Origin of the sequence: Pseudomonas sp. NPDC089547 (assembly GCF_050280665.1) — a bacterium.
Taxonomy (GTDB): Bacteria; Pseudomonadota; Gammaproteobacteria; order Pseudomonadales; family Pseudomonadaceae; genus Aquipseudomonas.
Genome location: NZ_JBNNVS010000018.1, coordinates 55,786 through 112,539, shown reverse-complemented (window position 1 = coordinate 112,539; position 56,754 = coordinate 55,786). Strand labels below are relative to the sequence as shown.

The window sequence follows — 56,754 nt, the reverse complement described above, 5'->3', positions numbered from 1 at the left end:
GTTGCATCGCTCGATGAACCCACTTGAAGCGCCGCGGGGTGACGCACCAAGTGGGCGTACAGCCAGCATCAGCCCTGCCGCAGCGCCTCCATGGCCAAGGCCTCCTGGGTCAATTGCAGCGCCAGGGCATGCAGTTCGGCATCGCGCTCCATGAGCAACGCCTTCCAGCGCTGGTCATATTCAGCGCTTGTCAGCGCACCCTGCTGCTCGTCCAGTTGGGTACCTCTACCGGCGAAATCTTCCTCGATGGCCGCAAACGCTTGCGGATATTCCGCACGCAGGTGGTTCAACCAGAATTCACGCTGGCTGACGCTTTCGGCCAAGGCCTGGGTTGCTTCGGCAGCACGAACGCTTCCCAGGGCTTGCTGAAGCTGCGCGCCTGTGACGTTGGCAACACCCTCAAACTGCATGTGACGCGGTTGCAACGGCAGGTCCAGCTCGTTTGCCAGGTGCACGCGGTAGTACAGGTCGATCTCGATATCATCGATTCGGGCGCGGGCTCTGGCATAGTGCTCGGCATCGGCAGGTGGCAACTGGGCCATACGCTGGGCAATATCGGCCCGTGCATAGCGGGACACTTCATCCAGGCGAAACAGCTGGCGGCCCAGCCCCAACAGTTCGCCAGCACGTTCATTACCCGCTGCTCCGTGCACCGCCTGGCTGGTCAACATCAGCACCTGAAGGTCGCTGAAGCGGCCGGCAACGCTGTCTACACAGGTAACCGCCATTGAGGCGCGCTCAAAGACCTGCAAGCGCAATGGGCTGTCGTTGCCAATGGCATGCAAGAGATTCCAGACCTGGCCGTGGAGGTAGCCAGGGGCGACACGATAATCCCGGGTGCGCTCAAGGTCCCGAAGCAAGCGAAACAGGCCGGCACTGTCGGGCAGTGCCAGCAATCTGTCCCAGACTTGCTCGCGCGCTTCGCGTGAATCGTCATCGACGGGCTGCAGCCAGCGCTCGCGGCTTCTCCCGCCCGCATCCACAGCCAATGGCTCGAACAGCGGCGGCACAGCTTCAGCGTGCTCGTGCACACGCTCGGCGAACAGGCGCTCCCGGTCCGCTACCGCAAGCGGGTTGTCATCGACCCTGAATGACCGGCGAAAAACCGTTGGCATCAGCATGACATGCTCGGGTACCTGGGCAATCTGGTTCTGGCGAATGTCAGCACTGTCGAGAAAGCCACAGCTATCCAGCCCTTCTGGCCATGCCAACAAACCACACCGACGCAACGTGATCGACCGGAGTTGCGACAGCTGGTTGAACCGCAAGGCAATCGAGCCCAACGGGTTGAAGCTCAGGTCGAGATGCTGCAATGCCGCCAGCCGCGCCAGTGCCTGAGTACCGTCCAGGTCCATGCGGATGCGGTTGTGGGCCAGCCGCAGCTCGGTCAAGTGGGTAAATCGGCTGATACCAGCAGGAATACGCAACAGCCCGTTGTCGTTGAGGCTCAGGCGCCGCAGCGTACTGAACGCGCCCAGGAATGCTGACGGCACAGCGTTCAACTGCAAACCGCCGAGGTTCAGTTCGGTCACATGGCCAAAGTCGGCTTGCGCCGGTAACGCAGGCAACGCTCGCAGCCGCAGGCCACTGAGATCCAGGCGCCTGCCGTCGACGGTGCCATCCGCACCACGCGCACTCTCGCCCTGAAAACGCCAGGCACGTCGCATCAGGCCTGCTACGTGCTGGCGCACTGCGCGCCTGTTGTCGCTCAATTCGGCGCTGGCCCAGCGGTTGAGTGCCAGGTCGAGTTGGCTGTACTCGCCTTCCAGGCGCAGCATGTTTTCGTAGGGCGAGCCCGATAGCAGCAACCGTTGCAGGAAGGTATCGACCTGCCCTTCGTTCAGGCCCCAGTACAGTTCGCGAATGCGGTTGCGCAGGGTCCGCTCCGCCCAGTTTCGGCCCTGCCCACGGCCACTGAGCGGGTAGCCGGCACGCCCATCCGACAAGCGCTGCGGGGGCGAGAACCGAGGTTCTGCAGAGCGCCAGCCCAGCAGGTTGCGCAACCCGGTTGGCGTGGCGGGCAGGCGCTGGACAAGACGGGCCCGTAGCGCCCCCGCAGGGTTATCGCCTGCTATTTCGAGGCGCGCCAGCTCCGTCGGAGACAGGCATGCCACGATGGCCTCGAACACACCAGCTGGCGCGGCGATTTCAGCCTCACGCTCTACACCGCTGTGATCGTACAGACGAAACTCGCCGTCCTTGTGCACCAGTACCATAGTGGCCTGATAGGCAGCCTGGGGGTCGATCACCGCCAGCCTGGGGCCGTATTCAGTGCCTTGGCGTAGTTCCAGATTGAGACTGCGCGGCCAATGAGGCAAACGCGGTAGCATGGCCAGCACCAGTTCTCCGGCCTGGTCGCTGTAGCCGCTGCCCAGGTACAGCCCTTCAAGGGCGTGGCTCAGGCGCACTTGCTGCAGCAACGCGCGCGCGTGGGTGGCCAGGCTAACGGGCAGCCGCTGTTCCAGTATCGCCAGCTCACGTTGCGCTTCGCCCACGTCCACTACCACTGCTGCAGCATAGGCTGGCGGCAGGCCGGGGAAGTCGCGCCGGACAAGGTCGCGCAAGGCATCAGGCGCGAGCTCTGACCGGCTGAGGTGCGCAAACAGCTGCTCGCGTAGCGAGGCCTGAAGCGCCAGCACACGCTCACGCAGGGCTTGCGCATCCAGGCCCGACAGGGCGGGTTGAGCCAGGCACCACTGCTGAATTTCCAGGTCATCGCTGGCCGGAAGCTCGCGCTGCATCGCCTCGAAGAACGCCTCGATACGCGCATCGGCCTCAAAACGCCGCAGGGTTTCGCGCAGGTTGACAGGGAGCTGTCGCCCCGCCACCAACAGCCCACGCAGCGCCTCGGTGTCGATACCCGCCACGCACAACACCGCACGCGCCCGCTGCGTGCTCAGCGGCACTTGTTGCGGCCAGAGCATGTCAAGCATGTGCGCAGTGTCGTCAATCTCCAGAGGCCGCTCGTGTCGCAAGCGCCAGCCTCTGTCACCATTGAACTCGACCTCCGGCCCGAACGCATCGTCACGCTGTGGATGGCGCAAGCGCCAGGCGCCATCCGGGTCAGGCCGATGCACGAGGCAGTAGCGTTCGCCAACCCGCATGCACCTGTGTTCCCCCTCGCCAAACAGGCCAAGCGCATCCTGGCGCAAGCTGGCCGGTGTGACCTGATAAGCCTTCAGGTCGCGGTGCCACAAGCGTCGCCCCCCGCCCTCCAGGGCAACCGGCTCAAGCCCATCGACAAAGGTGCTGCGCTGGAAACCACGCGCAACCAGCGTGGCGCCGGTCGCGACCGCCGCTACAACCGCCAGTGTCTCGGCGACCCCGAGCATGTGCTCCAGCGCTTCGTACTGGTGCCCATGGTACCAGTCAACCGCCCCTTCATAGACTTCCGACAGGGTTTGCACCAGCAGTTGCCCCAGCAGCATGGCACCAACCAGCGGAATGAACAGGCCGGCAAGGTTGAGCAAACCCAGCCCGGCATCTTCCCATGCCCGCAGGCGGTCCTTGGTGGCTTGCAGATCGACATCGGCAGTGGGCACCAAGAGGGTGCGCGCGTCACCCTTGGCCCTTTTCACCTGCTGCACGACCAACCGCTCGAAGACTTCACCGTGGCCGGTGGCTGCGTCCAGTTGAAGGTCTGGCAGATCATCCTGCAGGCGCTTTTCGAGCGTTGCCAGAAACCCGGGCCGTGCCTGCAGCGCCACCAACTGGCTGAAAAAGCGACGGTAAGCCCGCTGCTGCAGTGCTTGAGCCATCGCCTGATTGAGCGATGCCCAAGAGTCGAAATAGCGCAGTGCGCGTTTCGGGTCACTGGGCAGGTACAGCACGACCCCACCTTCTTCGCCGCCCTCCCCGCGCAACTGGAAGGCCAGTGCATCACTGATCGGGCATCCCAGCATGGTCAGTAATCCTGGGTAGGCACGCAGCACTTGCTCCGAGCTAGCCTGCACCACCGAGCGCAACGCTGCTTCCACTTCGCTGCCCAGTTCCCCCTTGAGCGCCGCCACATCGATTGCCAGCAGCAAACCGGCACGCTTGTCTTCTGCCAGCAAGGTGAGGGTGGCGGGGGTGAATACCTGTTCCAGCAGCGCTTGATAGCGTGCACCGACATCCCACTCACGGCAGTCCTCGGCGAGCTGCTCAGGGTCGTCCAGCAACACGCGGTCGGTATCGTTGGCGACCAACCCCGAACCTCTCAGGATCTCAGCGTCGTCATGAAAGTTCTGCATCAAGCGCAACAAGGCAGGTTGGCGATCGTAAAGCGGCCCGTAGATCGGCCAGTGCAAGCCCGGTAACCGGGAAAAATCCCGACGCACTTGCAGCCACTGCAACCCGCTCAGTTTCAAGCCTGCTGGCAGGCGGTCGGCCAGCAGGGTGGCAAATTGCTCTTCAGCGAAGCGGGGCAACGGGATCAGTGCCGAGGTTGCCGCACGCAGCGACGCCTGGTTGGTCTGGTGGCGCTTGAAACTGTCACGCAGGCGGTTGATCTGCGCAGCGGTGGCCCTTTGCAGCCAGGCTGGCAGAATGGCGCCGATAAAGGTGTCGGTAGCGGTATCGAGCTTGCTGCCAGACGGCTCCGGAGCATTTGTATTGTGTACAAGCATGGCAGTACCTGGGGTCAATGGAATACCCAAGCCTGCGCGACGGCCAATGCCCACAGCAGCAGGAAATCAGCCACCCTCAGCGCCAGCCTGCCCCTCCCGCGCCTGGGCGAGCTGCCGGTAATGCCCCGGGTTACAACCGAACCATTTGCGAAACGCCTTGTAGAACGAACTGCCATCGGCAAAACCCAGCCGGGCAGTGATGTCCTGCATGCTCAGGCGATCCTCGGCCAACCAGGCAATTGCCAGCTCACGCCGCACACTGTCCTTCAGGCCCTGGTAGGTCTGACCTTCCTCTGCCAGGCGGCGACGCAAGGTCGATGCCGACAGGCAAAGTTGCCGCGCCAGGCTGTCGGCGTCCGGCCAGCGGGTTGGCTCAAGGGCCAGCAAGTTGCGGCGGATGCGCTGCCCCAGGCTGTCCGGGTCGCGGTACCTGACCAGGATATTGCCGGGCGCTTCGGCGAGAAAGCGCTGCAAGTCCAGGGCCGTGCGCCGCAACGGCACGTCCAGGCCATCGGCGGCGATGATCATGCGCGTGCGCGGGCGCTGGAACTGCAGGTTCTCGGAAAACATCACCCGGTAGTCGTCACAGAACGGCGGTTCGGCGCAGCGCAGGTCAATGGCCAGGATGGGGATGCGTCGGCCAGCCAGCCAGCAGGCCACACCATGCACGATCATCCAGAAGGTGAAATAAGTGAAGGCCCTGCGCGGTGCATCTTGCGGCTCGTTGATGACGATTTCTGCCAGGCCCGGCTGGCGTACCAGGCTGGGCTGCAGGTCTTCGAGCATCAGGCTGAGGAATTCCAGCGCCGTCTCCAGGCCCAGGCCCAGGGTCGGCTGAGCCATGGCCGCGCGGCACAGGAAGGCCAGGCTGCCCGTGCGCAGCCCGCGCGGGTCCATGGCGAAGAACTCGTCATTGCAACGGCGCGCCAGCAGGCGCCACAACCGTGCGTAGGCTTCGGCAGTGACACGTGCCTGGGGGTGGTCGAGCTCGCTGGCCTCTATACCGGCCCGCCCGAGCAGCACGGTATCAGCCCTGCCACCCGGGCAAGTCTGCAGCAGCGCTTCACGCACCAGCTGCATGGAAATGGTGTCTTTCTCGCTCATCGGCCACCCGGGTCGCGTTGTGCCGGCCATCTTAGGCCCCCATTAGGAAAATGCCAGCCAAACCTCATGTGCTGGCGGCCAGGCCCAGGAATGCCTGGATCAGTCGCAGTTCACGGCGCCGTTCCAGGCAGCCGATCATGTGCTGGTTGATCAACCCTGCCCCGGCCAATGGCCGCGCCACTACCCTGGGGTCGTTGGCTACTTCCGTCGATGAAACGACGCCAATCCCGAGTTCAGACGCCACCGCCTCGGTCACGGCCTCCCGGCTGTCCAGCTCCAGCAGCACACGCGGCTGCACCGCAGCCAGGCCACAAGCCCGGTCGAAGGTACGCCGGGTCGTGGAACTGGGCTCGCGCAATACCATGATCTGCTGATGCAACTGCGCCAGTGGCAAGTCTGCTTCCTGCTGCGCCCAAACATGCCCGGCCGGCAACAAGGCGCACAGCCGCGACTCGCAGAGTTTTTGCAAATGCAGGCCCTTGCGCGGCTCGATCTCGGTCAGCACGGCCACGTCGGCATGTTCGCCCAACAGCGCTGCCAGGGTTTCCTGGGCATTGCCCAAGCGCAGGTTGACGGTGATGCCGGGGTAGCGTTCGCGCAACATGGCCAGCATCGGCATCACCCGGTGCGGGCCATCGGCCGCCACTTCCAGGCGCCCGGTCAGCAGTTGGCGGTTGGCCTCCAGCATGGCCTGGGCCTCTTCGGCCAAACCGAACATGGCGCGCGTGATGGCCGCCAGGCGGGTGCCCTCTTCGGTCAGTTCGACCCGCCGTGCGGTACGCCGCAGCAAGGTGATCTGGTAATGCTCTTCCAACGCTTTCACGTGCCCGGTCACCGCCGGCTGGCTGATGAACAACCGCTCGGCGGCACGGGTAAAGCTGCCCTCGCGGGCCACGGCATCGAAGGCACGTAGCTGAAACAGGTTCATATATATCGGCCTGACTTATAGCTCGGATAACAATAAACAATTTGATTGATGGCAGCGTGAATTGCAACCTAGGCACCGTAGTTTCACGCCACCGCTTGTGAGGAAAAACGGAATGAGCAACGCCCCTATCCTGCTGACTCCCGGTCCCCTGACCACTTCAATCCGCACCCGCCAAGCCATGCTGGTGGACTGGGGTTCCTGGGACCGCGATTTCAACCAACTGACTGCCAGCGTGTGCGAACAGCTGCTGGCGATCATCGACGGCAGCGCCAGCCACCATTGCGTACCCCTGCAAGGCAGCGGCACCTTCGCCGTAGAAGCCGCCATCGGCACCCTGGTGCCACGCGATGGCAAGGTGCTGGTGCTGATCAACGGGGCTTATGGCCAACGCCTGGCGAAGATCTGCAAAGTGCTGGGCCGCACCTACAGCACCTTCGAAACCGCCGAAGACCAGCCGACCACTGCAGCCGATGTCGACCGCCTGCTGGCCGCCGACCCGGCCATTACCCACGTTGCACTGATCCACTGCGAAACCAGCACCGGTATCCTCAACCCGCTGCCCGAGATCGCCCAGGTGATCAAAGACCACGGCAAGCGCCTGATCATCGACGCCATGAGCTCGTTCGGCGCACTGCCGATCGATGCTCGCGAAATCCCCTTCGAGGCGCTGATCGCCGCTTCCGGCAAGTGCCTGGAAGGCGTGCCGGGCATGGGCTTTGTGTTCGCCGAAAAAACCGCGCTGGCTGCCGCCGAGGGCAATGCCCACTCGCTGGCCATGGACCTGCACGACCAGCACACGTACATGGCCAAGACCGGCCAGTGGCGCTTTACCCCGCCCACCCACGTGGTCGCGGCACTGCATGAAGCCCTGCAGCAATATAACGAGGAAGGTGGCCTGCCAGCCCGCCACCAGCGCTACGCCGACAACTGCAAGACCTTGCTCGACGGCATGGCCGCCATTGGCCTGCGCAGCTTCCTGCCGGCCGAAATCCAGGCGCCGATCATCGTCACTTTCCACGCCCCGAACGACGCCCGCTACCAGTTCAAGGACTTCTACGAGCGGGTCAAGGCCAAGGGCTTCATCCTCTATCCAGGCAAGCTGACCCAGGTCGAGACCTTCCGCGTCGGTTGCATCGGTGTGGTCGGTGCGGACGGCATGCAGGCCGCCGTGAATGCCGTGGCCGACGTGCTGCGGGAAATGGAAGTACTGGACATCTGACCCTTTGCCCACCCGAATTCAGGAATTTGCGCACATGAACTACAGCAACCCTACCCAGCTGCAAGCCGCCATCCTCGACTGGGCCGGCACCGTGGTCGATTTCGGCTCGTTCGCCCCGACCCAGATCTTTGTCGAAGCCTTTGCCGAATTCGACGTACAGGTGTCCATCGAAGAAGCCCGAGGCCCGATGGGCATGGGCAAGTGGGACCACATCCGCACCCTGTGCGACGTGCCGGACATTGCCGAGCGTTACCGCAAGGTGTTCGGCCGCACGCCGACCGACGATGATGTCACTGCCATCTACAACCGTTTCATGCCGCTGCAGATCGAGAAGATCGCCGTGCACTCGGCGCTGATTCCCGGCGCCCTGGACACCCTGACCGGGCTGCGCCAGGACGGCCTGAAGATCGGCTCGTGCTCGGGCTACCCGAAGGTGGTGATGGACAAGGTGGTGGAGCTGGCCGCGCAAAACGGTTACGTGGCCGACCATGTGGTGGCCACCGACGAAACCCCGAACGGCCGTCCATGGCCGGCCCAGGCGCTGGCCAACGTGATTGCACTGGGGATTGACGATGTGGCGGCCTGCGTGAAAGTCGACGACACCGTGCCGGGTATTCTCGAAGGCCGCCGTGCCGGTATGTGGACCGTGGCGCTGGTGTGCTCGGGCAATGCCCTGGGCCTGACCTGGGAAGGCTACCGCGCACTGAGTGCCGAGAAGCTGGAAAGCGAGCGCAAGCGCATCCACACGCTGTTTGCCGGCTCGCGCCCGCACTACCTGATCGACACCATCAACGACCTGCCGGAAGTGATCGCCGACATCAACCGCCGCCTGGCCAAGGGCGAGATGCCGCAGGCGTTCTGACCCCGCCAGTGGGGCTGCCTGGCAGCCCCACGTGCATGATCTACTGCGGCAATTGCACTTGCGGCTTGGTCGAGGCAAAGATTGCCCAGCTGGACACGAACAGCGCCGCAATCAACGGCCCGATCACGAAGCCATTAAGGCCGAACACCGCCAGCCCACCCAGCGTCGACACCAGAATCAGGTAGTCCGGCATCCGCGTATCCTTGCCTACCAGGATCGGCCGCAGCAGGTTGTCCACCAGGCCGATCACCAGTACCCCGAACGCGGTCAGGATGATCCCCGGCAATATCGCACCGGTCATCAGGAAGTAGGCCGCCACAGGCGCCCAGACGATACCTGCCCCCACCGCCGGCAGCAGCGACAGAAACGCCATCAGCACTGCCCACACCAGTGCACTGGGAATATCCAGTACCCAGAAAATGAAACCGCCCAACGCCCCCTGGGTAATGGCTACCAATACATTGCCTTTTACGGTTGCCCGCACCACGCGGTTGAATTTCAGCTGCAACCGGCGCTTCTGGTGCTCGGGTAGCGGTACTGCCAGCCGCACCCGCCGCGCGACTTCCGCACCTTCACGCAAGAAGAAGAACAACAGGTACATCATGATGCCGAAGCTGACCACAAACTCGAACGTGCCCTGGCCAAAGCTGAACGCCTGGCTGGCCAGCACCTGGCTGCCCTGAGTGGCCCATTTGGTGATCTTGTCGCGTAGCCCGTCGAGGTTGCCCATGCCCAGGTTGTCCAGGGAATGCTGGGCAAAGGCCGGAAGCATATCCTTGCCGCGTTCGACATAGCCGGCGATGTCCAGTTGCCCGCTTTCGATACGCTGATACAGCGTGGCACCTTCCTGTACCAGCAGCGCGCTGGTAATGATGACCGGCAGGATCGCCACCAGCAGGCACACCAGCGTAGTCGTGGCTGCGGCCAGGTTGCGCCTGCGCCCGAAACGGATCAGCAGGTTGCGCTGCAACGGGGCGAACAGGATGCCCAGTATCACCGCCCAGAAGATCGCACCGTAATACGGCAGCAGGATCCAGAAAAAGGCAATGGTCACCAGCGCCAAAAGTACTGCCAGGGCTTTGTTCTGTAGCGCTGCTTCGTTCATCGCATCTCCTCAAGTGGCTTCTGGGATATTAGTGCGCGCCGCTTGGCTAAAAGTGCCGCCACGTCCTTGATGTAAATCAATACGTGTATACCCCGCCGGCTTTAGCATCCGCGCCTTTTGCCCCGGTGCGCCCATGAACCCTACCGCCAAGCCCGAACTGCTGGCCCCCGCCGGCACCCTCAAGACCATGCGCTACGCCTTTGCCTACGGTGCCGACGCGGTCTACGCCGGCCAGCCGCGCTACAGCTTGCGGGTGCGCAACAACGAATTCGACCACGCCAACCTGGCGCAGGGCATCCAGGAGGCACATGCCCTGGGCAAGCGTTTCTATGTGGTGGTCAACATCGCCCCGCACAACGCCAAGCTCAAGACCTTCCTCAAGGACCTGGCACCGGTAATCGACATGGCCCCAGACGCGCTGATCATGTCCGACCCCGGGCTGATCATGCTGGTGCGCCAGCACTTCCCGCAGATGCCGGTGCACCTGTCGGTGCAGGCCAATACGGTCAACTGGGCCAGCGTGCAGTTCTGGCAACAACTCGGCCTGAGCCGGGTGATCCTGTCGCGCGAACTGTCGCTGGAAGAGATCGGGGAAATTCGCCAGCACGTACCGGGCATGGAGCTGGAAGTGTTCGTCCACGGCGCGCTGTGCATGGCGTATTCCGGCCGTTGCCTGCTGTCGGGCTACCTCAACAAGCGTGACGCCAACCAGGGCACCTGCACCAATGCTTGCCGCTGGCAGTACGACGCCACGCCGGCCACCGAGAACGCCACTGGCGACATCGTGCGCGAAGTGCAGCCGACCCTGGGCCTGGGCGCGCCCACCGAGCAGGTGTTCCTGTTGCAGGAAAGCAACCGCCCCGGCACTGAAATGCCAGCGTTCGAGGATGAACACGGCACCTACATCATGAATGCCAAGGACCTGCGCGCCATCCAGCACGTCGAACGCCTGGCCGGCATGGGCGTGCATTCGTTGAAGATCGAAGGCCGCACCAAATCGCACTTCTACTGTGCCCGAGCCGTGCAGTCGTATCGCCAGGCGATCGACGATGCCGTGGCCGGGCGACCGTTCGACCGTACCCTGATGGGCAACCTGGAATCCCTCGCCCAACGCGGTTACACCGAAGGGTTCCTGCGCCGCCACGTGCACGACGAGTACCAGAACTACCAGCGCGGCAACTCGGTCTCGGAGCGCCAGCAGTTCGTTGGCGAACTGACCGGCGTGCGGGTCGATGGCCTGGCCGAGGTCAGGGTGAAGAACCGCTTTGCCCTGGGTGACCACCTGGAGCTGATGACCCCGCGCGGCAACTACCATTTCGACTTGCACCGCCTGTGCAACCGCCAGCAGCAGGCCATCGACGTGGCACCGGGCGACGGCCACGTGGTGTACCTGCCCATCCCGGAGCAGGTCGCGCTTGACTACGCCCTGCTGATGCGCGACCTGCAGGCCGACGAGGTGGCAAGCTGACAACGCTGTAATGTGCGCCTCAGCTACCTGACAGGCGCCTGCGGCGAACATCGTGGCTCCCCCGCATGAGGCCACGCCATGTTGCGCACCCCCACCCGCCGTACCTTCGTCAAAGGCCTGGGCGCCGCCACCACACTGGCGGGCCTGGGGCTGTGGCGCCCCCTGGCGCAGGCCGCCGAAGGCCAGGACCTGGCCGGCCAGCATTTCGAGCTGTTCATCGGCCAGACCCCGGTCAACATCACCGGCCGCCCGCGCACCGCACTGACCATCAACAACAGCCTGCCCGGCCCCTTGCTGCGCTGGCGCGAAGGCGACACCGTGACCCTGCGCGTGCGCAACCACCTGGCGCAGGACACCTCGATCCACTGGCACGGCATCATCCTGCCGGCCAACATGGATGGCGTGCCAGGCCTGAGCTTCGCCGGCATCGAACCCGGCGGCGACTACCTGTACCGGTTCACCCTGCGCCAGAGCGGTACCTACTGGTACCACAGCCATTCGGGGCTACAGGAACAGGCCGGGGTCTATGGCGCGATCGTGATCGAGCCACGCGAGCCCGAAGCGCACCGCTACCAGCGTGACCATGTGCTGCTGTTCAGCGACTGGTCCGACCAGGCACCGGAACAGCTGATGGCCACGCTGAAGAAGCAGTCCGACGCGTTCAACTACCATAAACGCACGGTCGGTGACTTCATCGATGATATCGCCGACAACGGCTGGAGCCCCACCGTCGCCGAGCGCACGGCCTGGGCACGCATGCGCATGAGCCCCACCGACCTGGCCGACATCAGCGCCGCCACCTATACCTACCTGCTCAACGGCCAGCCCCCGCAAGGCAACTTCACCTGCCTGTTCCAGCCCGGCGAAACCGTGCGCCTGCGCCTGATCAACGCCTCGGCCATGACGTATTTCGACTTCCGCATCCCCGGCCTGAAGCTGACCGTGATTGCCGCCGACGGCTTGCCGGTCACGCCAGTGAGCGTGGACGAACTGCGCATTGCCGTGGCCGAAACCTACGATGTGCTGGTCACCGTGGGCGACCTGCCCGCCTACACCCTGTTCGCCCAGAGCATGGACCGCAGCGGCTTCGCCCGCGGTACCCTGGCCCGCGCTGCCGGCCTGCAAGCGCCGGTGCCTGAAACCGACCCACGCCCGGTATTGGCCATGGACGACATGGGCCACGGCGGCATGGGCGCCATGGCCGGCATGGGTCACAGCAACATGCCCGGCATGGACCACGCCGCCATGCCGGCGATGCAGCAACACCCGGCCAGCGAAACCGGCAACCCACTGGTGGACATGCAGACCATGGCCCCGCGCCCCAACCTGGCCGACCCCGGCATCGGCCTGCGCAACAACGGCCGCCGCGTACTCACTTACGCCGACCTGCGCAGCCCCTACCCCGACCCGGACGGTCGCACGCCCTCGCGTGACATCGAACTGCACCTGACCGGCCATATGGAACGCTTTGCCTGGTCGTTCGACGGCATCAAGTTCAGCGATGCCCAACCCCTGCGCCTGCGCTACGGCGAGCGGGTGCGCATCACCCTGGTCAACGACACCATGATGACCCACCCCATCCACCTGCACGGCATGTGGAGCGACCTGGAGGACGAACACGGCCAGTTCCTGGTGCGCAAGCACACCCTCGACATGCCGCCCGGCAGCCGCCGCAGCTACCGGGTGACTGCCGACGCCCTGGGCCGCTGGGCCTACCACTGCCACCTGCTCTACCACATGGAGACCGGCATGTTCCGCGAGGTACGCGTCGATGAATGACACACGCAACCGCAGCATCGTGGCCGGCGTGGCCCTGCTGACCCTGCTGGCCAGTGAACGGGCGCTGGCCGCCGGCATGGCGCACATGAACCATGGCCAGATGAACCATGAAGGCATGAGCCATGGCCAGACAACACCCAGCCAGCCGCGCACGCCGCTGCCGGCCATCAGCGACGCCGACCGCCGCGCCGCCTTCCCGCCCTTGCCCGGGCATCAGGTGCACGACCGCGCAATTAACTGGGCCGTGATCGTCGACAAGTTTGAATACCAGAACTTCGAGAGCAGCAGTGCCCTGAACTGGAACGCCACCGCCTGGGTCGGCGGTGATATCGACCGCCTGTGGCTGCGCACGGAGGGCGAGCGCGAACAGGGCAGCACCCACAAATCCGAATTGCAGGCGCTGTGGGGCCATGCCGTCAGCCCCTGGTGGGAGCTGGTGGCAGGCATACGCCAGGACTTCAAGCCCGCCAGCGGCCAGGCCTGGGGCGCGTTCGGCATTCAAGGTACGCCGCTGTATGGCCTGGAGCTGCAGGCCACGGCATACGCCGGCGAGCGGCAACAGACCGCGCTGCGCCTGGAAGCCGCTTACGCTATGCTGCTGACCAACCGCTGGATACTGGAACCGACCCTGGAAGCCAACCTCTACGGCCGCAACGATAGCGGGCGCGAGCAAGGCGCAGGGCTGGCCGACAGCGAGGTGGGCCTGCGCCTGCGCTACGAGATCACGCGCGGCTTCGCCCCCTATGTCGGGGTCAGCTTCAACCGCCTGTACGGCAAGCGTGCCGACCAAGCCCGCGAAGACGGCGAAGACCTGGCCCAGACCCGCCTGGTCGCCGGTATCCGCCTGCGTTTCTAAAGGAGTGCTTCACCATGCTGCGCAAACACCTGCTGACCCTGGGCCTGCTGGCCATCACCGGCCTGGCCCAGGCCGCCGAGACCATCGACGTCTACCGCGACCCCAACTGCGGCTGCTGCAAGGCCTGGATCAGCCACCTGCGTGACAACGGTTTCACCGTCAACGACCACGTGGAGCCAAACATGAGCGCAGTCAAGCAGCGCCTGGGCGTGGCGCCGCGCCTGGCGTCGTGCCACACCGGTGTGATCGACGGCAAGTTCGTCGAAGGCCATGTGCCGGCCGAGCAGGTGCGCCTGCTGGCCAAGCGCAGCGACCTCAAGGGCCTGGCCGTGCCGGGCATGCCCATGGGCTCGCCCGGTATGGAAATGGGTGACCACAAGGATGCCTACCAGGTCATCGGCGTTACCCAGGATGGCCAGGACACCGTTGTAGCCAACTACTGATGCTGAGCTTGTGGGCGCTGTTCCTCAGCGCCTTCGGCGCCGCCACCCTGCTGCCGCTGCAATCGGAGGCCGTGCTGGTCGGCCTGTTGCTGCGCCAGCCCGAGGCCTGGGCGACCCTGCTGCTGGTGGCAACCTTGGGTAACGTGTTGGGTTCGGTGGTCAACTGGCTGCTGGGCCGGGCCATCGAGCACCTGCGCGACAAGCGCTGGTTTCCGTTCAGTGCAGCCCAACTGGAGCGGGCGCAACAGCGTTACCAGCGCTGGGGGCAATGGTCGCTGCTGCTCAGCTGGATGCCGGTGATCGGTGACCCGCTCACGCTCATCGCCGGCATCATGCGCGAGCCGTTCTGGCGCTTCCTGCTGCTGGTGACCTTGGCCAAGGCTGGCCGTTACGCAGTGCTGGTGATGATTACCCTGGGCTGGTTTCACGCCTGGTAACACCTTTCACGTTCCCGTCGCGCGCCTGGCTGCTAAAGTCGCCCACTCCTACATGGCCCTACACGGAGTGCCCCCATGCTGCGCGCAACTGCCCTGGCCCTGGCCTGCCTTGTCGGCAGCCCGGCCATCGCCGCCGAGTCGCCTACCTACGGCCCCCAGCTCGAAGGTTTCAGCTACCCGCACCCGCTCAAGCATTTTGACTTCAAGTCCCAGGGCCAGGCCCTGCAGATGGGTTACATGGATGTCCCCGCCCAGGGCCAGGCCAATGGCCACAGCGTGGTGCTGATGCACGGCAAGAACTTCTGCGCCGCCACCTGGGAAACCACCATCGACGCCCTGAGCAAGGCCGGCTACCGGGTGATCGCGCCCGACCAGATCGGTTTCTGTACCTCCAGCAAACCGGCGTATTACCAGTTCACATTCCAGCAACTGGCGAACAACACTCATGCCTTGCTTGAACAACTGGGCGTCAAGCAGGCCATCGTGCTCGGCCATTCCACGGGCGGCATGCTCGCCACCCGCTATGCGCTGATGTACCCGCAGCAGGTGGAACGCCTGGCCATGGTCAACCCGATTGGCCTGGAAGACTGGAAAGCCCTGGGCGTGCCCTACCGCACGGTGGACCAATGGTATGCCCGCGAGCTGAAGCTGGATGCCGAGGGCGTGCGCGAGTATGAGCGCAAGACCTACTACGCCGGGCGGTGGAAGCCCGAATACGAACGCTGGGTACAGATGCTGGTGGGCCTGAACAAGGGGCCGGGGCATGAAGCGGTGGCGTGGAACTCGGCGTTGATCTACGACATGATCTTCACCCAGCCGGTGTACCACGAGTTCAAGGACCTGCAGATGCCGACCTTGCTGCTGATCGGCGACAAGGACACCACCGCGATTGGCAGTGATATCGCGCCACCAGACGTGAAGGCGAAGCTGGGCAAGTATGAGGTGCTGGGGCCACAGGTGGCCAAGCTGATTCCCAAGGGTGAGTTGATCACCTTCGAAGGCATGGGGCATGCGCCGCAGATCGAAGAGCCGGTGCGGTTCAACCGTACGCTGGTGGAGTGGCTGAGCAAATAAACCCGTACTCAAACCCCGATATTGGGGCCGCAAAGCGGCCCCCTGCACTGTTCAGCCAAACCGTTGAAGCTGCATTTCTCGCAACCGGCTCAGGGTCCGTTGGTACTGGAACGCCAGATACCCTTGAGTGTAGAGAGCATCGAGCGGCACCTGCGCTTCCAGGTACAACGCCACGCGGCGGTCATAGCATTCGTCGACCAAGGCAATGAAACGGCGCACGGCGTCGTCCTTGGGCGACAGCGCCGGCAGTTCACGATCGCCCGCCACCACCCGCGCCGACGCATCCTCGGTACCACGGGCAATGCGCCCGGCCCGCTGCTCACCGCCCAGCGCCGGAATGGCCGATACCAGAATGGCCGGGAAACGGTCGCACAGGGCCATGAACTCCATGGAGGCCAGTGGTTGTTCGCACAGGCCGGTAAAGCTGCACCAGATGGCCTGTTCGCTACGACGTACTACCTGGATATGCCTGGAGCCGATCTGCAATGGCTGATCGTTGCCGGGATCATCCGGGCTGAGTTGGCGGAACACCTCGCCTAACGGACTGGCCTGCCCCGGTTCTGCCACCCAGTAGCGCTGGCGTTCGGCACCTGGGTGCAGGCGGTGGTCCTGCTCCCCTGCCACCGGCAGCACCTGCATGTGCCGCTGGATCGCGGCAATGGCCGGCAGGAAACGGTCGCGGTTGAAACCGTCGCGGTAGAGCTGTTCGGGGGGCTGGTTGGAGGTGGCGACGATCACCACGCCCTGGTCGAATAGCACCTGGAACAGGCGGCCGAGGATGATCGCATCGCCGATATCGTTGACGAACAGTTCGTCGAAGCACAGCACGCGGATCTGCCCGGCCAGTTCCCGCGCCAAGGCCAGCAGCGGGTCGGCAGTGCCGTTGAGCTGGAACAGACGCTGATGGACCCAGGCCATGAAGTGATGGAAGTGCTGGCGCCGGCTGGGTACGCACAGGCAGCGGTGAAACTGGTCCATCAGCCAGGTCTTGCCGCGGCCGACCGGTCCCCATAGGTAGATGCCCTGGGTCGGGCGGCCCTGTTCCACGGCAAGGAAGCAGGCTTGCAGGGCCTCGACGGCGCGGGCCTGGGCAGGGTCGGCGACATAGCCCTGGGTGGCCAGGGCTTGCTGGTAAAGGGATTGGGGAGTGATGGCCATGAGGCATTCTACACAGCTAAAGCGGCCCGTGTAGGAGCGGCCTTGTGTCGCGATGGGCCGCGCAGCGGCCCCAGGATTTCAGCATCGCTGCATAGATTGTTGGGGCCGCTCTGCGGCCCATCGCGACACAAGGCCGCTCCTACAGGGACCGCGTCAGTCGGCCAGGCCTACCTTGAGCAACGCACCATCCTTGTCATCGGTCAGCACATACAGGTACCCATCCGGCCCCACCCGCACATCGCGGATACGCGTCTTCAAGTCACCCAACAGGCGCTCTTCATGCACCACCTTGTCACCCTTCAGCTGCAAGCGGATCAGCTCTTGAGTGGCCAGCGCACCAATGAACAGGTTGTGATCCCAAGCCTTGAATGTCGGGCTATCGTAGAACGCCATGCCGCTGATACCTGGCGACTTTTCCCATACATGGTGTGGGTCGACCATGCCGTCGACATGCTTGCCCTTGGCCTCGGGGATCGGTAGCAGCGAGTAGTTGATGCCATGGGTCGCAATAGGCCAGCCGTAGTTCTTGCCGGGCTCGGGGATGTTGATTTCGTCACCGCCACGCGGGCCGTGTTCGTGGGTCCACAGCTTGCCGGTCCAGGGGTTGAGCGCGGCGCCTTGCTGGTTGCGGTGGCCGAACGACCAGATCTCCGGCCGCACGTTGTCCTTGCCAACGAAGGGGTTGTCCTTGGGCACTTCACCATCGGGGAGAATGCGCACGATCTTGCCCTGCAACTTGTCCAGGTCCTGGGCAGTCGGGCGTTGGTTGTTCTCGCCAAGCGCAATGAACAGGTAGCCATTGCGGTCGAATACCAGGCGCGAGCCGAAGTGGTTGCCCACCGACAGCTTGGGCTGCTGGCGGAAGATCACGCTGAAGTTCTCCAGCCGGGCGCGGTCCTCGGAGAGCTGGCCACGGCCGACAGCGGTCCCGGCCTTGCCGTCACTGCCCTCTTCGGCATAGGACAGGTACACGGTGCGGTCCTTGTCGAATTCCGGCGACAGCACTACATCCAGCAGGCCGCCCTGGCCCTCGGCCCAGACTTTGGGCACGCCGCTGATCGGTGGGCCGACTTTGCCCTCAGCGTTGACCACCCGCAGGTTGCCGGCGCGCTCGGTTACCAGCATGTCCTTGCCACCCGGTAGAAAAGCCAGCGCCCAAGGGTTGCGCAGGCCGTCGGCCAGGGTGCTGACGGTCAACGTGCCTGCTTCGCTGCGAAACTGTTGCTCCGCCGCGGCCTGTGCCAACAGGGGCATGAGTGCAGCGGCAGTCAGGGTGGCTAGCCAGGTTGCTCTAGGCATGCAGAATTCCTTTCATAGGGGCTCACGGCGCACGCGTGTTGTCGCGGGGTGGCCGTGTCGGTTCCAGGTTCGGGGTTTGTTGCTGGCGGCGCAGGTTGTCACCGTTGCCGATGCCGCGGTTGTCCAGGCTGGGCGTACGCTGGTACGGGTCGGTGGACGGACCGCGCACGGGGGGCGTGGCCGGCATGCTGCCTTGGCGGCTGTTGGGGTTGGCGCGCTGGATAGGGCTGTTGTAGGGGTTGTTGTTGCCGGCGGCGAGCTGCAAAGGCTGCTGCGGCGCAGCGTGTGCGGGCAGGCACAAAGCCAGGCCGAGGGCCAGGATGGGCAATGACGGGCTCATGCTTCACCTCCTGTACGAAAATGCCGCGCCTGGTGAGTTTGATAGCCTAAGGCGCGAAGGGTTCGCGGCAAAAGTGTGAATGCGGGTGGAGTTGATTCCTGATGTTTCAGTATGGACCTATGGGGCTGCTGCGCAGCCCTATCGCGACGCAAGGCCGCTCCCACAGGGGCTGCGCAGCGGCCCAGGTTACTGGGCCTTATCCACCTTGTGCCGGGCCGCATACAGGCACAGCATCTCCATCGCCAGGGTCGCCCCGGCCAATGCGGTGATGTCGGCATGGTCATAAGCCGGCGCCACTTCCACCAGGTCCATGCCCACCAGATTGATACCGCGCAACCCGCCCAGAATCTCCAGCGCCTGCACGGTGCTCAAGCCGCCACACACCGGTGTACCGGTGCCGGGCGCATAGGCCGGGTCAAGGCAGTCGATATCGAAGGTGAGGTACACCGGCCGCTCACCCACCCGCTGGCGAATCGCCTCGATGATCGCCTCAGTACCCTTACGATGCACCTGCCGGGCGTCGAGGATGGCAAAGCCCTGGCTGTCATCGTTGGTGGTGCGCAGGCCGATCTGCACCGAGTGGGCCGGGTCCACCAGGCCTTCACGGGCGGCATGCCAGAACATGGTGCCATGGTCGATACGCTTGCCCTCCTCGTCCGGCCAGGTGTCGCTGTGGGCATCGAAGTGGATCAGCGCCAGCGGGCCATGCCGGTGGGCGTGGGCCTTGAGCAGCGGGTAGCTGATGAAGTGGTCGCCACCGAGGGTAAGCATGGCGCAGCCCGCCTCCAGGATATGGCTGGCATGGGCCTCGATGCTGTCTGGCACCGACTGCGGCGTGCCATTGTCGAAAGCGCAGTCGCCATAGTCGATCACTGCCAGGTGGTCGAACGGGTCGAACGCCCACGGCCAGTGCCGGGCCCAGGCCTGCTGCACCGAGGCGGCGCGGATAGCCCGCGGGCCGAAACGTGCGCCTGGGCGGTTGCTGGTGGCGGTATCGAACGGCACACCGCTGACCACCACATCCACACCGCGCAAGTCGCGGCTGTAGCGGCGGCGAGAGAAACTGGTGATGCCGGCGTAGGTACTTTCTGCAGCAGTGCCATACAGGCTGTCGCGGGTTATTGCCTGGTCATTGCTTGCGGCTTGCTCCACGGTCGAGCTCCTTGGTTGTCATGGGTTACTGCCGGGTGCGGAAGGCAGTCCACAGCCGGTTGCGCTGGCGCAGGTCGGACAGGGCCATGCTGCGGTCGGCGAACAGACGCTGTCGCACTTCAGCCGGCGGATAGATGTCGGGGTCGTTGCGCACCGCCTCGTCCACCAATGGCGTGGCCGCCTGGTTGGCGTTGGCGAAGAACAGGGTGTTGGTCAGCGCGGCCACCGACTCAGGCTTGAGCATGAAGGCAATGAACGCCCGGGCCGCCTCGGGATGGGGGGCGTCCTTGGGGATGACCAGGTTGTCCTGCCACACCAGCGTGCCTTCCCGCGGGATGCGGTAAATCAGCTCGAACGGCTTGCCGGCGCGGCGCGCCTGGTCGGCAGCCATCGCGGCATCGCCGTTGTAGGTCAGCGCCAGGCACACGCTGCCGTTGGCCAGGTCGCTGATCTGCCGGCCATTGGCGACGTAACTGATCGAGGGCTGCAACTGGCTCAGCAGTTGCTGCGCGGCGGCCAGATCCTCTTTGTTCTGGCTGTAAGGGTCCTTGCCCAGGTAGTTCAGGGCCACGCCAATCACTTCCTGCGGCGAATCGGGCATGGCGATGCCACAGTCCTTCAGGCGGCTGGCGTATTCGGGCTTGAACAGCAGGTCGAGGCTGTCCAGTGGCACGTCACCCAGGCGCTGACGTACGGCCTCCACGTTCACACCCAGCCCCAGGGTGCCCCAGGTGTACGGCACGGCGTGGCGGTTGCCGGGGTCGGCCTCGGCGAGCTTGGCCAGCAGGTCCTTGTCGAGGTTGCTGTAGCCGGGCATGGCCTGGGGGTCGAGCGGTTGCAGGGCGTTGGCCCTGAGCGCCCGGGCCAGCACGGTAGACGATGGCACCACCACGTCGTAGCCACTGCCACCGGTAAGCAGCTTGGTTTCCAGCACTTCGGTGGTATCGAAGGTGTCGTAACGCACCTTGTAGCCGGTTTCCTGTTCGAAGCGCTTGAGGGTTTGCGGGGCGACATAGTCGGCCCAGCTGTAGAGGTTGACGACCTTTTCTTCGGCTTGCAGCGGCAAAGCCAGGACCAGGGACAACAGGCACAACGATCGACGCATGGCGGACACCTCGGCAAATGGGTGGATGCCGCGAGCATGCCAGCCGGGTTACATTGCAGGAATGACAAGTTTGCAAAGCTGACATTCACCAGGAGCGATGTAATGCTCGGACAAGTACACGACCCCGACCTGCACCTGCTGCGGCTGTTCGTCACTGTAGTCGAGGCCGGTGGCTTCAGCGCCGCGCAAGGCGTGCTGGGGTTGAGCCAGCCCACGATTAGCCAGCGCATGGCGCAGCTGGAAGCGCGCCTGGGTTACCGCCTGTGCAGCCGCGGCAAGGGTGGTTTTCAGCTGACGGAAAAAGGCGCGTTGCTATTGGAGGCGGCCCGTGGGCTGCTGCTGAATATCGAGCAGTTTCGCCAACAGGCCAACGGCGTTGCCGGGCGGCTGCTGGGGACGGTGCGCGTCGGCATGGCAGAAAACCAGGACAAGGCCGTAAGCCTGAAGCTGGCGGCGGCGATTGCGGCGTTCCGCAGGCGAGATGAGTCGGTGCAACTGGAGCTGATCAGCGCCCCCCCGGCAGAGCTGGAGCGGTTGTTGCTGGAGCAGCGGCTGGATTACGCCATCAGCTACTTTTCCGGCAACCAGGCGGCTTTCGATTACCAACCGCTGTTCGAGGAGCGGCAACGGCTGTATTGCGGCGAGGGGCATGTGCTGTTTGGCGAGGCCGATATTGGGCTTGAGCGCTTGCTGGAGATGGACCAGGTGCGCCATCCCTACCGGTTCCTGAAAGGGGGTGAACCGTTCCAGAGCCGGCGCAGCATGGCAGTGGCGGAACAGATCGAGAGCGTGCTGACGTTTATTTTATCGGGGCAGCATATTGGTTATCTGCCATGCCACTGCGCACAGGCCTGGGAGGCCGAGGGGCTGTTGTGGGCGTTGGACCAAGGGCTGGATTTTGTTGTGCCATTTACTTTGGCACGGCACAGGGCACAGTCGGTGGGTGAGGCACAGCAGGCGTTTGCGCAGGATTTGCTGGCAGCGTTTGCCTGAACTGGCCACTTCGCGGGCTCGCCCAAAGCCCGACGCCTGCGCCGTCCTGTAGGAGCGGCCTTGTGTCGCGAAAGGGCCGCAAAGCGGCCCCGGCAATATGTGCTGCGGAGCTGAAATCCTGGGGGCGCTTCGCACCCCTTTCGCGACACAAGGCCGCTCCTACAGGGGATGTATGCCCTGGGACCAGGGTCAGTAAGCCATGCTCCAGGTCAGGGTGTAGGTGCGCCCGCGTCCCTGGTAGTCATACAGGTAGGCCGGCCCGTAGGTTGGCGAATAGAACAGCGTCGCACGCTGCCCCCAGACCGTGCTGTACTGCTTGTCCAGCAGGTTCTGGATACCGGCGCTGAAGGTGCCAAAGCCGGTGTCCTGGCTGCCCAGCAGGTCGAAGGTGGTGTAGCCGTCGATCTCGTGGTCGGCATCGTCCTTCAGGCTGAAGGCATGGTTGGCCTGCAGCCGCGCACTGCGGCCATCGCCCTTCCAGCCGACGAATGCAGTGGCCTTGGACAACGAGGCATAACGGGCATCGCGCTTGATCCAGCCGCCATCGGCAGCCTCTTCTTCAGAGCGGGTCAGGTGCAAGGTGCCACCCGCCTCCCAGCCGGTCTGGAAGTGCCGGGTCAATGCACCTTCAAAGCCAAAATCGCGGCTCTTCTGCTCTTCCACGTTGATGGTCAGCGTTTGCGAGTCGACGTTGATGATCTTGTCCGACCAGATGTAGTACAGCGCCGCCTGGGCATCCCAATCCAGGTCGGCATAGCGCCAGCCCAGTTCCACCTGGCGGCTCTTGATACCGGCAAGCGGGTTGTCGGCCACGCTCAGGCCCGGCTTGCCGTAGTACTTGGCCGGGTCCGGCAGGTCGAAGCCTTCGCCGTAGTTGGTCCACACCTGGTGACCGTTCTTGAAGTCGTAAATGGCACCGACATTGAACAGGTTGACCTGGTAATCGTTGCTGCCGCCGGGCACGCCCTTGAAGTCGCTGACGTCCACATCCATCTGCTGGCGACGGGCGCCGCCCGAGACGGTGAGGTTGTCGGTGGCGTGCCAGTCCAGCTGGGCATACACCGACACACCATCGACGCGGTAGCTGGGGTAACGCGGGGCCTTGCTGTCCTTTTCCATCTCCAGCCCGCCCGACTCGGACGAGGTCAGGGCGTTGAACGTGGTCTGCTCGGCGTTGAAACGCTCACGGTCCAGGTCGACGCCGTAGGTCAGCTTCAGCGTATCCCACTGCTTGGCAAACAGGCCCTTCAGGCTGGTGACCTCGAAGTTCTGCTGCGAAGCGGCGAAGTACACCCCGCGCGATCCGGTGGGCGTGGCGCGGTTGTAGTACGGGAACGGGTAGAAGTTGTCGTCTTCCTTGCGGTACGAGGCCTGCAGGTAGAAGTCCTGGCCCAGCACGTCGGCGTGGTGGTAGTTGGCGTTGAGCAGCAAGCGCCGAGTGCGCGGTTCCAGGTCGGACGAGTAGCCGCTGCGCAGTTCAGCGTCTTCCAGGTCGGACGGCGCGTTGTAATTAAGGTTGGGGAAGTAAATGCCAGTGCTGCCGTGGTTGCCCGAGTCGTAGTACTGGGCCAGCAGGTCGAGGCTCTGCTGGTCATTCAACTGCAACCCCAGGGTACCGAGCACATCGATGGTGCGGTTGTACTGCAAATCGGTCTGGGTGTTGTCGATGAAAATCTGATCACCGGCGCCGTCGTAGAAGGCTTCGTTCTGCTCACCAGAGATGCCCAACCGGGCATTGACCCGCTCGTTGCCGCCGCTGATCGACTGGGCAAAGCGCGTGGCCAGGTCATCGCTGTTGTTGAAACCGCTGCTGGCGCCCAGCTGGGTTTCGAAGCGCGCCGGGCCGGGCTCGCCCTTCTTGGTCACGATGTTGATGATACCGCCGGTGGCGCCGCCGCCGTAGATGGCGCTGGCACCGGAGAGCACTTCAACACGCTCGACGTTGAACGGCGAAATGCTGTCGAACTGGCGCGACAGGCCGCGCGAGCTGTTCTGGCTGACCCCGTCGATCATCACCAGCACGTTGCGCCCGCGCATGTTCTGGCCATAGTTGGTGCGCCCTTCCGGCGCCAGGTCAAGGCCCGGTACCAGCTTGCCGATGGCTTCCTTCAGGCTGACACCGCTGTCGATCTGCTCGCGCAGCTGCTGCTGGTCGACCACCCAGACAGTACCGGGGATTTCGCTGATTGCGGTGCTGGTGCGCGAGGCCACGCTAACCTCGATCGGCTTGAGGTTGACCGCCTGTGGCGCCGTATCGGCCTTGCGCAGGGTTACAGTGCGGGCGTCGCTGAAGTGCCAGCTCATGCCGCTGCCTGCCAGCAACTGCTGCAGGGCCTGCTCGACGCTGTAGCTGCCGTGCAAGGCGGGGCTGGCAACGCCTGCGACATCGCCGGTGGTGTACAGCAAATGCAGGCCGGCCTGGTCGGCGAAGGTGGTCAGGGCCTGGTCCAGTGGCTGGGCCGGCAAGTCGAGCTGAACCTGGCGAGCCTGTATCTGGGCCTGTTCGGCAGTGGTCGCGGCCGATGCATGCAGGGGGCCGAGCAGCATGGCCAGGGCACTGCAGGACATCAAGGTGTGGTGAAGAGGACCGCGACGGCGGTACAAGGGCTTGAGCATCAGAGGCACGAATGAGCTTCCTGACAAGTCGTAAATGAGAATGGGTTGCTGATCAGTCCCACTACGACGATCTGGCTTGCAGGAACTTGCAGTGCCAAATGAAATTATTTTTCCTGGGCCGGCCTCTTCGCGGGCTTGCCCGCTCCCACAGGTGCGCCACAGAACTCAAAAGAGGTATTGGACCTGTGGGAGCGGGCGAGCCCGCGAAGAGGCCCGCACAGGCTGATCAATGAACCACGGCCAGCCACGGTAGATAGGTGACCTTCAGCCCATACCGCTGCTCAAGCGTGCGCAACAGTGCCTCAGGCTCGTCCAGGTCAAACACCCCGCTCACCTCCATCGCCGCCAGCTTGCTATCGGACAGCACGATGCGCCCATGCCGGTAACGCTCAAGCTCGGTCAGCACCTGCCCCAGCGGTTTTCCGTTGAAGATCAGCTTGCCGCGCTGCCAGGCCATTTGTGCACCGGCATCGGCCGCCACCGCCAGTTCATGTTCGCCAACCTTGGCCTCACCGCTTGCCAACACCACGCGGCCATCGCGGCGTACGCTGAAGGTGGCCGCACCTCCCTGCACCGGCTCACCAGCCGTATCGACCACAAACGGCCGCGGGTCCTCCGAGGTCTCGAACAGGGCCTCACCTGCATCCAGCACCACCCGCCGTTCGTGCTCATTGAACACCACACTCAGCGCACTGGCGCTGTTCAGCGTCACCCGCGTGCCGTCCGCCAGGGTAATCACCTGCCGCTCACCCACTGCGGTGTGGTAGTCCGCCAGCAGCATCGGCGCCTGCTGCCAGCCCGCCACTGCGGCGACCAGCAACACCACGGAGGCAGCCACACCGGCCTGCTTGAGCCAGTCGCGGCAATGGCGCAGGGCCTGGCCGATATATTTGGCCACCATGCTCTCGGAAACCCCCAGCCGCTGCGCAATCTGCGCCTGGGTCAGGCCTTCGATGCGGTTCAGCAGCAACGCCTGGCGGGCATTGTCGGGCAGCTCAAGCAACGCATCGTCGAGGATTTGCAAGCGCTCGCGGGCCAGTAAAGTCGCCTCGGGCGCTGGCGCCGGGCAAGCCAGATCGGTTGCTCCATCACAGTCGTCGTGGCTGGCAGCGAGGCGCTGCTCGCGGCGCAAGGCATCGATTGCCAGGTTGCCTGCCACGCGGAAGATGAAGCTGCGGGCGTGCAACACCGGTACCGCCTGCTCATCGACTTTTACCAGCTTCAGGTAGGTTTCCTGCGCCACGTCGGCGGCGCGCTGGCGGTCGTTCATGCGCCGGGTCAGGAACTGCAACAGGTCGTCGTAGTGCTCCTGGAAAGTCGCCAGCAGGCCCGACACGGGTGACGTCAGCATGGTTTGAAGAGCAGCCAGTAGGATGAGTTATCGGGCGTTAATGAGAAACAGTATCTTTCATCTGCAAGGATACTTTCAACGCCGACGCGCATTTGCCACACTGACCATTCGCTCACTCTGGCAAGGTCGCCCTCAATGACTGCCCGCCTGCACCGCTGTATCCGCGTGTTTCTCGTCCTGCTGATGGCCTATGGCCTGGCCGCCTGCGCACTGTTCCAGCCCCGTGACCCGGTCAACATCAGCGTGATCGGCATCGAGCCGCTACCAGGGCAGGAACTGGAGCTGCGCATGGCGGTGAAAATGCGGGTACAAAACCCCAACGAATCGCCCATCGACTACAACGGCATTGCCCTGAACCTGGAAGTGAACGGCCAGCCGCTGGCCGCCGGGGTCAGCGACCAGCAGGGGCACATTGGCCGTTATGACGAAGCAGTGATCGTGGTGCCGGTGAGCATCACGGCGTTTTCCTTCCTGCGCCAGGCCTATGGGCTGGGCACGGTGGACTCGCTGAAGGGTTTGCCCTACAAGCTGCGCGGCAAGCTGGCGGGCGGTTTGCTGGGGACCGTGCGCTTTACCGACGAGGGCAAGCTGGACCTGCCCAAGGGTGCCTACTGGTAAGCACCCGGCGGGTTGTATTCAGCGGTTGGCGCTGGCGGCGGCCATCAGCTTGTTGACTTCGCTGCGTACCATGCTGGCGTATTCGGGCGGCGACATGCCATCCAGTTCGGCGCGCACCCACTCGGCCCATTTGCCCTTGCGCCGCGGCTTTTCGGCAATCAGCCGGGCCGCATCGCCCTTGGCCTTGCCCAGGTTGTTCTGCCACAGGTCGAACAGCCGCGCCTTCTCTGCCTCGATCTGCGCCCGTTCCTCGAAGCTCATGTTGGCCAGATTGAAACTCATGAAGGTACCTGCAGGTTTGAAAATGGCCGCTATCTTACACCCAGGCAACGCAACATCGGAAAGCCGCCGCAACTTTCCCGACGCAGCGGCATCCATTGTTCAGACCACCCCATCAACGAGGACGAGTTCATGGCCCGTAAAAACGCCACGCTGGCGGACAGCGATCAGATCAAGGACCAGGTATTCAGCGAGCTGCAATCGCTGATCGAAGAATCGGAAAAACTGCTGACCGAAAGTGCCGCCCTGGTGGGCGAAGAAGCAGAAACCCTGCGAGCGCAGGTCAGCCTCAAACTGAAACAGGCGCGCCAGGCCGCTGGCAATGTGCGGGACAAAGCGCAACCGGTGGTGGACGCCACCCAGGACTACATCGGTGGCCATCCCTGGCAGACCGTGGCCATTTCAGCCGGCCTGGGGTTGGTGGTGGGCCTTTTGCTGGGCCGACGCAACTGAAGCCCCGGCCGCCTGGTGCGAATCAGGCGGCCAGTGCCTGCGGGATACCGCTGTGGAAGCGCAGCTCCTGGTCCGGTGACTGGATCAGCTCCATTTCTGCAGCGCGTACCAGTTCAACCCGGCGGGCAATGTCTGCCTCATCACCATAGTTGTGCGCCAGCTTCAGATAGCCTTGGTAATGGCGCGCTTCGCTTTTCAGCAGGCCGTGATAGAAGCGGCCCAGCTCCTCATCCAGGTGCGGCACCAACGCGGCAAAGCGCTCGCAGCTGCGTGCCTCGATGAACGCGCCCACCACTAGCGTATCCACCAGTTTTACCGGCTCATGGGCGCGCACCAAGCGGCGCAGCCCCGACGCATAGCGCCCCGCCGAGACTGGGCGCAGCGGCACGCCACGGCGTTTCATCAGGCGCAATACCTGCTCGTGGTGCACCAACTCTTCGCGGGCCAGGCGCGACATCATGTTGATCAGGTCGAGGTGGGTGTTGTACTTGGCCATCAGGCTCAAGGCGGTGCTGGCGGCCTTGAACTCGCAGTTCTTGTGGTCGATCAGCAGGGTTTCCTGGTCGGCGAGCGCCGCTTCGATCCAGGCGTCTGGCGTCGGGCAGCCAAGAAAGGCGTCGATTTCGGGGATCAGGGACATAAGCGTGCAACCACACAGAACAGGCAGGGCTGGCGATTATACCGGCGGCGGCGGGCGGCGCCAGTGACTATGCTTGTTGATGTACATCAAGCGCCAGCGGGGGGTGCGCCGTCTATAGTCAGGCATTGGTCGCCACCTTTGAAGGGAGCTAACGCCCATGCAAGCCGTCCGCAGCATCCTCGTCGTCCTCGACCCCGAGCACGCCCACAGCCGGGCGCTGACCCGGGCCAAGCTGATCGCCGGCGTCACCGACGCACGCCTGCACCTGCTGATGTGCGACAAGCGGCATGACCACCATGCGCTGCTGAGCCTGTTGAGCAGCCAGCTGCACGATGACGGCTACGACAATGTTACCCATGAAGAGGCCTGGCGCGGCAACCTGCACGACACCATCGTCTACGTGCAGCAGGCCGAGGGCTGCGAGCTGGTGATCAAGGAGCACCGCCCGGACAACCCGCTGAAAAAAGCCCTGCTCACCCCCAGTGACTGGAAATTGCTGCGTCAGTGCCCGTGTGCGGTGCTGATGGTCAAAAGTGAACGGCCCTGGACCGGGGGCGTGATCCTGGCCGCTGTAGACGTGGGCAACCAGGACGAAGACCACCGCCGCCTGCATGCCAGCATCGTTGACCATGGGTTTGAGATTGCCAAGCTGGCCAAGGGCGAATTGCATGTCGTCAGTGCCCACCCGTCACCGATGCTGTCGGCCTCGGACCCGGCTTATCAGCTGAGCGAGACCATCGAAAAACGGTACCGCGAAGCGTGCAAGGCATTCCAGGCTGAGTACGACATCAGCGATGAGCGCCTGCATGTGGCTGAAGGGCCGGCGGATGTGCTGATCCCGCATTTCGAGCAGAGGCTCGATGCCGTGGTGACGGTGATCGGCACCGTGTGCCGCACGGGGATTACCGGGGCGTTGATTGGTAATACGTCGGAGGTGGTGCTGGATTCGCTTGAGGGTGATGTGCTGGTGCTCAAGAGCGAAGAAGCCATCGCGCACCAGGCCGAATTAGCCCGAGGCTGATAGTGGGGCCGCTTTGCGGCCCCAATCAGCAACAGCCGCTAGGCCAACGCCTCGCGCACCTTCGGGTCCAGCCCCTCCCCTTCATTGGCGGCAATCCACTCTGCCAGCTGCCGACGCATCGCCGGCGTCCAGAAGCTATGCAAATGCTGACGTACCCCCTGCACCGCCAGCGCCCGGTTCGGCTCGCTGTCGAAGTAATGGGCAATCTGGTTGGCCATCTTGACCAGGTTGTCGCTGCTCATCGGCGCACCTCGGCTTTCTCGGTCGTGCGACGTTCCTTCAGCAGGCGCCGCTGTTCATCACTGAAGTCCTGATAACGTTTCTGCCATTGCGAAGGCTGGAACACTTTCACCACCTCCACCGCCGTCACCTTGTATTCCGGGCAGTTGGTGGCCCAGTCGGAGTTATCGGTGGTGATCACGTTGGCCCCCGACTCGGGGAAGTGGAAGGTGGTGTACACCACCCCCGGCGCCACCCGGGCGCTGACCTTGGCGCGCAGTACAGTCTGCCCGGCGCGGCTGCCGATACCGACCCAGTCACCGTCCTGAATGCCTCGGCTTTCGGCGTCGGCAGGATGGATCTCCAGGCGGTCGGCATCATGCCAGGCCACGTTGCCGGTGCGCCGGGTCTGGGCGCCGACGTTGTACTGGCTAAGAATGCGCCCGGTGGTCAACAGCAACGGGTAGCGGTTGTTGACCTTTTCGTCGGTGGGCACATAACCGGTGAGCATGAAGCGCCCCTTGCCACGCACAAACTGGTCGATGTGCATGGTCGGCGTGCCATCGGGCGCAGCGTCGTTACACGGCCACTGCAAACTGCCATGACGGTCGATCTCGGCGTAGCTGACGCGGCGGAACGTGGGCGTCAGGCGCGCGATCTCGTCCATGATCTCGGACGGGTGACGATAGTTCATCGGGGAGCCCAGGGCATTGGCCAGGGCCACGGTGGCTTCCCAGTCGGCCTTGCCGGCCAGCGGTTCCATGACTTTGCGCACCCGCGAAATACGCCGCTCGGCATTGGTGAAGGTGCCGTCCTTTTCCAGGAACGAGCTGCCCGGCAGGAATACATGGGCGAACTTGGCCGTTTCGTTGAGGAAGATGTCCTGTACCACCACGCATTCCATGGCGTGCAACGCCGCCGTGACATGCTGGGTGTTGGGGTCGCTCTGGGCGATGTCCTCGCCCTGGCAATACAGGGCCTTGAAGCTGCCATCCAGCGCGGCTTCAAACATGTTGGGGATACGCAGGCCCGGGTCAGGTTGCAAGGTCACACCCCAGGCGCGTTCAAACTCGGCGCGCACATTCTCGTTGGAAATGTGCCGGTAGCCGGGCAACTCGTGCGGGAACGAACCCATGTCGCACGAGCCCTGCACGTTGTTCTGTCCGCGCAGCGGGTTCACCCCCACCCCTTCGCGGCCGATGTTGCCGGTGGCCATGGCCAGGTTGGCGATGCCCATCACGGCGGTGCTGCCTTGGCTGTGCTCGGTCACGCCCAGGCCGTAGTAGATTGCCGCGTTACCGCCAGTGGCATACAGCCGTGCGGCAGCGCGGATCTGCTCGGCAGGCACGCCGCACACCGGGCCAAGTACTTCAGGGGCGTTGTCGGCCTGGCTGACGAAATCGCGCCAGTGGGCAAAGTCCTCGGTTTCGCAGCGGGCATCGATGAAGCGCTGGGCCAGCAGGCCTTCGCTGACGATCACGTGGGCCAGGGCGTTGAGCATGGCGACGTTGGTACCCGGGCGCAATTGCAGGTGCAAGTCGGCGCGGGCATGGGGTGAGTCGACCAGGTCGATGCGACGTGGGTCGATCACGATCAGCCGTGCGCCTTGGCGCAGCCGCCGCTTGAGTTGCGAGCCAAACACCGGGTGGGCGTCGGTGGGGTTGGCGCCGATCACCAGCACAACGTCGGCCTGCATCACCGAGTCGAAGCTTTGCGTGCCCGCCGACTCGCCCAGGGTCTGCTTCAGGCCATAGCCGGTGGGCGAGTGACATACCCGCGCGCAGGTATCGACGTTATTGTTGCCAAATGCCGTGCGTACCAGTTTTTGCACCAGGTATGCTTCTTCGTTGGTGCAGCGGCTGGAGGTGATGCCGCCGATGGAATCGCGCCCGTACTTCAACTGGATGCGGCGGAACTCACTGGCTGCGTAGGTCACCGCTTCGTCCCAGCTCACCTCCTGCCACGGGTCTTCCAGGCGCTTGCGAATCATCGGCTTGGTGATGCGGTCCGGATGGGTGGCGTAGCCCCAGGCAAAACGGCCCTTGACGCAGGCGTGGCCATGGTTGGCGCCGCCGTTCTTGTCCGGGACCATGCGCACCAGCTGGTCGCCTTTCATTTCGGCGCGGAACGAACAACCGACACCGCAGTAGGCGCAGGTGGTGATCACCGAACGCTCGGGCTGGCCGAGCTCTACCAGGCTCTTTTCGGTCAGGGTTGCAGTCGGGCAGGCCTGCACGCAGGCCCCGCACGACACGCACTCGGAAGCCAGGAAGTTGTCACCGCCCGCCGCCACCACACGCGATTCAAAGCCCCGCCCGGTGATGGTCAGGGCGAAGGTGCCCTGGATGTCTTCGCAGGCCCGCACGCAGCGGCTGCACACAATGCACTTGCTCGGCTCGTAGTCGAAGTAAGGGTTGGAAACGTCCTTTTTCTCGGCCAGGTGGTTGGCACCGTCGTAGCCATAGCGCACCTCGCGCAGGCCCACCTGGCCGGCCACGGTCTGCAGCTCGCAGTTGCCGTTGGCCGAACAGGTCAGGCAGTCCAACGGGTGGTCGGAGATGTACAGCTCCATCACGTTGCGACGCAGGCCGGCCAGGCGCGGGGTTTCGGTACGCACCACCATGCCTTCGCTGACCGGGGTGGTGCAGGATGCCGGGTAGCCGCGCATGCCTTCGATTTCCACCATGCACATGCGGCAAGAGCCGAAGGCTTCGAGGCTGTCGGTGGCGCAGAGTCTGGGGATGCTGGTGCCGAGCATGGCCGCAGCGCGCATCACCGAAGTGCCCGCAGGCACGCTGATGGCACGGCCGTCGATGCTCAGGCTGACCTGCACGTCGCTGTCACGGGCCGGGGTGCCGAGGTCGCTGCTTTTATCAGAAGCCGGGTCGAAGAAATTGATCACTGCGCAGCCTCCGTGGTGGTCAGCCCGAAATCGGCGGGGAAGTACTTGAGGGCGCTGGCCACAGGATAAGCGGTCATGCCGCCCATGGCGCACAGCGAGCCGTACTGCATGGTGTCGCACAGGTCGCGAAGCAGCAGGGCCTGATCGTGGCGTTCGGTAAAATCGCTGGTCGCGATCAACCGGTCGACCACTTCCATGCCGCGGGTTGAGCCGATGCGGCACGGGGTACATTTGCCGCAGGATTCCTCGGCGCAAAACTGCAGGGCAAAGCGCGCCATGCTGGCCATGTTCAGGGTGTCGTCGGCCACCACCACACCGCCGTGGCCGAGCATCGCGCCCATGGCAGCGAAGGCTTCATAGTCCAGTGGAGTGTCGAAGTGGCTGGGGGGCACCCAGGCGCCGAGCGGGCCACCGACCTGCGCGGCCTTTAGCGGTCGGCCACTGGCCGTGCCACCGCCATAGCCCTCCACCAGCTCGCGCAGGGTCAGGCCGAATGCACGTTCCACCAGGCCACCTTGGCGGATGTTGCCAGCCAGTTGGAACGGCATGGTGCCCAGCGAGCGGCCCATGCCGAAATCGCGATAGAACGCTGCGCCCTTGGCCAGGATGATGGGCACCGACGCCAGGGTGAGTACGTTGTGCACCAGCGTGGGCAGACCGAACAGGCCTTGCAACGCTGGCAGTGGTGGCTTGGCGCGGACGATGCCGCGCTTGCCTTCGATGGATTCAAGCAGCGCCGTTTCTTCGCCGCAGATGTAAGCACCGGCGCCCACCCGCACTTCAAGCTCGAAGGCCTTGCCGCTGCCGGCTACGTCGGCACCCAGGTAGCCTGCGTCACGAGCGATGACGAGGGCCTGGCCGAGCACGCGAATGGCGTCGGGGTATTCCGAACGCACGTAGATGTAGCCCTTGTCGGCACCTACGGCGAGGCCGGCAATGATCATGCCTTCGATCAGCAGGAACGGGTCGCCTTCCATCAGCATGCGGTCGGCGAAGGTACCGGAGTCGCCCTCGTCGGCGTTGCACACCACGTATTTCTGCCCGGTACCAGCATCGCGCACGGTGCGCCATTTGATACCGGCAGGGAACGCCGCACCGCCACGACCACGCAGGCCGGAATCCAGCACCGCAGCAACCACCTCGGCGCCGTCCATTGCCACGGCAGCCTTCAGGCCGGCAAAGCCTCCTTGGCTGCGGTAGTCATCCAGCGACAATGGGCGGGTGATGCCGGCGCGGGCGAACAACAGGCGCTGCTGGGTCTTCAGGTACGGGATTTCATCGACCGGGCCCAGCGCCAGCGAGTGGCCACCGGGTTCACCCGCCAAGGCATCGAGCAATGACGGTACATCCTGCGGGGTGAGCGGGCCAAAGCCCAGGCGCCCTTGCGCGCTGTCGCACTCCAGCAGTGGCTCCAGCCAATACAGGCCGCGGGAACTGGTGCGCTGGATATCCAGCGGCAACTGGCGCCGCTCGGCCTCGCGTTGCAAGGCCTCGGCAACCTGGTCGGCACCCACGGCGCAGGCCACCGAGTCGCAGGGGATGTATAGCTTCAGCATGCTGCGTCCTCCCGGCAACCGTTTACCAATGCACGCAGGCGCTCAGGGGTGAGCCGTGCATGCACCCTGCCGTCCAGTTCCAGCGCGGGTGAACAGGCGCAGGCGCCCAGGCAATACACCGGGCGCAGGCTGATGGCACCGTCGGCGCTGGTGCCGTGGTCGTCCAGCGCCAACTGGTCACGCAGTTGCGCGGCCAGGGCCTCGGCGCCGCGGCTCTGGCACGATTCGGCGCGGCACAGGCGCAGGGTGTGGCGCGCCGGCGGTGAAGTACGGAAGTCGTGGTAGAAGCTGATTACCCCACGCACTTCGGCCAGGCTGAGGTTCAGGGCATGGGCAATTTCGGGCACAGCGGCATCGGGGATGAAGCCGATGTCGTGCTGGATGGCATGCAGGATCGGCAACAGGGCGCCGGGGGCGTCCTTGTCGCGGGCCAGAATGCGCTGGATCGCGGGCAGGTGGAGCAGTTCATCAGGCATACAGCGGACCTCGGCATCACGGACCCTGCCTGAATTATTGTGGGGGCAGGTGTCCGGCGTGTTCTGCTGCGGCGCGCCGGCCACGTCACGGTTGCGTGGTCAGGCGGCCTCCTTGCCTAAGGCCGCGCATCTGCGCGCGCTGGTCCTGAGGCATCTCTTAAGCATGGCACTTGTTTCGCCAGAGGATTGCGTGCGAGCGACCAGACGCATCCTGAAACCGACTTGGTTCACGTCTGCCATTGTGCGCTTTGTGCTTGCAGGTGTGCCCTTGAGCCGAGAGATGCCTGTAAAACAGGTCCATCACTGTCCCACGACGCGGCCCCAGCACACTCAAAAGCACCACTATCGCGCGATCAAGGGGCGCCGTTGCCCTCCACCGCCTTGGCGGTTTCGATCAACTTGTCGAACTTGCGGTTCAACTGGGCGAACTTCTTGTCACTCTCAGCGCGCGCCGTGATGTTGCCCGCCGAGCTGGCCTTGTCGGCAATGGTCACCACCGTCCAGTCCCAGTTCCTGGACACCCAGTAAACCAGCTCACCGTCCGCTGAAAACGCTTCAAGCCGGCCACCGCTATCCGGCACCGGCCTGGCGTCCTTGGTCATCGGCAGCAGTTGCTGAACCCGTGCCTCGTCGGTGGTATCCAGCTGCACCTCCACCTGGCGCAACTGGTCGGCCTCGTTGAACACGGCCTTGACTTGAGAGATGGCAAGGCCGCCCAGGTTGTAATCAGCCTTGGGTTTGGCGCCCTGATAGAACTCGGTAGGCACCTGGTAGTGATACCCAGTGAAATGCTCTACCTCGCCGAACTGCTGCTGCAGAATGGCCAAGGCCTGGGACTTGGGCATGCCCAGCGTGAACTCGCCGACCTCCAGCGCCGACCAGGCTTGCAGGGGGAAAATCGCGCAGGCGAACAGAAGCGGTAAGGTCCGTTTCATGGGGTAGTCTTCCTTGAAAATAGCCCTTCAACCTACCCCCTGGACCGCAACCAGGCAATACTGGCAGGGTGCCAAGCCCACCCTGCCCCGGCATCAGGCCACCGCTTTCTCGACACGCTGCGCCGCCTCCAGCTCACGCACCAAAGGCAGCACGTGCTCGCCGAAGTACGCCACTTCCTCCTGAAAATGCAGGAAGCCGGACAGGATCAAATCCACCCCCACTGCCTTCAGCGCTACGATGCGCTCGGCAATTTGCTGCGGCGTGCCGATCAGGTTGGTCTTGAAGCCATCGTTGTACTGCACCAGGTCCTCGAAGCTGGACTTGGCCCAGTTGCCCTCGCCCTCCGGGCTGGCGGCCCCGGCATGTTTTACCTCCTGGCCAAACGCACGCACCGCCTCGGGGTTGGCCTTGTCGATGATCTCTTGCAGCACCGCACGCGCTTCTTCCTCGGTATCGCGGGCGATGATGAAGGCATTCACCCCGATCTTTACCGAGTGGCCGTTGGCCGCCGCCTTGGTGCGGATATCGTCCACTTGGGCCTTGATTCCTTCCACGCTGTTGCCGTTGGTGAAGTACCAGTCCGACACCCGCGCCGCCATGTCCCGCGCCGCACGCGAACTGCCGCCCTGGAAGATCTCCGGGTGCGGTTGCTGCAGCGGTTTGGGTTTGAGGTTGTAGTTACGGAAGCGATAAAAATCGCCGTTGAAAGTGAAGTTGTCCTGCGTCCAGATGCCCTTGAGTGCGCGGATGAATTCTTCGGAGCGGCGATAGCGCTCGTCATGGTCCAGCCAAGGTTCGCCGATGGCATGGAACTCGCCCTTGAACCAGCCCGAGACCACGTTGATGGCGATGCGGCCGTTGGTGAACTGGTCGATGCTCGCCAACTGCTTGGCCGCCAGCGTCGGGCTCCACGGGCCAGGCAGGATGGCAGCGATGACCTTGAGCTTCTCCGTGGCGGCCAGCAGCGCGTGGCTGATGGTGACCGATTCGTGCTGGTTGTCGGCGCCGTAGCCGGCGGTGAAACGGATCTGCGACAGGGCGTAGTCGAAGCCGGATTTTTCAGCGATTTGCGCAAGCTTGCGGTTGTATTCGATGTCCCAGCTGGTGCGCTGCTCGATGGTGCTGACCACCAGGCCACCGCTGACATTGGGGACCCAGTAGGCGAACTTGAGTGGGGCGTGGCTCATGGGAAGCTCCTTGAGAATCCTTGGGGTTCAAGGAGATAGGAGCAGCAAGCGTGCCAACGGCTTGATGGCTTTACTTTCAATGAGTTGGCGATAAAAGGCGGCGATGCTGGCTGCATGTGATCAAACACGCTGTCGGATCACTGTTGCCTGCGCAACACCGCTGCTTGCTGCTAGCTCACCGGTTTTTGCGCATGCCCGCATGTGAGCATCCGCCATCAAAGAGCCAACCGCGCCAGCCGCTGCAGAGCCAGGATCACCTCATCATCCCGAGCCTCAAGGACATCCGCCTGAATAAGGGCGATCACCGCCTTCAGCAACTCAGTCTGGTTCATCTCTGTTTGCTGTTGAAGCGCGAGCATGTCCTTTGCCGTGTACGGATTAACCTTCATCGACAGCCGCCGAGTCGCATTGGAGCGCGCAAGCCCGCGCTGCGCCCGTTGTTCATCCAGCACCTGGATGAGCGCCAGGTGCGCAGCCTGCAATTGCCCACACCGCTCCACCTGCGCCAACTCTCATAGAACAGCAAATCACTTACTGATTTAGCAGGGACCTGTGGGAGCGGGCGTGCCCGCGAACACCGGCGCAGCCGGTGCCATACACCGCGTTGGATTCTTCGCTGGCGCGCCCGCTCCCACAGGGTAAGCGGTGCCCAGACCGTGCTTAGTGGGACGTGAAGAAACATGAAACATTATTTATCAATATTAATTCCCATTTGATGTAGTTTCTCATTCGCATAGAAATCGTACCCTTTACCACTCCCCGCCTCAGGAATTCGTCTTGAAACGTCACCTCCCCGCCCGCCTCCTGCTGGTCGGCGCATGCAGCGCCATGCCTGTCGTTCATGCCGCCGACAACCTCACCCTGCCCGCGACCCAGATCGACAGCACGAGCGAAGCAGTAGATGGCGTAAGCCAGGGCTACGAAGGCAGGGCTGCATCCAGTACCACCAAACTGGGCCTCACCGACAAACAGACCCCTCAGGGTGTAACGACCATCACCCGGCAGGCGTTGGACGATTTCAAGATCACCGGTATCAAGGACGCACTGCGGGCCGCACCATCGGTAACCGTCGAGCAAACCGAAACCGACCGTACCGAATTCACCTCGCGTGGCTTCGATATCAATACCTTCGAATACGACGGTACTGGCATGCCCTTCGTCAGCAGCACGCTGGTAGGCGACCAGGACCTGGCCGAATACGAGCAGATCGACGTCTTGCACGGCGCCAATGGTTTGATGAGCGGCGCCGGCAACCCGTCGGCCACGGTCAACTTCGTGCGTAAACGCCCAACCGACACCTTCCAGGCGCAGGTCGATACCAGCGTCGGCTCATGGGACAGCCGCCGGATCGACATCGACGTCGCCGGCCCGCTGACCGACAGCGGCAATGTGCGCGGCCGCTTCATCTACTCCCACGACAAGGGCAATTCGTGGATGGACCGCTACAGCCATGAGCGCAACGTGGCTGCCGGCCTGCTGGCGTTCGATGTGTCCGATGCCGACACTGTGACCGTGGGTTTCTCCCAGCACAACAGTGACTCCAACGGCAGCACCTGGGGCAACCTGCCGCTGGTGGACAACCACGGTAATGCCATTCATTACAGCGGGCGCAGTAGCAGCATCGGGCAGCCGTGGACCTACTGGAACCTGCACACCCAGCGGGCCTTCGTCGAGCTCAAGCATGACTTCGGCAGTGACTGGAACGCCACGCTCACGGCCACCGGGCAGCAGGAAAAACAGAACACCAACATGCTTTATGTGGGGGGCGTCTCCGGGGATGTCGCCGACGCGTATGCCAACCACACGCGCAGCGAGGCACACCAACTGCTGGGCGAGGCCAAGGTGCAAGGGCCGTTCAGCCTGTTCGGTCGCGAGCACCAACTGACCTTTGGGGCCGCGTATGGGCGCACTCATCAGAACGGCCAGGAGTATGACGAAGACCTGGAACACGGCAGTTTCTTCAACACTTCGTTCTCAGGCATCCTGGCGGGCAACACGCCAATGCCATCGTTTGGCGTCACCAGTGAGGGCCTGGCGCAGAACTTCCAGGACACCCAGAAAAGCGTATTCGCCGGGGCACGCTTCAGCCTGGCGGACAACCTTCACTGGATAGCCGGTGCACGTATGCTCAGTGCCGACGGCAAGGGTGAGAGCTACGGTTCAGAGCACTTCACACGCGCCCATGGCAAAGTCACGCCGTACACTGGCCTGGTCTACGACCTGAACGATGCATGGAGCCTCTACGGCAGCTGGACCAAAATCTACAACCCGCAGTACAACGTGGTCGGTACCGACGGCAAGCTGCTCGACCCTCTGGAGGGCAAGAGCATGGAAGTTGGCTTCAAAGGCAGCGTGATGGACGACCACCTGCACCTGACCGCTGCGCTGTTCAAGACCGAGCAGCGCAACGTGGCTGTGGATGCGGGGTTCGACGGGGTCAAGGAGGTTTACACGCCGGGCGATTTCAAGAGCCACGGCGTAGAGTTGCAAGCCTCCGGCGAAGTGGTACCGGGGCTGGACATGCTCGCTGGCTACACCTATGTGCGCATTGACGATGACAACGGCGAGCGTGCGCGCAAATATGTGCCGACCCACAGCGTGCGCGGTATGGTCACCTACCGCCTGCCAACCCTGCCACAGATGAAGGTTGGCGCCCGGGTCAGCTGGCAGACTGGCGTCGAGAACGACACCAACAGCGCCATCCACCAGAACGCCTACGGCCTGGTCGACCTGATGACCAGCTACGACATCGACAGCAACTGGAGCACGTCGCTGAACCTGAATAACGTCACCGACCGCAAATACCTGCTGTCGCTGTACAACAATGCGACAACCGCCAGCTACGGCGCACCACGCAACCTGACGGCCTCGGTGACCTGGAAGTATTGACCCCGCCTGTAGGGTGTTGCAATGCGCCGAGCGGTATCAAGTCATGACCCCGGCGCCATTCAGGTAAGCTCGGCTTCCTGCAATGCAACCCTCAAGGACGGCCCCATGCATTCACTGACTGACGAGCAGGTACTGGCGATCATCCGCGAAAACCCGGTAAACCGGGCGCTCCTGGACGTACTGCCAACGCTGGATATCCCCCACTGCATGCTGGTGGCAGGCGCGCTGTTCCAGACCGTCTGGAACCACCGCGCCGGGCTGCCTGCCCAACGGGGCATCAAGGATTACGACATCGCCTACTTCGACGAAGACTTGTCCTGGGAAGCAGAGGACCGGGTTATCGCCAGCGTGCAGCAGGCCTGCGCGCACCTGGGCGTGAATGTTGAAGTGCGCAACCAGGCCCGCGTTCATCTGTGGTACCAGGCTAAATTCGGTGGTGATTACGCGCCATTGCTCAAGGTCACGGATGGCATCGACCGCTACCTGATCCGCTCGACCTGCCTTGGGGTTGATGTGTGCACAGGCGCGCTGTACAGCACGCATGGCCTGGATGACCTGCAAAACGACCTGCTGCAGATGAACGAGCTGAACCCGCGCCCAGACTTGTTCAGGCAGAAAGCCGCCAGTTACCAGGCGCGTTGGCCATGGCTTGTCTTGGTTGCATAACGACGGCGTTAACCCACGCGCCCCTCAGCTGAACACCCAAAGCACACGGGTGGGCTTGTCGGTGAGGTTGGCGTAACGAAAACTGGCGTGGGGTTGCAGTTGAAAGCTGTCACTGGCGCGCAGCGTTACCGGCTCGCCGCCGCCCAGCCACACGGTCAGCTCGCCTTCGAGTACGAAGCAGCCCTGCTCCGAGCTGTCGTCCAGATACGCCTCACCACTGCTGGCGCCTGGCTCCAGGTGGCTATCGAGCATGGAGAAGGCGCCCGATATCGTGGGCGATGCAAGCACATCGGTGATGCCGCCCGCCAGGTGCAGGGTGCGGCGCTCGTGCGGGCGGGTAACCCAGTCGAGTTCGCGGGGTTTTTCCAGCTTGTAGAAATAGGCGGTCGAAACGCCGAGTTCTTCACTGATGGCGGTGAGGTCGGCTACGGTCGGGCGCGATACGCCCCGTTCAACCTGGGACAGAAAACCCACCGAGCGGCCGATGCGCTGGGCCAGCTCGCCCAGCGTCAGGCCTTTGAATTTGCGCAGGTCGCGAATCAGTACTGCCAGGCCTTCAATCTCTTCGTGCACTTTCATAGTTGAATCGCGACTTTCGGACGGGAAAATGAATGCCCTGAAAAGTACATGATTCATTTCACAAAGCAAAATGCTTCACACCGAAGGACCGCAGGCGGCCTACCACCTTGTCGGTTAGCGCGGCCCCCTGTAGGAGCGGCCTTGTGTCGCGATCGGGCTGCACAGCAGCCCCTCGATTTCAGCTTCGCCGCACTATTGCTGGGGCTGCTGCGCAGCCCGATCGCGACACAAGGCCGCTCCTACAGGGGACCGCGCCGCTGCCGAGGCAGGCGCTTTACGTTAGCGGATAGCCTCGTACGTGAGGTCCAGGCACTTGCGGGCCTTTTCCACCAGTTCGTCGATCTCTTCCAGGCTGATCACCAGCGGCGGCGCGATGATCATGGTGTCGCCCACGGCGCGCATGATCAGGCCGTTGTCGAAGCAGTACTGGCGGCAGATCATGCCAACACCTTTGCCTTCGTAACGGGCGCGGGTGGCCTTGTCTTTCACCAGCTCGATCGCACCGAGCATGCCCAGGCCGCGCACTTCGCCCACCAGCGGGTGGTCGGCCAGCTCGCGCAGGCGTTGTTGCAGATACGGCGCGGTTTTATCGTGCACCTGCTGAATGATCTGCTCATCACGCAAAATCCGCAGGTTCTCCAGGCCCACCGCAGCCGCCACCGGGTGGCCGGAATAGGTGAAGCCATGGTTGAAGTCGCCGCCTTCGCTGATGACCTTGGCCACTTCGTCGCGCACGATCACTCCGCCCATTGGAATGTAACCGGAGGTCAGGCCCTTGGCGATGGTCATCAGGTCGGGCTTGAGGTCGTAGTAGTCGCTGCCGAACCACTCGCCGGTACGGCCGAAACCGCAAATCACTTCGTCGGCAACGAAGAGGATGTCGTGCCTGGCCAGGATTTCCTTCACCTTCGGCCAGTAGGTTTGCGGTGGAATGATCACGCCACCGGCGCCCTGGATCGGTTCGGCGATAAAGGCGGCAACGTTGTCCACGCCAACTTCCAGGATCTTCTTCTCCAACTGCTCGGCCGCCCACACGCCAAAGTCGGCCTCAGTCATATCGCCGCCTTCGCCAAACCAGTACGGCTGCGGAATGTGCACGATATCCGGGATCACCCCGCCCTGCTGGTGCATGCCGCTCATGCCGCCCAGCGCCGCGCCCGCCACGGTGGAGCCGTGGTAACCGTTGATGCGGCCAATGATCACCTTCTTGTTCTTCTGGCCCTTGAGTGCCCAGTAATGGCGAACCATGCGCAGCACGGTGTCGTTGCCTTCGGAGCCGGAGCCAGTGAAGAACACGTGGTTCATGCCTTGCGGCGCCACATCGGCGATGGCCTTGGCCAACTCCAGCGCAGGCGGGTGCGCGGTCTGGAAGAACAGGTTGTAGTACGGCAGCTGCTTCATCTGCTGGCTGGCGACCTCGGCCAGTTCATCGCGGCCATAGCCGACCGCCACGCACCACAGGCCGGCCATGCCATCAAGAATCTTGTTGCCTTCGCTGTCCCACAGGTACACGCCCTTGGCCGACGTGACGATGCGCGGGCCCTTTTCGGCCAGTTGCTTCACATCGCTGAACGGGGCCAGGTGGTGGTCGCGGCTGATGGCTTGCCAGGCAAGGGTCTGCGAATTCTGTTCACTCATTTTTTTCACTCCATCACGTTGCACAGCCAGGCTGCGCAGGTATTTTTTATCAAAGGGAACGGTCGGTATTCAGGCGGACTGCAACAGTTTCTGGCGCAATACCGAGCGATGCCGGCAAGCCTTGCCAAACGACTGGAAGATGGTCAGGTAATGCGGGTTGTCCATGACCTGGAACTCGGGGTGCCATTGCACAGCCAAGGCAAAGCCCTTGCTGCCCTGGACTGAAATCGCTTCCACCAACCCGTCGGGTGCCAGCGCCTCCACCCTCAGCCCGGGCGCCAGTGCATCAATGCCCTGGCCGTGGATGGAATTGACGTCGAAGACCGCCGGCAAGCCCATGCGGTCGAGCAGGCCGCCGGGTTCCACATGCATGGTGTGACGCGGGCCATACTGCTTTTCGATAGGCTCGCCCTCGCCTTCGCGGTGGTCCATGAACATGCCGGTTTCGTGCACCTTCTGATGCAGCGTGCCGCCCAGCGCCACGTTCATCTCCTGGAAACCACGGCAAACCCCCAGCACCGGCACACCTGCGGCGATGGCTGCACGCATCAGCGGCAACGTGGTGGCATCACGCAAGGGGTCGTGGTGGGTCCCGGCAGCACTGGCCGGGCCGTTGTAGTGGAACGGCTCGATATTGGACGGCGAACCGGTGAAGATCAGCCCGTCCACCACGTCAAGAATGTCGGCGCTGTCCATCAGCTCGCCAAGGCTGGGTATCACGATGGGCAAGCCACAGGCTGCCTTGGCCGCCGCGCGTGCGTACTTTTCGGCGATGGTCTGGGTGGCATGCTGCTCAATCATGCTGGTGCATGCGGTAATGCCAATAACGGGCACACGTGGCATATCTTCCTCCGGCAAATCGGTATTGCGCGTGGTATTCAAACGTTGGGAAGGTGTTGCTGTTCGAGCTTCGGCACTTACAGGAACCAGCGGTACTCGCGGGCATCGATGTGGCGCATGAAGTCCAGTTGCTCCTGGTATTTGTTCTCGCAATAGACCATCACGAATTCACTGCCCAAGCCTTCGTTGACCACCGGGTGGTGACGCATGGCGGCCAGGGCACTGAGGGCATCCTTGGGGAAGTCGATGCCGCTCTGGCGGTTTTCGTTCAACGGGGCGATGGGTTCGGCGCCGCGATCCAGGCCATGCTCCATGCCCGTCAGGATGGCCGCCAGCACCAGATACGGGTTTGCATCGGCGCCAGCGATCCGGTGCTCGATACGCAGGTTGCGCGGGTCGGACTCGGGGATGCGAATGCAGGCGTCGCGGTCCTCGAAACCCCAGCTGGCCTTGCTGGCCGCATTGACCATGGCGCCGTAGCGGCGGTAGGCATTGTGGTTGGGGGCGAAGATCGGCATGCAGTGGGGCAGCAGCTCCAGGCATCCGGCCACCGCATGGCGCAGCTTGCGCTGCTCTGCGCCCGCCAGGATGTTGTTGCCAGCGCTGTCGTACAGGCTGACGTGCACATGCATGCCGCTGCCCGGCGCATCCAGGTACGGCTTGCTCATGAAGCTGGCACGGTAGCCGTGTTTCACCGCGATGCCGCGGGTACTGCGGCAGAACAGCGCCGACCAGTCTGCCGCGCTCAGGGCATCTTCGCTGTGCGCGAAGTTGATCTCGAACTGGCCTGGGCCAAGCTCCGCCGTGATGACGTTCGCCGGCACCCCCTGTTCGTTGGCGCCATCGACCATCTCGTGCAGCACTGACGAGAAGCGTGACAGCCGCTCGATGTGCATGTTCGGCTGGTCGTCTTCGTCGTCGGTCGCGGTATCCCGTGGGTACTGCGGCAGGCCGTTGTCGAGCTTGCGGTCGAACAGGTAGAACTCCAGCTCGAAGGCCACCACCGGGCGAATGCCACGTTTGGCCAGGCGCTGGATAACGCGGGCCAGTACTTCACGGGGTTCGAACTCGATAGGCTTGGCGGTGCCATCGGAGGTGATGAGCATCTGGGCAATCACTTCCTTTTCCCAGCGCACCGGTTTCAGGGTACCCGGCACCAGGCGCCGGGCGGCATCGGGGTCGCCGTCGGCGAAACAGTAGTCACCAATCGGGTAAAGGCCGCCCTGGGTGCCCAGCAGCACACAGTTTTGCGGCAGCTTCAACGGTGTGCCGGCTGCGACTTTTTCCAGCATGTCCATGGGGTAGCGCTTGCCATAGAAGTGCCCGGGGATATCCAGCGCAATCAGGTCGACATAACGTATTGCCGGGTGCTGCGCCCGGAACGAGCGCACTTCAGTCAGCAGGTCCGCAAAGATGACACTCATCTTCTTATCCTTGTGAGGTGAACAAATTCAGTTGAAGACCCAGAGCACGCGGGTGGTTTTTTCCGTCAGGTTGGCGTAACGAAACTGCGCGTGGGGTTGCAGCTGGAAGCAGTCGTTGGCCTGAAGGGTCACCGCGTCGCCCTCGCCCAGCCATACCGTGAGTTCGCCTTCGAGCACGAAACAGCCCTGCTCGGAACGGTCGCTCAGGTAATCCTCGCCACTGCTGGCGCCGGGCTCGAGATGGCTGTCGAGCATGGAGAAGGCGCCGGCGATGGTGGGCGAAGCCAGCACATCGGTGATGCCCGACTCCAGGTACAGCGTGCGCCGCTCATGGGGGCGCGTCACCCAGCCGATGCCGCGGGGCTTGCTCAGGTTGTAGAAGTAAGCGGTGGACACGCCGAGCGCTTCACTGATGGCGGTAAGGTCTGCCACGGTCGGGCGCGAAACGCCCCGCTCTACCTGGGAGAGGAAACCGACCGAACGGTTGATGCGTTCGGCCAGTTCACCCAGGGTCAGGTTCTTGAATTTGCGCAGGTCGTGAATAAGGATCGCGAGGGCTTCAACCTCTTCGTGCATCTTCATCGTTTCGGACTGCCGTGAAATTTTTAGTGTTATTTTTCATGAAAAATTACATAAAAAATTTCACGCGTCAAGCTGGGTGATACCCAAGTACCTCGAACCTGGCCGCATTCACCAACAACTTTGCAGCCAAACGGTCATGCCAGTTCACCTTGCGACAGCTATCGTTGCTGGTCTGGGCAACGACTACCGACCGAGGGTGGCGCCATGAACACCAGTGATTTGCTCGAACAGTTACTTCGGGCCGGGCAGCGCTCGCAAGCACCGCAAGGCGGCGGCATGTCAGCGCAAGACGGCCTGGGTGGTTTGCTGGGCGGGCTGCTTGGCGGTGGAAGTGCATCAGGTGGGGGGCTTGGTGGTTTACTGGGTGGCATTTTGGGCGGCGCTCGCAGCAGCGCTGGCGGCCAGACCCAGGTCCGCTCCGCTGGCGGCATCAATTATGCCGCCCTGGCTTCGTTGGGCATGATGGCGTTTCAGGCTTATCAAAGCTGGCAGCGCAGCCAGGCGGCAGCCCCGCAACAAGCGTTACGCACGGTAGACCAACTGTCCGGCCCCGAGGCCGAAGATCACAGCCATGCAATCCTGCGCGCATTGATCGCGGCAGCCAAGGCTGACGGTCGCATCGACGAGCAGGAAGAACAGCTGATCTACGCTGAAATCAAACGCCACGCCAACGACCCGCAACTGCAGCAGTGGCTGGATGAAGAAGTGAGCAAGCCACTGGATGCTGCCGAGGTCGCACGGTCGGCCCAGGACCCGGCCATGGCCGCAGAAATGTACCTGGCCAGCGTGATGCTGGTGGACGACCAACAGGACGCCGAGCGGGCCTACCTTGACGAACTGGCCGCCGCACTGCAAATCGACCCGACGTTACAGGTGCATCTGGAGCAGCAGGCCAAAGGGAGCGCCTGACCCACTCGCCTACTTGCTGGCGATCGATTGATCCGCCAGTGGGCAGCTCTGGGCGTTGAGGAAGCGCGATTTCTTCAGCCAATCCTGCTGCGGGTAATAGGCAAACACATAGCTGCCGCGCTGCAGCGTCTCGATCAGTTTGCCGGCAATGGCCGGGCGAACGGCCGGGCACCCCTGGCTGCGCCCCAGGCGCCCAAGGCCGGGCACGACCTTGGGGTCGGCGTAGGCGGCGGCATGCATCACGATCGCCCGCGACATACTGTTGTCGTTGAACCCCGGTTCCAGCCCTTGCAGCCGCAGCGAGCGACCGTGCTTGCCGCTATAGGTCTGGCCGGTTTCATAAAGGCCGAGAGAAGATTGGTAACTGTTTGGCGCATTGGAGAACGTGGTCGGCACATCAGCGCCGCTGTTCTTGCCGTGGGCAACCCACTCTTCGAACAACAGCTTTTTGGCGCGCAGGTCGAACACCCACAGGCGTTTGTCACGCGAGGGCTTTGAATAGTCGATCACCGTCAGCAACTTGTCCGCTTCGCTGTGGCTGGCACAGGCGTAGGCAGTAAGTGCCAGGGTCAAGGTCGAGAGGCTGGCGTTAGGCGCCAACCGTTGCAACTCGGCGGCACCAGGCAGGGGTTGCGCGTGCGCGGCCTGCCAGGCGCTGAGGAAAAACAGGCCAATACTGGCCAGCGAGAGCCGGATGGCCCCCTGCAATGGTTTGAACATCGACATGGATTACCCTGATGAAAACCTGGCGTTTCTTGCCTTGATTGCAGCCAAAAGCGGCTACTTTGCTTGATTTCTACAGAATTGCCGATCATTTCTTGACCAATGGTTTAACTTCCTTACTGCCTTCGGTGCTGATTACCGTGAATTTCCCGTCGCTGCGGGTATCCCGGGTGGACGCCCAGTCGGTGATCACCAGCATGGTGCCAACATCCATCGCCGCACGTAGATGGCGGCGAAACTCCGGGTTGATGTCCAGTTGGCCCAATTGTTCATAGGGCGTATTCCCATATTCCGGGTTGCTCAGCCCCACCACTGACCAATGCAAGGGCAGCCCGCCGTCGACTGCAAGGCTGGACGGTTTTTGCAGCAGGGAATACACCGCCATTCCGCTACGATGCTGGCTGCTTTGCAGCGAAAGTGCGGGGGCGGAACCGACCAGCTGGCCACCGCGATACACATAGGCCCGCATGTCGGCGCGGCTGACCAGGATCGACAATGGCCCTGAGGCAGGGTCCGGGTCGTCCCAGAACTGCTGGTTGTTCAACACCAGCGGCCCTTGGGCTTTGCCTTCGCTGACCGTAGGCGCCAGCACGCCAGGGTGGTAGACCTCCACCGGTGCACTGTGGGTGTCGGAAACGATAACCGTGGTCGAACTGAAGCCGGTGACCTCATACAGCTTTTTGGCAAACGCCAGCGGCAGGCGCACGCAACCATGCGACGCGGGGTAACCCGGCAGGTGGCCGGCGTGCAGGGCGATGCCATCCCACGTCAGGCGCTCCATGTACGGCATCGGCGCGCTGTTGTAGAGGCTGGATTTGTGCTCGACCTTTTTCTGCAGAATGCTGAATACACCGGTGGGCGTTTCACGGCCTGCCTTGCCGCTGCTCACAGTGCTGACGCCGATGGCGATGCCATTGCGATACACGTAGGCACGTTGCTCGGTAAGGCTCACCACAACGGTTACCGGCCCCACCGGCGAGACCTGCGGGTACCAGAGAAACTGGCCAGGCTTGAGGCTGTCGAGCTGGTGCCTGAGTTCGGTCGGCGTGGGCACCTGCAGGGGTGCCGCTTCGACCAGGGCGGCGGCAAGCAACAGGCTCAGCCCGAGCGATACATGCAACATCGAATAATCCCTCTTCGATCCCTGCTGCCAGCTTAGTCGGAACGCGCCGCACAAAGCCACCTGCCCCCTGCATTCCTCGTGCGTGGTAACAAATGAGCACAGCAAGTGTGCACAAAATTCCCAACTCGCCGCTCACGCCATACCGGAAAAAGCCGAAAGAGACCTGCGCGCCCAGCATTCATTGGCGCCCGTGGCTTGGTACGAATCTTGTTTGTATACAAATCCAACAATAAAAGTACACAACCATCACGAGGTCCCGATGGCGTCGATTTCGCGTTCCGATGTTAGCCCACCTGATACGCTCCCCACCGACACGACCGAGCCCGGCCAGCTGGCGTTGAGCCCGCGCCTGTACAGTGCCGACCTTGCCCCGACCCGCGCGGCGAACCGTACCTGGGGGCGCTACAGCCTGTTTGCGCTGTGGACCAACGACGTGCACAACATCGCCAACTACTCCTTCGCCATCGGCCTGTTCGCCCTGGGCATGAGCGGCGCGCAGATCCTCGCCGCCTTCGCGCTCGGCGCGCTGGTGATCTACGGCCTGATGAACCTGTCCGGCTACATGGGCCAGAAAACCGGCCTGCCCTACCCCGTCCTGTGCCGGATCAGCTTCGGCATCCATGGTGCGCAGATCCCGGCACTGATCCGTGCGGTCATCGCCATCGCCTGGTTCGGCATCCAGACCTACCTTGCCTCGGTGGTTTTGCGCGTTCTGCTGACTGCCCTGGCTCCAGACCTCAAGGCGTATGACCAGGATTCGATCCTGGGCCTGTCGACGTTGGGCTGGGTCACCTTCCTCGGCATCTGGTGCGTGCAGGTGGCGATTTTCGCCTACGGCATGGAGATGGTGCGCCGCTTCGAGTCCATCACCGGGCCCATCATTCTGGTCGCCTTCACCGGCCTTGCGGGCTGGATGTACTGGCGCAGTGGCCTGTCGATTTCCTGGTCCAGCGGCAACGCACCAACCGGCACCACAATGTGGCTGAAGGTGCTGGGTGCGGCTGCCTTGTGGGTCTCGCTGTATGGCACCATGATCCTCAACTTCTGCGACTTTACCCGCAACTGCCCGGACCGGCGCACCATCAGCGTGGGCAACTTCTGGGGGCTGCCAGTGAACATGCTCGGCTTCGCGCTGATCGCGGTAGTACTGGCCGGTGCGCAGTTCAGCATCGACGGCAAACTGGTGCAGAGCCCGACTGAAATCGTCGCCGCCATACCCAACACCGCTGGCCTGGTGCTTGCCTGCCTGGCGTTCCTGATCGTTACCGTGGCGGTGAACATCATGGCCAACTTCGTCGCCCCGGCCTACGTGCTGGCCAACCTGGCGCCAAACCTGCTCACCTTCCGCCGCGCCGGCTTGCTCAGCGCTGCCATCGCGGTGGTGATCCTGCCCTGGCACCTGTACAACAGCCCGTCGGTAATCGTGTATTTCCTCGGCGGCCTGGGCGCGCTGCTTGGCCCTTTGTACGGCATCATCGTCACCGACTACTACCTGGTACGCCGCAGCCGCGTGAACCTGCCGCAGTTGTATAGCGAAAGTTCACAGGCTGCCTATCACTACAGCGGCGGGGTCAACCTGCGCGCCGTCGCGGCATTTATCCCGGCTGCGCTGATCGCCATCGTGCTGGCGCTGGTACCGGCGTTTGATACGTTGTCGCAGTTTTCCTGGTTCTTCGGCGCTGGCCTGGGCGGGTTGATCCATTACGCCATTGCCAACCGCAGTGCCCGCTACGCCGACGTTTCTGGCGAAAGCATTGCGGTGGACAGCGCGCAGCATTGATCGCGGGCAAAGGCCCGGCAGTGGCCAGTCGACTGATCACGCCAAGGCAGTTACGCTGGCGCTTTCCACCTGCACGGAAGCGCCAGTGATCGATACCTATGAAGGAAGCTGCCTGTGCGCAGCGGTCAGTTACCTGCTACTCACCCCGCCAAAGGCGGTTAGCCACTGCCATTGCAGCCAGTGCCGCAAAAGCCACGGGGCCGCGTTTGCTTCGTACGGGAGCGTTCCGCGCAGCCAACTGCGAATACTGCGCGGTGCTACCAGCCTCAAGAAATTTGCCTCTTCACCCACGGTAGTGCGCGAGTTCTGCGGCGAATGCGGCTCGAGCCTGTTCTGGTCGCGCACCCACGGTGAGTTTGCCGACTGGGTGTCGGTTGCGCTGGGCACACTCGATACGCCGTTCCTGCCCAGGAAGCAGAAGCAGGTTCATATTGATTCTGCTGCCCCCTGGTATGCCCCCATCAGCGGCGTTACCCACACCAGCTGACATTGCAAAGCAGCTTGATATCCGTATGCTTGCGCCTGCCCAAGGATGGGTGCCTGTGGCGCTCACCGGGTTCTGACACGCGGGCCAGCATAAAGTGGCCTGCAACCCCGATACACACCAACCGATAAGGAAATCCCATGCGTAAATTCAAGTTCGTGCTGGCAGCGTTGCCATTTTTTGTACTGGCCGGCTGCGGCAACGACGCCCTGGAAGGCACCTACGAAGCGACCACCACTGTGATGGGTTTCAAAAGCCCAAAGCAGACATGGGAGTTTTCCAAGGACTACATCATGACCAACGGCAGCAAGGTCAAGGTTGAGGAATGGGAACGCAAGGATGATGTAGTCACTGCACGCAACAAGGACGGGCTTGCGCTGATCAACGTTCGCGTGCTGGACGGCGGCAAGCGTCTGGAAGGTGTAGGCGGCAGTGACATGGCCAAGAATGAGTTCGTGCGGGTTGACTGATCGGCCTGCCAGATAGCGTCACTGGGGCTGCTGCGCAGCTCCTTGACGCTTGGCATACACGACTGACGCGCCCCCTCGAGCACCGGCAACGCCGGTGCCATCCACCACATGGTCAAGACACTCCCGCAGAGAGCAATCACGGCTAGGCATCTCGATGCCTGAACAACGGATGCTAGCGCTCACCGCACCTTCCGGAGATTCCGTTCGTTGACTGACTCACAGCACAACCCGACCTACGCAAAACGGTTCGAAGCCGTGCTTGCCTACATCGACAGCCACCTCGAAGGCGACCTGTCGGTGGCTGCCCTTAGCCGCATCGCCAGCTTCTCGGCGTTTCACTTCCATCGGCAGTTCACGGCATACATGGGCGTACCGGTTTCACGGTATGTGCAACTGATGAGGCTTCGACGGGCAGCGCATCAACTGGCGGCCTCGCCTGCCATCTCGGTGCTGGAAGCCTCCTTCAGCGCCGGCTTCGAAAGCCCCGAAGCCTTTGCCAGGGCGTTCAAGCGCGCGTTTGGCATGGCACCGAGCGCGTTCGCCAAGGCCCCGAACTGGCAGGCCTGGAGTGCGGTATTCGTTGTTCCTCACCTTTCCAGGAGTATCACCATGCAAATCCGTATCGTGGATTTCGCCGAAACCCGCGTGGCCGCGCTCGAACATCGCGGGGCGCCCGGCCTGGTCGGCGAAAGCGTCGCGCGCTTTCGCCAATGGCGCATGCAGAGCGGCCAATCGCCGGTGGCCAGCAGCCGCACCTTCGGCATCCCCTACGACAACCCCGACACCACCCCGGCGCACGCCTTTCGCTTCGCGGTTTGCGGCGAAATGGATGAAGCCGTGCAACCCAATGAATTCGGCGTGCATGAACGGGTCATTCCGGCGGGGCGTTGCGCCGTGGTTCGGCATATCGGCTCGCCTGACTACATCGGCGAAACCATCTATCCGATTTATCGGGACTGGTTGCCTTCTAGCGATGAAGAGTTGCGCGATCATCCGTTGTTTTTTCACTACCTGAGCGTGTATCCGGAAACGCCGTTGGAGGAATGGCAGACGGATATCTATGTGCCGCTGAAGTAGTTTCGGCCATGGGCAGTGGGCAAAGCCAACCATCACCAGGCCAGACGCATGGCAGGCCAAGTTGGTAAACTATGCCCATTCCCCAAATCCACCCGCCGCCGGGTAACCGAGCCGGGTATTAGATACGTGCCCCAGATGCCCCAAGAATCAGCTGTACTTCAACGTGCGGAGCCTTCCCGCCGGTTTTCCGTTGCCCCCATGATGGACTGGACAGACCGCCACTGCCGGTTCTTCCTGCGCCTTCTCTCCAAGCAAACCCTGCTCTACACCGAAATGGTCACCACCGGTGCCCTGCTGCACAACGACGCCCACCGCTTCCTGCGCCACGATGCCTCCGAGCACCCGCTGGCGCTGCAACTGGGCGGCAGCGTGCCTGCCGACCTGGCGGCCTGCGCACGCCTGGCCGAGGACGCGGGCTACGACGAGGTCAACCTCAACGTCGGCTGCCCGAGTGACCGGGTGCAGAACAACATGATCGGCGCCTGCCTGATGGCGCACCCGGCGCTGGTGGCCGATTGCGTGAAGGCCATGCGTGACGCGGTGTCGACTCCGGTGACGGTCAAGCACCGCATCGGCATCAATGGCCGCGACAGCTATGCCGAACTGTGCGACTTCGTCGGGCAGGTGCGCGAGGCTGGCTGCCGCAGTTTTACCGTGCATGCGCGCATCGCCATTCTGGAGGGGCTTTCGCCGAAGGAAAACCGCGAGATCCCGCCACTGCGCTATGACGTGGCGGCGCAACTGAAGGCAGACTTCCCGGACCTGGAAATCGTGCTCAACGGCGGGATCAAGACCCTGGACGAATGCCAGGCGCACCTCGGAACGTTTGACGGCGTGATGCTGGGGCGCGAGGCGTATCACAACCCTTACCTGCTGGCCGAGGTGGACCAGCAGCTGTTTGGCAGCGATGCACCGGTGGTCAGCCGTAGTGAGGCGCTGGCACAGCTGCGGCCTTATATTGTTGCGCATATGGAGAGCGGTGGCGCCATGCACCACGTTACCCGGCACATCCTTGGGCTGGCCCAAGGCTTCAAGGGTGCGCGGCGGTTCCGCCAGTTGCTGTCGGCAGACATTCACAAGGCGGCGGAGCCGTTGGCGGTGTTTGACCAGGCGGTGGAGTTGTTGCAAGGGCGGTGATTCAGCTGAACGGGCACAGCGGTTTCCTCCCGCAGGGTACCGCCGAGGTCAAGTATGTGCAGATCCTGTGGGAGCGAGCATGCTCGCGAAGCAGACGACGCGGTGCATGGCACCGGCTTCGCCGGTGTTCGCGGGCGCGTCCGCTCCCACAAGGGTGGGGCGCAGACCTGAGTATCTTGTGTAAGCCAGTGGCATCCACAACCGCCCATGCATGCAGTTGCGGAACCTCACGACAACTGGCGACTCGAATCTTCACCTTCGCACCGCCCTTCGTGGGCGCGCCCGCGCCTACAGGCCCTTGAGCGGCCGCCGGGGCTCGGGTAATGTCGAGTAAATGCACAGGACAGAGCACGCCCATGACCTCCAAGCTGGAACAACTCAAGCAGTTCACCACCGTGGTCGCCGACACCGGGGACCTGGACGCTATCACCCGCCTGAAACCGGTCGATGCCACCACCAACCCGTCGCTGCTGCTGAAGGCCGCCGCCATCCCGGGCTATGCCGACTTGCTCAAGCAGGTAGGGGCCGATGCCAAGGGCAATGTCGACCTGGCCTGCGACAAGTTCGCAGTGGCAGTGGGGTCGGGCATCCTCAAGGTCATTCCGGGGCGTATCTCCACCGAGGTGGATGCACGCCTGTCGTTCGATGAGCCGGCCCTGCTGGCCAAGGCGCGCAAGCTGATCGAACTGTACGAAGCGGCCGGCGTCGGCCGCGACCGTGTGCTGATAAAGCTGGCCTCCACCTGGGAAGGTATCCGCGCTGCCGAGAAGCTGGAGAAAGAAGGCATTCAGACCAACCTCACCCTGCTGTTCTCTTTCGCCCAGGCCCAGGCCTGTGCCGATGCCGGGGTGTTCCTGATCTCGCCGTTCGTGGGCCGCATCTACGACTGGCACAAGAAGAGCACCGGCCAGGAATACGTAGGCGCCGAAGACCCGGGTGTGCAGTCGGTCACGCGCATTTACAACTACTACAAGGCCAATGGTTACAACACCGTGGTCATGGGCGCCAGCTTCCGCAATATCGGCCAGATTGAACAGTTGGCCGGTTGCGACCGCCTCACCATCAGCCCCGAACTGTTACAGCAGCTGAGCGATGACCAAGGTGAATTGCCGCGGGTGCTGAAGCCGGGCAATGCTGGCGAGTCCAAGCAGCAGCTGAGTGAAAGCCAGTTCCGCTGGGCGATGAACGAAGATGCCATGGGTACCGAGAAGCTGGCCGAAGGCATCCGCCAGTTTGCGCGGGACCAGGAAAAACTGGAGAAAGTGATGGCTGAAAAAGCCTGATACATATCGGGTTTGCCTGACGGGCGGGAAGTGTTCAGCATTTTCCGCCCGTTTTGTTTTCCCTGGCACTAGATGTGTACTGAATTCCAGGGCCTCTTCGCGGGCAAGCCCGCTCCCACAGGGAACACCACAGGCCTGAATTTGGCGCTGTACCTGTGGGAGCGGGTTTATCGAGGCGTCGAACCGCCGCGAAGAGGCCCGCATAGCCACCCGAGCTGTCGATGACCTCCCCTACCCCGTTGCCCCTAGTACTCACCGGCCCGGTACTGCGCCGCCTGGAACCCCAGCGCCTGGCCGTCTGGCTGGTCGCCACCCAACCGCTGCAACCTGAATTCACCTGCCCGGCCAGCCAGGCACAGGTCGATTGCCAGGTTATCCCGGTCGGCAAGCACGCCTTCATCCACCTGCTTGATATCCACTTCACCGATCCCCTGCCCTGCAACCAGTTGCTCGACTACGACCTGATCATCAACGGTCAAGGCATCGCCGGCTGGGCGCCACACTTGCTCTACCCAGGCAGCAAACGCCCAAACCTGGTACTGCGCGACCGCCTTGACCATTTGCTGCACGGCTCCTGCCGCAAGCCACACCACCCCGCCGCCGACGGCCTGTTGTGCGCCGACCGCCTTCTGCTGGCCTGCGAGCAACCTGAACAGCGCCCGGCCGTGCTACTGATGACCGGCGATCAGGTGTATGCCGACGATGTCGCCGGCCCCATGCTGCGTGCAATTCATGGGCTGATCGCACGCCTGGGTTTGTTCGACGAGCAGCTTGAAGGTGCGGTAGTGCCCGACAGCCAGGCGCTGTACCAGCACCCGGCCAGCTACTACCACCGCGCCGACCTGCTGCCGGCGCAGGAACACAATGAAAGCCTGCGCGAGCGCTTTTTTGGTGGCAAGCGCAAGCCGATTTTCTCCTCCAGCAACGCCGACAACCACCTTGTGACCTTCGCCGAGGTGATGGCCATGTACCTGCTGGTGTGGTCGCCAGTGCCTTGGCAGCTAGTGGACATGGACATGCCCAGCGGCCTCACCGACCAGCGCCAGGCCCGTTACCAGCAGGAATTGCCACTGATCCGGGCGTTTGCCGAAAACCTCGGCCAAGTGGCGCGGGTGATGGCCCACCTGCCCTGCCTGATGATCTTCGATGACCACGACATCACCGACGACTGGAACCTCTCGGCACAGTGGGAACAAACCGCCTACCGCCATCCGTTCTCGCGACGGATCATTGGCAATGCCTTGCTCGGCTACCTGCTGTGTCAGGCCTGGGGTAACGACCCTGACGGCTGCGCGCCACTGATCGGCCAATGCCAGCTATTGAACAGCCAGAACCAGGATGAGCTGATAGGCGAACTGCTGCGTTTTCAAGGCTGGCAGTTCAGCCTGCCCACCAACCCGCCACTGCTGGTACTGGACACCCGCACCCGCCGCTGGCGCAGTGAAAGCAGCCTCGCCAAGCCGTCCGGCCTGCTCGACTGGGAGGCACTCAGCGAGTTGCAGCAAGCGCTGCTGGACCACCCTTCGGCGGTTATCGTGTCACCCGCTCCGATCTTTGGCGTGAAGCTGATCGAAACAGTGCAGAAAGTGTTCAGCTGGCTGGGCTACCCGCTGCTGGTGGATGCCGAGAACTGGATGGCCCACCGGGGTGCGGCGCAGGTCATACTCAACATCTTCCGCCACTCGCGTACACCGGGGCACTACGTGGTGCTGTCCGGGGACGTGCATTATTCGTTCGTCTATGAAGTGCTTATCCGCCACGGCCAGCGCAGCCCGCACTTGTGGCAGGTGACCAGCAGCGGCATCAAGAACGAGTTTCCGCGGCGGTTGCTGGATGTGCTCGACCGGCTCAACCGCTGGCTGTATGCGCCGCGCTCGCCGCTGAACTGGTTTACCAAGCGCCGGGAGATGGAGGTAGTGCCGCGTACGCCCAGCCACAGCAAGGCTGGGGAGCGCTTGTGGAATGGCGCAGGGTTGGGCCAGGTGTTCTTTGATGAACAAGGGCGGCCCGCGTTGGTGTATCAGCTGGATGCCGGCGGTGCTGAAGCGACCGAATTCGTTGCCAGGCAGTAGCCTGGCAACTGGTCAGCTGCGCTCCAGCGCGCTCACCAGGTCATGGAACGCTTCGCGGTTGGAGTCGTTCAAGCCCATGAGGATCTTGTGCGCCTCCAGCACCTTGGAGCGCACCACATCTTCATTCTGGTCCTGCGACGGCAAGTCGGTCAGGCACTCAGGGCAAGGTATCGGACGATCGACGATGTTGAACACCTGATCGAAGCCCATCGACTGCAACAACCGGGAAATATCCGGGTTGGTGGTCACCACGGTCGGCAACAGGCCCACCTTCTGCCGTGAAAGGATCGACAACTTGGCCAGCAGGCCCAAGGTGGTGCTGTCGATACTCTCGGTTTCGGTCAGGTCGATGACAATCGCCGAGAAGTTCAACGCGGTGAATATCTTCTCGATCGTTGCATCCAGCGCCGAACACAGGGTCAGGCGCACTTCACCGACGAACTTCAGTACGAAGGTGCCACTCTGCTCGGCGAACTGGATTCTACCGGTACTCATTGAAGGTTCCTGCTCAACACCAATAGGGCGATATCATCCGGCATCTCCCCAAGCGTAGCCAATCCAAATCGTTGACGCAGCCCATCCAGGCTGCCACCTGCTGCCTTGACGATTTCCGGCAAGGCGGTTTCTTTATCTTTGAGCGTGTGCCCCGGCAAAAGGTCCAGAATGCCATCGGACATCAGCGTAAGGCTGAACTGCGGCGGCAGCTCCACCACCAGGTCCTGGTAGGTCGCCTCGTCGAACAACCCCACCGGCAGGCCACGGCCTTCCAGATAGCGGGTATGCTCGGGGGTGTGCAGCACCGGCAGCGGCAAGTGACCACCCACGGCGTAGGTCAGCAGGCCAGACTCTTCGTCGATCACCCCGCCGACCATGGTGACGTGCTTGCCCAGCTTGC

At 63.2% G+C, this 56,754-nt stretch carries 51 protein-coding genes (1 of these 51 only partly in view); 22 read left to right on the top strand and 29 right to left on the bottom strand.

Translation table 11 applies throughout. The features are described from left to right. Positions 1 to 68: 68 nt before the first annotated feature. From ACQKPZ_RS14915 to ACQKPZ_RS14905, 3 genes are all read right to left on the bottom strand, one after another. Positions 69 to 4,607, bottom strand: coding sequence for an NEL-type E3 ubiquitin ligase domain-containing protein (locus tag ACQKPZ_RS14915; protein WP_427539294.1), 4,539 nt, complete (start codon positions 4,605 to 4,607; stop codon positions 69 to 71). 66 nt (positions 4,608 to 4,673) lie between these two features. Further along, complete coding sequence (locus tag ACQKPZ_RS14910; RefSeq protein WP_427539291.1) at positions 4,674 to 5,711, bottom strand: AraC family transcriptional regulator; 1,038 nt, start codon at positions 5,709 to 5,711, stop codon at positions 4,674 to 4,676. Between the two features lie 64 nt (positions 5,712 to 5,775). Then, complete coding sequence (locus tag ACQKPZ_RS14905; RefSeq protein ID WP_391138035.1) at positions 5,776 to 6,639, bottom strand: LysR substrate-binding domain-containing protein; 864 nt, start codon at positions 6,637 to 6,639, stop codon at positions 5,776 to 5,778. Positions 6,640 to 6,751: 112 nt separating this feature from the next. On the opposite strand from ACQKPZ_RS14905, the gene ACQKPZ_RS14900 reads away from it, so the two are divergent. After that, positions 6,752 to 7,858: a 2-aminoethylphosphonate--pyruvate transaminase gene (locus ACQKPZ_RS14900; RefSeq protein ID WP_427539288.1), complete on the top strand. Its 1,107-nt coding sequence runs from the start codon at positions 6,752 to 6,754 to the stop codon at positions 7,856 to 7,858. Between the two features lie 34 nt (positions 7,859 to 7,892). Further along, positions 7,893 to 8,720, top strand: coding sequence for a phosphonoacetaldehyde hydrolase (phnX, locus tag ACQKPZ_RS14895; RefSeq protein WP_427539285.1), 828 nt, complete (start codon positions 7,893 to 7,895; stop codon positions 8,718 to 8,720). Between the two features lie 40 nt (positions 8,721 to 8,760). Here phnX and ACQKPZ_RS14890 read toward each other — a convergent pair whose 3' ends face one another. Next, on the bottom strand, positions 8,761 to 9,825 hold the full coding sequence (locus ACQKPZ_RS14890) for an AI-2E family transporter (protein WP_427539282.1): 1,065 nt from the start codon (positions 9,823 to 9,825) through the stop codon (positions 8,761 to 8,763). 133 nt (positions 9,826 to 9,958) lie between these two features. Between ACQKPZ_RS14890 and yegQ the strand changes: the two genes are divergently transcribed. The 6 genes from yegQ to ACQKPZ_RS14860 all read left to right on the top strand — a co-directional run bounded on the left by yegQ (position 9,959) and on the right by ACQKPZ_RS14860 (position 15,882). Then, entirely contained in the window at positions 9,959 to 11,293 is a 1,335-nt protein-coding gene (gene yegQ, locus ACQKPZ_RS14885) for a tRNA 5-hydroxyuridine modification protein YegQ (protein ID WP_427539279.1), read from the top strand. 78 nt (positions 11,294 to 11,371) lie between these two features. Beyond that, positions 11,372 to 13,072, top strand: a complete 1,701-nt coding sequence (locus ACQKPZ_RS14880; RefSeq protein WP_427539277.1) for a copper resistance system multicopper oxidase — start codon at positions 11,372 to 11,374, stop codon at positions 13,070 to 13,072. After that, positions 13,065 to 13,928, top strand: coding sequence for a copper resistance protein B (locus tag ACQKPZ_RS14875; RefSeq protein WP_427539274.1), 864 nt, complete (start codon positions 13,065 to 13,067; stop codon positions 13,926 to 13,928). The genes ACQKPZ_RS14880 and ACQKPZ_RS14875 overlap by 8 nt, the downstream gene beginning before the upstream one ends. Positions 13,929 to 13,942: 14 nt before the next feature. Further along, positions 13,943 to 14,371, top strand: a complete 429-nt coding sequence (locus ACQKPZ_RS14870) for a DUF411 domain-containing protein (RefSeq protein ID WP_086977007.1) — start codon at positions 13,943 to 13,945, stop codon at positions 14,369 to 14,371. Then, positions 14,371 to 14,808 (top strand): YqaA family protein, encoded by a 438-nt coding sequence (locus ACQKPZ_RS14865; RefSeq protein WP_391132435.1) that lies wholly within the window; start codon positions 14,371 to 14,373, stop codon positions 14,806 to 14,808. The genes ACQKPZ_RS14870 and ACQKPZ_RS14865 overlap by 1 nt, the downstream gene beginning before the upstream one ends. A 75-nt stretch (positions 14,809 to 14,883) precedes the next feature. Then, positions 14,884 to 15,882: an alpha/beta fold hydrolase gene (locus ACQKPZ_RS14860; RefSeq protein ID WP_427539271.1), complete on the top strand. Its 999-nt coding sequence runs from the start codon at positions 14,884 to 14,886 to the stop codon at positions 15,880 to 15,882. A 51-nt stretch (positions 15,883 to 15,933) separates the two neighbouring features. On the opposite strand, the gene zapE is transcribed toward ACQKPZ_RS14860, so the two are convergent. The 5 genes from zapE to ACQKPZ_RS14835 all read right to left on the bottom strand — a co-directional run bounded on the left by zapE (position 15,934) and on the right by ACQKPZ_RS14835 (position 20,936). Continuing rightward, positions 15,934 to 17,040 (bottom strand): cell division protein ZapE, encoded by a 1,107-nt coding sequence (gene zapE / locus ACQKPZ_RS14855; protein WP_427539268.1) that lies wholly within the window; start codon positions 17,038 to 17,040, stop codon positions 15,934 to 15,936. 153 nt (positions 17,041 to 17,193) lie between these two features. Further along, a complete protein-coding gene (locus ACQKPZ_RS14850) occupies positions 17,194 to 18,339 on the bottom strand; it encodes a PQQ-dependent sugar dehydrogenase (protein ID WP_427539265.1) in 1,146 nt (381 codons plus the stop codon). Between the two features lie 22 nt (positions 18,340 to 18,361). Then, positions 18,362 to 18,679: a hypothetical protein gene (locus ACQKPZ_RS14845; RefSeq protein WP_427539263.1), complete on the bottom strand. Its 318-nt coding sequence runs from the start codon at positions 18,677 to 18,679 to the stop codon at positions 18,362 to 18,364. 186 nt (positions 18,680 to 18,865) lie between these two features. Then, on the bottom strand, positions 18,866 to 19,831 hold the full coding sequence (gene speB, locus ACQKPZ_RS14840; RefSeq protein ID WP_427539260.1) for an agmatinase: 966 nt from the start codon (positions 19,829 to 19,831) through the stop codon (positions 18,866 to 18,868). Positions 19,832 to 19,856: 25 nt separating this feature from the next. Beyond that, positions 19,857 to 20,936, bottom strand: coding sequence for a polyamine ABC transporter substrate-binding protein (locus ACQKPZ_RS14835; RefSeq protein ID WP_391132447.1), 1,080 nt, complete (start codon positions 20,934 to 20,936; stop codon positions 19,857 to 19,859). A 102-nt stretch (positions 20,937 to 21,038) separates the two neighbouring features. Here ACQKPZ_RS14835 and ACQKPZ_RS14830 point away from each other — a divergent pair, with 102 nt between their 5' ends. Continuing rightward, positions 21,039 to 21,929 carry a LysR family transcriptional regulator gene (locus ACQKPZ_RS14830; RefSeq protein ID WP_427539258.1) on the top strand — a complete coding sequence of 297 codons (891 nt, stop codon included), beginning with the start codon at positions 21,039 to 21,041 and terminating at the stop codon, positions 21,927 to 21,929. Positions 21,930 to 22,118: 189 nt separating this feature from the next. Here ACQKPZ_RS14830 and ACQKPZ_RS14825 read toward each other — a convergent pair whose 3' ends face one another. Beyond that, a complete protein-coding gene (locus ACQKPZ_RS14825; RefSeq protein ID WP_427539317.1) occupies positions 22,119 to 24,545 on the bottom strand; it encodes a TonB-dependent receptor in 2,427 nt (808 codons plus the stop codon). Between the two features lie 226 nt (positions 24,546 to 24,771). Continuing rightward, complete coding sequence (locus ACQKPZ_RS14820) at positions 24,772 to 25,896, bottom strand: sigma-70 family RNA polymerase sigma factor (RefSeq protein ID WP_427539255.1); 1,125 nt, start codon at positions 25,894 to 25,896, stop codon at positions 24,772 to 24,774. Positions 25,897 to 26,031: 135 nt separating this feature from the next. Between ACQKPZ_RS14820 and ACQKPZ_RS14815 the strand changes: the two genes are divergently transcribed. Next, positions 26,032 to 26,514 (top strand): LEA type 2 family protein, encoded by a 483-nt coding sequence (locus tag ACQKPZ_RS14815; protein WP_427539252.1) that lies wholly within the window; start codon positions 26,032 to 26,034, stop codon positions 26,512 to 26,514. An 18-nt stretch (positions 26,515 to 26,532) separates the two neighbouring features. Here the strand turns inward: ACQKPZ_RS14815 and ACQKPZ_RS14810 are convergent, their stop codons facing one another. Beyond that, a complete protein-coding gene (locus ACQKPZ_RS14810) occupies positions 26,533 to 26,796 on the bottom strand; it encodes a hypothetical protein (protein ID WP_427539249.1) in 264 nt (87 codons plus the stop codon). 129 nt (positions 26,797 to 26,925) lie between these two features. Here ACQKPZ_RS14810 and ACQKPZ_RS14805 point away from each other — a divergent pair, with 129 nt between their 5' ends. Further along, positions 26,926 to 27,246 (top strand): DUF883 family protein, encoded by a 321-nt coding sequence (locus ACQKPZ_RS14805; RefSeq protein WP_300023274.1) that lies wholly within the window; start codon positions 26,926 to 26,928, stop codon positions 27,244 to 27,246. A 22-nt stretch (positions 27,247 to 27,268) separates the two neighbouring features. Here the strand turns inward: ACQKPZ_RS14805 and ACQKPZ_RS14800 are convergent, their stop codons facing one another. Then, the gene (locus tag ACQKPZ_RS14800) at positions 27,269 to 27,886 is read right to left on the bottom strand and encodes a tRNA-(ms[2]io[6]A)-hydroxylase (RefSeq protein WP_012271474.1); all 618 of its coding nucleotides are present in this window, start codon (positions 27,884 to 27,886) and stop codon (positions 27,269 to 27,271) included. Positions 27,887 to 28,043: 157 nt separating this feature from the next. Between ACQKPZ_RS14800 and ACQKPZ_RS14795 the strand changes: the two genes are divergently transcribed. Further along, positions 28,044 to 28,907 carry a universal stress protein gene (locus ACQKPZ_RS14795; protein ID WP_427539246.1) on the top strand — a complete coding sequence of 288 codons (864 nt, stop codon included), beginning with the start codon at positions 28,044 to 28,046 and terminating at the stop codon, positions 28,905 to 28,907. A 38-nt stretch (positions 28,908 to 28,945) separates the two neighbouring features. Here the strand turns inward: ACQKPZ_RS14795 and ACQKPZ_RS14790 are convergent, their stop codons facing one another. The 7 genes from ACQKPZ_RS14790 to ACQKPZ_RS14760 form a co-directional block, all read right to left on the bottom strand. Then, positions 28,946 to 29,149 (bottom strand): formate dehydrogenase subunit delta, encoded by a 204-nt coding sequence (locus ACQKPZ_RS14790; protein WP_391132459.1) that lies wholly within the window; start codon positions 29,147 to 29,149, stop codon positions 28,946 to 28,948. Continuing rightward, complete coding sequence (gene fdhF / locus ACQKPZ_RS14785; protein WP_427539243.1) at positions 29,146 to 32,028, bottom strand: formate dehydrogenase subunit alpha; 2,883 nt, start codon at positions 32,026 to 32,028, stop codon at positions 29,146 to 29,148. Before fdhF ends, ACQKPZ_RS14790 begins: the two co-directional genes overlap by 4 nt. Continuing rightward, positions 32,025 to 33,584, bottom strand: coding sequence for a formate dehydrogenase beta subunit (locus ACQKPZ_RS14780; protein ID WP_427539240.1), 1,560 nt, complete (start codon positions 33,582 to 33,584; stop codon positions 32,025 to 32,027). The genes fdhF and ACQKPZ_RS14780 overlap by 4 nt, the downstream gene beginning before the upstream one ends. After that, entirely contained in the window at positions 33,578 to 34,060 is a 483-nt protein-coding gene (locus ACQKPZ_RS14775; RefSeq protein WP_427539237.1) for a formate dehydrogenase subunit gamma, read from the bottom strand. The genes ACQKPZ_RS14780 and ACQKPZ_RS14775 overlap by 7 nt, the downstream gene beginning before the upstream one ends. A gap of 353 nt (positions 34,061 to 34,413) precedes the next feature. Next, complete coding sequence (locus tag ACQKPZ_RS14770) at positions 34,414 to 34,995, bottom strand: hypothetical protein (RefSeq protein WP_427539234.1); 582 nt, start codon at positions 34,993 to 34,995, stop codon at positions 34,414 to 34,416. A gap of 93 nt (positions 34,996 to 35,088) precedes the next feature. Further along, on the bottom strand, positions 35,089 to 36,183 hold the full coding sequence (gene sfnG / locus ACQKPZ_RS14765) for a dimethylsulfone monooxygenase SfnG (RefSeq protein ID WP_427539231.1): 1,095 nt from the start codon (positions 36,181 to 36,183) through the stop codon (positions 35,089 to 35,091). A 215-nt stretch (positions 36,184 to 36,398) separates the two neighbouring features. Beyond that, complete coding sequence (locus ACQKPZ_RS14760) at positions 36,399 to 36,665, bottom strand: hypothetical protein (RefSeq protein WP_427539228.1); 267 nt, start codon at positions 36,663 to 36,665, stop codon at positions 36,399 to 36,401. 346 nt (positions 36,666 to 37,011) lie between these two features. Here ACQKPZ_RS14760 and ACQKPZ_RS14755 point away from each other — a divergent pair, with 346 nt between their 5' ends. Further along, positions 37,012 to 39,072, top strand: coding sequence for a TonB-dependent siderophore receptor (locus tag ACQKPZ_RS14755; protein WP_427539314.1), 2,061 nt, complete (start codon positions 37,012 to 37,014; stop codon positions 39,070 to 39,072). Positions 39,073 to 39,177: 105 nt separating this feature from the next. Next, entirely contained in the window at positions 39,178 to 39,738 is a 561-nt protein-coding gene (locus ACQKPZ_RS14750) for a nucleotidyltransferase family protein (RefSeq protein WP_427539225.1), read from the top strand. 24 nt (positions 39,739 to 39,762) lie between these two features. Here ACQKPZ_RS14750 and ACQKPZ_RS14745 read toward each other — a convergent pair whose 3' ends face one another. The 5 genes from ACQKPZ_RS14745 to ACQKPZ_RS14725 form a co-directional block, all read right to left on the bottom strand. Next, positions 39,763 to 40,317, bottom strand: a complete 555-nt coding sequence (locus tag ACQKPZ_RS14745) for a helix-turn-helix domain-containing protein (RefSeq protein WP_391132495.1) — start codon at positions 40,315 to 40,317, stop codon at positions 39,763 to 39,765. 279 nt (positions 40,318 to 40,596) lie between these two features. Next, positions 40,597 to 41,955: an aspartate aminotransferase family protein gene (locus ACQKPZ_RS14740; protein ID WP_427539222.1), complete on the bottom strand. Its 1,359-nt coding sequence runs from the start codon at positions 41,953 to 41,955 to the stop codon at positions 40,597 to 40,599. A 69-nt stretch (positions 41,956 to 42,024) separates the two neighbouring features. Further along, positions 42,025 to 42,798: a gamma-glutamyl-gamma-aminobutyrate hydrolase family protein gene (locus tag ACQKPZ_RS14735; RefSeq protein WP_427539220.1), complete on the bottom strand. Its 774-nt coding sequence runs from the start codon at positions 42,796 to 42,798 to the stop codon at positions 42,025 to 42,027. 74 nt (positions 42,799 to 42,872) lie between these two features. After that, positions 42,873 to 44,219: a glutamine synthetase family protein gene (locus ACQKPZ_RS14730; protein ID WP_391132501.1), complete on the bottom strand. Its 1,347-nt coding sequence runs from the start codon at positions 44,217 to 44,219 to the stop codon at positions 42,873 to 42,875. Between the two features lie 27 nt (positions 44,220 to 44,246). Further along, positions 44,247 to 44,801: a helix-turn-helix domain-containing protein gene (locus ACQKPZ_RS14725; RefSeq protein ID WP_427539217.1), complete on the bottom strand. Its 555-nt coding sequence runs from the start codon at positions 44,799 to 44,801 to the stop codon at positions 44,247 to 44,249. A gap of 204 nt (positions 44,802 to 45,005) precedes the next feature. Between ACQKPZ_RS14725 and ACQKPZ_RS14720 the strand changes: the two genes are divergently transcribed. Beyond that, positions 45,006 to 45,710, top strand: coding sequence for a tellurite resistance TerB family protein (locus ACQKPZ_RS14720; RefSeq protein ID WP_427539214.1), 705 nt, complete (start codon positions 45,006 to 45,008; stop codon positions 45,708 to 45,710). Between the two features lie 9 nt (positions 45,711 to 45,719). On the opposite strand, the gene ACQKPZ_RS14715 is transcribed toward ACQKPZ_RS14720, so the two are convergent. Then, the gene (locus tag ACQKPZ_RS14715; protein ID WP_427539211.1) at positions 45,720 to 46,436 is read right to left on the bottom strand and encodes a murein L,D-transpeptidase catalytic domain family protein; all 717 of its coding nucleotides are present in this window, start codon (positions 46,434 to 46,436) and stop codon (positions 45,720 to 45,722) included. A gap of 85 nt (positions 46,437 to 46,521) precedes the next feature. Further along, positions 46,522 to 47,556: a L,D-transpeptidase gene (locus ACQKPZ_RS14710; RefSeq protein ID WP_427539208.1), complete on the bottom strand. Its 1,035-nt coding sequence runs from the start codon at positions 47,554 to 47,556 to the stop codon at positions 46,522 to 46,524. Positions 47,557 to 47,815: 259 nt separating this feature from the next. On the opposite strand from ACQKPZ_RS14710, the gene ACQKPZ_RS14705 reads away from it, so the two are divergent. The 7 genes from ACQKPZ_RS14705 to ACQKPZ_RS14675 all read left to right on the top strand — a co-directional run bounded on the left by ACQKPZ_RS14705 (position 47,816) and on the right by ACQKPZ_RS14675 (position 55,859). Then, positions 47,816 to 49,336 carry an NCS1 family nucleobase:cation symporter-1 gene (locus tag ACQKPZ_RS14705; RefSeq protein WP_427539206.1) on the top strand — a complete coding sequence of 507 codons (1,521 nt, stop codon included), beginning with the start codon at positions 47,816 to 47,818 and terminating at the stop codon, positions 49,334 to 49,336. An 85-nt stretch (positions 49,337 to 49,421) separates the two neighbouring features. Next, a complete protein-coding gene (locus ACQKPZ_RS14700) occupies positions 49,422 to 49,823 on the top strand; it encodes a GFA family protein (protein WP_427539204.1) in 402 nt (133 codons plus the stop codon). Positions 49,824 to 49,960: 137 nt separating this feature from the next. Further along, positions 49,961 to 50,290: a hypothetical protein gene (locus ACQKPZ_RS14695; protein ID WP_427539202.1), complete on the top strand. Its 330-nt coding sequence runs from the start codon at positions 49,961 to 49,963 to the stop codon at positions 50,288 to 50,290. Positions 50,291 to 50,497: 207 nt separating this feature from the next. After that, positions 50,498 to 51,367, top strand: coding sequence for an AraC family transcriptional regulator (locus tag ACQKPZ_RS14690; protein WP_427539199.1), 870 nt, complete (start codon positions 50,498 to 50,500; stop codon positions 51,365 to 51,367). Between the two features lie 135 nt (positions 51,368 to 51,502). Then, positions 51,503 to 52,504, top strand: a complete 1,002-nt coding sequence (gene dusA, locus ACQKPZ_RS14685) for a tRNA dihydrouridine(20/20a) synthase DusA (protein WP_427539196.1) — start codon at positions 51,503 to 51,505, stop codon at positions 52,502 to 52,504. A gap of 356 nt (positions 52,505 to 52,860) precedes the next feature. Beyond that, positions 52,861 to 53,787, top strand: coding sequence for a transaldolase (gene tal / locus ACQKPZ_RS14680; RefSeq protein ID WP_427539193.1), 927 nt, complete (start codon positions 52,861 to 52,863; stop codon positions 53,785 to 53,787). A gap of 221 nt (positions 53,788 to 54,008) precedes the next feature. After that, the gene (locus tag ACQKPZ_RS14675; RefSeq protein WP_427539190.1) at positions 54,009 to 55,859 is read left to right on the top strand and encodes an alkaline phosphatase D family protein; all 1,851 of its coding nucleotides are present in this window, start codon (positions 54,009 to 54,011) and stop codon (positions 55,857 to 55,859) included. Between the two features lie 12 nt (positions 55,860 to 55,871). On the opposite strand, the gene rssC is transcribed toward ACQKPZ_RS14675, so the two are convergent. Together rssC and rssB are read right to left on the bottom strand one after the other, a co-directional pair. After that, positions 55,872 to 56,354 carry an anti-sigma factor antagonist RssC gene (gene rssC / locus ACQKPZ_RS14670; protein ID WP_019096598.1) on the bottom strand — a complete coding sequence of 161 codons (483 nt, stop codon included), beginning with the start codon at positions 56,352 to 56,354 and terminating at the stop codon, positions 55,872 to 55,874. Further along, on the bottom strand, positions 56,351 to 56,754 hold the final stretch of the coding sequence (gene rssB, locus ACQKPZ_RS14665) for a two-component system response regulator RssB (protein WP_391132622.1). 778 nt of this gene lie beyond the right edge of the window; only the last 404 of its 1,182 coding nucleotides appear in the window; the start codon falls outside the window, past its right edge; its stop codon occupies positions 56,351 to 56,353. Before rssB ends, rssC begins: the two co-directional genes overlap by 4 nt.

Coding starts and splice junctions, on each gene's coding strand:
- ACQKPZ_RS14835 (WP_391132447.1), bottom strand. CDS start 20,936: ATGCGTCGATCGTTGTGCCTGTTGTCCCTGGTCCTGGCTTTGCCGCTG.
- ACQKPZ_RS14915 (WP_427539294.1), bottom strand. CDS start 4,607: ATGCTTGTACACAATACAAATGCTCCGGAGCCGTCTGGCAGCAAGCTC.
- ACQKPZ_RS14905 (WP_391138035.1), bottom strand. CDS start 6,639: ATGAACCTGTTTCAGCTACGTGCCTTCGATGCCGTGGCCCGCGAGGGC.
- ACQKPZ_RS14865 (WP_391132435.1), top strand. CDS start 14,371: ATGCTGAGCTTGTGGGCGCTGTTCCTCAGCGCCTTCGGCGCCGCCACC.
- ACQKPZ_RS14900 (WP_427539288.1), top strand. CDS start 6,752: ATGAGCAACGCCCCTATCCTGCTGACTCCCGGTCCCCTGACCACTTCA.
- ACQKPZ_RS14795 (WP_427539246.1), top strand. CDS start 28,044: ATGCAAGCCGTCCGCAGCATCCTCGTCGTCCTCGACCCCGAGCACGCC.
- ACQKPZ_RS14730 (WP_391132501.1), bottom strand. CDS start 44,219: ATGAGTGTCATCTTTGCGGACCTGCTGACTGAAGTGCGCTCGTTCCGG.
- phnX (WP_427539285.1), top strand. CDS start 7,893: ATGAACTACAGCAACCCTACCCAGCTGCAAGCCGCCATCCTCGACTGG.
- dusA (WP_427539196.1), top strand. CDS start 51,503: ATGCCCCAAGAATCAGCTGTACTTCAACGTGCGGAGCCTTCCCGCCGG.
- sfnG (WP_427539231.1), bottom strand. CDS start 36,183: ATGAGCCACGCCCCACTCAAGTTCGCCTACTGGGTCCCCAATGTCAGC.
- ACQKPZ_RS14775 (WP_427539237.1), bottom strand. CDS start 34,060: ATGCCTGATGAACTGCTCCACCTGCCCGCGATCCAGCGCATTCTGGCC.
- yegQ (WP_427539279.1), top strand. CDS start 9,959: ATGAACCCTACCGCCAAGCCCGAACTGCTGGCCCCCGCCGGCACCCTC.
- ACQKPZ_RS14745 (WP_391132495.1), bottom strand. CDS start 40,317: ATGAAAGTGCACGAAGAGATTGAAGGCCTGGCAGTACTGATTCGCGAC.
- ACQKPZ_RS14810 (WP_427539249.1), bottom strand. CDS start 26,796: ATGAGTTTCAATCTGGCCAACATGAGCTTCGAGGAACGGGCGCAGATC.
- zapE (WP_427539268.1), bottom strand. CDS start 17,040: ATGGCCATCACTCCCCAATCCCTTTACCAGCAAGCCCTGGCCACCCAG.
- ACQKPZ_RS14825 (WP_427539317.1), bottom strand. CDS start 24,545: ATGCTCAAGCCCTTGTACCGCCGTCGCGGTCCTCTTCACCACACCTTG.
- ACQKPZ_RS14735 (WP_427539220.1), bottom strand. CDS start 42,798: ATGCCACGTGTGCCCGTTATTGGCATTACCGCATGCACCAGCATGATT.
- ACQKPZ_RS14850 (WP_427539265.1), bottom strand. CDS start 18,339: ATGCCTAGAGCAACCTGGCTAGCCACCCTGACTGCCGCTGCACTCATG.
- ACQKPZ_RS14845 (WP_427539263.1), bottom strand. CDS start 18,679: ATGAGCCCGTCATTGCCCATCCTGGCCCTCGGCCTGGCTTTGTGCCTG.
- ACQKPZ_RS14725 (WP_427539217.1), bottom strand. CDS start 44,801: ATGAAGATGCACGAAGAGGTTGAAGCCCTCGCGATCCTTATTCACGAC.
- ACQKPZ_RS14705 (WP_427539206.1), top strand. CDS start 47,816: ATGGCGTCGATTTCGCGTTCCGATGTTAGCCCACCTGATACGCTCCCC.
- ACQKPZ_RS14675 (WP_427539190.1), top strand. CDS start 54,009: ATGACCTCCCCTACCCCGTTGCCCCTAGTACTCACCGGCCCGGTACTG.
- ACQKPZ_RS14875 (WP_427539274.1), top strand. CDS start 13,065: ATGAATGACACACGCAACCGCAGCATCGTGGCCGGCGTGGCCCTGCTG.
- ACQKPZ_RS14715 (WP_427539211.1), bottom strand. CDS start 46,436: ATGTCGATGTTCAAACCATTGCAGGGGGCCATCCGGCTCTCGCTGGCC.
- ACQKPZ_RS14815 (WP_427539252.1), top strand. CDS start 26,032: ATGACTGCCCGCCTGCACCGCTGTATCCGCGTGTTTCTCGTCCTGCTG.
- ACQKPZ_RS14710 (WP_427539208.1), bottom strand. CDS start 47,556: ATGTTGCATGTATCGCTCGGGCTGAGCCTGTTGCTTGCCGCCGCCCTG.
- ACQKPZ_RS14830 (WP_427539258.1), top strand. CDS start 21,039: ATGCTCGGACAAGTACACGACCCCGACCTGCACCTGCTGCGGCTGTTC.
- ACQKPZ_RS14790 (WP_391132459.1), bottom strand. CDS start 29,149: ATGAGCAGCGACAACCTGGTCAAGATGGCCAACCAGATTGCCCATTAC.
- ACQKPZ_RS14695 (WP_427539202.1), top strand. CDS start 49,961: ATGCGTAAATTCAAGTTCGTGCTGGCAGCGTTGCCATTTTTTGTACTG.
- ACQKPZ_RS14780 (WP_427539240.1), bottom strand. CDS start 33,584: ATGCTGAAGCTATACATCCCCTGCGACTCGGTGGCCTGCGCCGTGGGT.
- ACQKPZ_RS14720 (WP_427539214.1), top strand. CDS start 45,006: ATGAACACCAGTGATTTGCTCGAACAGTTACTTCGGGCCGGGCAGCGC.
- ACQKPZ_RS14755 (WP_427539314.1), top strand. CDS start 37,012: ATGCCTGTCGTTCATGCCGCCGACAACCTCACCCTGCCCGCGACCCAG.
- ACQKPZ_RS14910 (WP_427539291.1), bottom strand. CDS start 5,711: ATGAGCGAGAAAGACACCATTTCCATGCAGCTGGTGCGTGAAGCGCTG.
- ACQKPZ_RS14750 (WP_427539225.1), top strand. CDS start 39,178: ATGCATTCACTGACTGACGAGCAGGTACTGGCGATCATCCGCGAAAAC.
- rssC (WP_019096598.1), bottom strand. CDS start 56,354: ATGAGTACCGGTAGAATCCAGTTCGCCGAGCAGAGTGGCACCTTCGTA.
- ACQKPZ_RS14890 (WP_427539282.1), bottom strand. CDS start 9,825: ATGAACGAAGCAGCGCTACAGAACAAAGCCCTGGCAGTACTTTTGGCG.
- tal (WP_427539193.1), top strand. CDS start 52,861: ATGACCTCCAAGCTGGAACAACTCAAGCAGTTCACCACCGTGGTCGCC.
- ACQKPZ_RS14870 (WP_086977007.1), top strand. CDS start 13,943: ATGCTGCGCAAACACCTGCTGACCCTGGGCCTGCTGGCCATCACCGGC.
- ACQKPZ_RS14805 (WP_300023274.1), top strand. CDS start 26,926: ATGGCCCGTAAAAACGCCACGCTGGCGGACAGCGATCAGATCAAGGAC.
- ACQKPZ_RS14800 (WP_012271474.1), bottom strand. CDS start 27,886: ATGTCCCTGATCCCCGAAATCGACGCCTTTCTTGGCTGCCCGACGCCA.
- ACQKPZ_RS14740 (WP_427539222.1), bottom strand. CDS start 41,955: ATGAGTGAACAGAATTCGCAGACCCTTGCCTGGCAAGCCATCAGCCGC.
- ACQKPZ_RS14770 (WP_427539234.1), bottom strand. CDS start 34,995: ATGAAACGGACCTTACCGCTTCTGTTCGCCTGCGCGATTTTCCCCCTG.
- ACQKPZ_RS14860 (WP_427539271.1), top strand. CDS start 14,884: ATGCTGCGCGCAACTGCCCTGGCCCTGGCCTGCCTTGTCGGCAGCCCG.
- ACQKPZ_RS14880 (WP_427539277.1), top strand. CDS start 11,372: ATGTTGCGCACCCCCACCCGCCGTACCTTCGTCAAAGGCCTGGGCGCC.
- ACQKPZ_RS14820 (WP_427539255.1), bottom strand. CDS start 25,896: ATGCTGACGTCACCCGTGTCGGGCCTGCTGGCGACTTTCCAGGAGCAC.